This is a genomic window from Chitinophaga hostae, from assembly GCF_018224885.1.
Classification (GTDB): domain Bacteria; phylum Bacteroidota; class Bacteroidia; order Chitinophagales; family Chitinophagaceae; genus Chitinophaga; species Chitinophaga hostae.
In genome coordinates, this window is sequence record NZ_JAGTXB010000006.1 from 1 (window position 1) to 57,671 (window position 57,671).

The 57,671-nt window shown below is 45.4% G+C and carries 52 protein-coding genes (1 of these 52 running past the window's edge); 26 read left to right on the forward strand and 26 right to left on the reverse strand.

Translation table 11 applies throughout. The annotated features are described in order from the left end of the window. Positions 1-120 precede the first annotated feature (120 nt). From KE626_RS13735 to kbl, 5 genes are all read right to left on the reverse strand, one after another. On the reverse strand, positions 121-912 hold the full coding sequence (locus KE626_RS13735) for a tetratricopeptide repeat protein (RefSeq protein WP_211973491.1): 792 nt from the start codon (positions 910-912) through the stop codon (positions 121-123). An 11-nt stretch (positions 913-923) separates the two neighbouring features. After that, positions 924-1,943: a VWA domain-containing protein gene (locus KE626_RS13740; RefSeq protein ID WP_211973492.1), complete on the reverse strand. Its 1,020-nt coding sequence runs from the start codon at positions 1,941-1,943 to the stop codon at positions 924-926. Positions 1,944-2,037: 94 nt separating this feature from the next. Beyond that, the gene (locus KE626_RS13745; protein ID WP_211973493.1) at positions 2,038-2,208 is read right to left on the reverse strand and encodes a hypothetical protein; all 171 of its coding nucleotides are present in this window, start codon (positions 2,206-2,208) and stop codon (positions 2,038-2,040) included. Between the two features lie 4 nt (positions 2,209-2,212). Further along, the gene (gene blaOXA, locus KE626_RS13750; protein ID WP_211973494.1) at positions 2,213-3,022 is read right to left on the reverse strand and encodes a class D beta-lactamase; all 810 of its coding nucleotides are present in this window, start codon (positions 3,020-3,022) and stop codon (positions 2,213-2,215) included. 49 nt (positions 3,023-3,071) lie between these two features. After that, on the reverse strand, positions 3,072-4,259 hold the full coding sequence (gene kbl / locus KE626_RS13755; RefSeq protein ID WP_211973495.1) for a glycine C-acetyltransferase: 1,188 nt from the start codon (positions 4,257-4,259) through the stop codon (positions 3,072-3,074). Positions 4,260-4,640: 381 nt separating this feature from the next. Between kbl and KE626_RS13760 the strand changes: the two genes are divergently transcribed. From KE626_RS13760 to KE626_RS13785, 6 genes are all read left to right on the forward strand, one after another. Then, entirely contained in the window at positions 4,641-5,126 is a 486-nt protein-coding gene (locus tag KE626_RS13760; RefSeq protein ID WP_211973496.1) for an RNA polymerase sigma factor, read from the forward strand. A gap of 38 nt (positions 5,127-5,164) precedes the next feature. After that, positions 5,165-6,235 (forward strand): anti-sigma factor family protein, encoded by a 1,071-nt coding sequence (locus KE626_RS13765; RefSeq protein WP_211973497.1) that lies wholly within the window; start codon positions 5,165-5,167, stop codon positions 6,233-6,235. A 19-nt stretch (positions 6,236-6,254) separates the two neighbouring features. Next, entirely contained in the window at positions 6,255-7,199 is a 945-nt protein-coding gene (locus KE626_RS13770; RefSeq protein ID WP_211973498.1) for an outer membrane beta-barrel protein, read from the forward strand. 29 nt (positions 7,200-7,228) lie between these two features. After that, positions 7,229-7,576 carry a hypothetical protein gene (locus KE626_RS13775; RefSeq protein WP_211973499.1) on the forward strand — a complete coding sequence of 116 codons (348 nt, stop codon included), beginning with the start codon at positions 7,229-7,231 and terminating at the stop codon, positions 7,574-7,576. 154 nt (positions 7,577-7,730) lie between these two features. Further along, positions 7,731-10,670, forward strand: a complete 2,940-nt coding sequence (locus tag KE626_RS13780; RefSeq protein WP_211973500.1) for a M16 family metallopeptidase — start codon at positions 7,731-7,733, stop codon at positions 10,668-10,670. A 117-nt stretch (positions 10,671-10,787) separates the two neighbouring features. Continuing rightward, positions 10,788-11,354, forward strand: coding sequence for a L,D-transpeptidase family protein (locus tag KE626_RS13785; RefSeq protein WP_211973501.1), 567 nt, complete (start codon positions 10,788-10,790; stop codon positions 11,352-11,354). A 175-nt stretch (positions 11,355-11,529) separates the two neighbouring features. Here the strand turns inward: KE626_RS13785 and KE626_RS13790 are convergent, their stop codons facing one another. The 4 genes from KE626_RS13790 to KE626_RS13805 form a co-directional block, all read right to left on the reverse strand. Beyond that, complete coding sequence (locus tag KE626_RS13790) at positions 11,530-12,471, reverse strand: alpha/beta hydrolase (protein ID WP_211973502.1); 942 nt, start codon at positions 12,469-12,471, stop codon at positions 11,530-11,532. Positions 12,472-12,546: 75 nt separating this feature from the next. Further along, positions 12,547-14,460, reverse strand: coding sequence for an acetate--CoA ligase (gene acs, locus KE626_RS13795; protein WP_211973503.1), 1,914 nt, complete (start codon positions 14,458-14,460; stop codon positions 12,547-12,549). 109 nt (positions 14,461-14,569) lie between these two features. Next, positions 14,570-15,715 carry a tetratricopeptide repeat protein gene (locus KE626_RS13800; protein ID WP_211973504.1) on the reverse strand — a complete coding sequence of 382 codons (1,146 nt, stop codon included), beginning with the start codon at positions 15,713-15,715 and terminating at the stop codon, positions 14,570-14,572. A 254-nt stretch (positions 15,716-15,969) separates the two neighbouring features. Further along, positions 15,970-16,245 (reverse strand): hypothetical protein, encoded by a 276-nt coding sequence (locus KE626_RS13805; protein WP_211973505.1) that lies wholly within the window; start codon positions 16,243-16,245, stop codon positions 15,970-15,972. Positions 16,246-16,750: 505 nt separating this feature from the next. Here KE626_RS13805 and KE626_RS13810 point away from each other — a divergent pair. Beyond that, complete coding sequence (locus KE626_RS13810; protein WP_211973506.1) at positions 16,751-17,350, forward strand: helix-turn-helix domain-containing protein; 600 nt, start codon at positions 16,751-16,753, stop codon at positions 17,348-17,350. A gap of 13 nt (positions 17,351-17,363) precedes the next feature. On the opposite strand, the gene KE626_RS13815 is transcribed toward KE626_RS13810, so the two are convergent. Further along, on the reverse strand, positions 17,364-17,900 hold the full coding sequence (locus KE626_RS13815) for a 5' nucleotidase, NT5C type (protein WP_211973507.1): 537 nt from the start codon (positions 17,898-17,900) through the stop codon (positions 17,364-17,366). Between the two features lie 83 nt (positions 17,901-17,983). Here KE626_RS13815 and KE626_RS13820 point away from each other — a divergent pair, with 83 nt between their 5' ends. Together KE626_RS13820 and KE626_RS13825 are read left to right on the forward strand one after the other, a co-directional pair. Next, positions 17,984-18,730 carry a DeoR/GlpR family DNA-binding transcription regulator gene (locus tag KE626_RS13820; protein ID WP_211973508.1) on the forward strand — a complete coding sequence of 249 codons (747 nt, stop codon included), beginning with the start codon at positions 17,984-17,986 and terminating at the stop codon, positions 18,728-18,730. 27 nt (positions 18,731-18,757) lie between these two features. Then, positions 18,758-19,915 carry an MFS transporter gene (locus tag KE626_RS13825; protein WP_211973509.1) on the forward strand — a complete coding sequence of 386 codons (1,158 nt, stop codon included), beginning with the start codon at positions 18,758-18,760 and terminating at the stop codon, positions 19,913-19,915. A 2-nt stretch (positions 19,916-19,917) separates the two neighbouring features. On the opposite strand, the gene KE626_RS13830 is transcribed toward KE626_RS13825, so the two are convergent. Genes KE626_RS13830 through KE626_RS13840 form a run of 3 tightly spaced genes read right to left on the reverse strand, consistent with a single transcriptional unit; the run spans position 19,918 to position 21,795 of the window. After that, positions 19,918-20,571 carry a hypothetical protein gene (locus KE626_RS13830; RefSeq protein ID WP_211973510.1) on the reverse strand — a complete coding sequence of 218 codons (654 nt, stop codon included), beginning with the start codon at positions 20,569-20,571 and terminating at the stop codon, positions 19,918-19,920. A gap of 4 nt (positions 20,572-20,575) precedes the next feature. Further along, a complete protein-coding gene (locus tag KE626_RS13835; RefSeq protein ID WP_211973511.1) occupies positions 20,576-21,502 on the reverse strand; it encodes an MbnB/TglH/ChrH family RiPP precursor modification enzyme in 927 nt (308 codons plus the stop codon). Positions 21,503-21,552: 50 nt separating this feature from the next. Further along, positions 21,553-21,795 (reverse strand): hypothetical protein, encoded by a 243-nt coding sequence (locus tag KE626_RS13840; protein ID WP_211973512.1) that lies wholly within the window; start codon positions 21,793-21,795, stop codon positions 21,553-21,555. A gap of 388 nt (positions 21,796-22,183) precedes the next feature. Between KE626_RS13840 and carB the strand changes: the two genes are divergently transcribed. The 5 genes from carB (at position 22,184) to KE626_RS13865 (ending at position 31,380) form a co-directional block, all read left to right on the forward strand. Continuing rightward, a complete protein-coding gene (gene carB / locus KE626_RS13845; protein WP_211973513.1) occupies positions 22,184-25,000 on the forward strand; it encodes a carbamoyl-phosphate synthase large subunit in 2,817 nt (938 codons plus the stop codon). A 610-nt stretch (positions 25,001-25,610) separates the two neighbouring features. Further along, positions 25,611-27,710, forward strand: coding sequence for a ComEC/Rec2 family competence protein (locus tag KE626_RS13850; RefSeq protein WP_211973514.1), 2,100 nt, complete (start codon positions 25,611-25,613; stop codon positions 27,708-27,710). Positions 27,711-27,898: 188 nt separating this feature from the next. Then, positions 27,899-29,413 carry a bifunctional phosphoribosylaminoimidazolecarboxamide formyltransferase/IMP cyclohydrolase gene (gene purH, locus KE626_RS13855; RefSeq protein ID WP_211973515.1) on the forward strand — a complete coding sequence of 505 codons (1,515 nt, stop codon included), beginning with the start codon at positions 27,899-27,901 and terminating at the stop codon, positions 29,411-29,413. Between the two features lie 172 nt (positions 29,414-29,585). Then, a complete protein-coding gene (locus KE626_RS13860) occupies positions 29,586-30,164 on the forward strand; it encodes an RNA polymerase sigma factor (RefSeq protein ID WP_211973516.1) in 579 nt (192 codons plus the stop codon). Beyond that, a complete protein-coding gene (locus KE626_RS13865; RefSeq protein WP_211973517.1) occupies positions 30,157-31,380 on the forward strand; it encodes an energy transducer TonB in 1,224 nt (407 codons plus the stop codon). Before KE626_RS13860 ends, KE626_RS13865 begins: the two co-directional genes overlap by 8 nt. Here KE626_RS13865 and KE626_RS13870 read toward each other — a convergent pair. The 6 genes from KE626_RS13870 to mutY all read right to left on the reverse strand — a co-directional run bounded on the left by KE626_RS13870 (position 31,377) and on the right by mutY (position 37,353). Beyond that, a complete protein-coding gene (locus tag KE626_RS13870; RefSeq protein WP_211973518.1) occupies positions 31,377-32,756 on the reverse strand; it encodes a LutB/LldF family L-lactate oxidation iron-sulfur protein in 1,380 nt (459 codons plus the stop codon). The genes KE626_RS13865 and KE626_RS13870 overlap by 4 nt on opposite strands. Positions 32,757-32,879: 123 nt before the next feature. Beyond that, complete coding sequence (locus KE626_RS13875; protein ID WP_211973519.1) at positions 32,880-33,449, reverse strand: DUF3109 family protein; 570 nt, start codon at positions 33,447-33,449, stop codon at positions 32,880-32,882. A gap of 73 nt (positions 33,450-33,522) precedes the next feature. Continuing rightward, the gene (gene gldD / locus KE626_RS13880; protein ID WP_249207463.1) at positions 33,523-34,167 is read right to left on the reverse strand and encodes a gliding motility lipoprotein GldD; all 645 of its coding nucleotides are present in this window, start codon (positions 34,165-34,167) and stop codon (positions 33,523-33,525) included. Next, positions 34,148-35,491 (reverse strand): gliding motility-associated protein GldE, encoded by a 1,344-nt coding sequence (gldE, locus tag KE626_RS13885; RefSeq protein ID WP_249207464.1) that lies wholly within the window; start codon positions 35,489-35,491, stop codon positions 34,148-34,150. Before gldE ends, gldD begins: the two co-directional genes overlap by 20 nt. Positions 35,492-35,623: 132 nt before the next feature. Continuing rightward, positions 35,624-36,082, reverse strand: a complete 459-nt coding sequence (locus KE626_RS13890) for a single-stranded DNA-binding protein (RefSeq protein ID WP_211973520.1) — start codon at positions 36,080-36,082, stop codon at positions 35,624-35,626. Between the two features lie 197 nt (positions 36,083-36,279). Then, the gene (mutY, locus tag KE626_RS13895; protein WP_211973521.1) at positions 36,280-37,353 is read right to left on the reverse strand and encodes an A/G-specific adenine glycosylase; all 1,074 of its coding nucleotides are present in this window, start codon (positions 37,351-37,353) and stop codon (positions 36,280-36,282) included. A gap of 219 nt (positions 37,354-37,572) precedes the next feature. Between mutY and KE626_RS13900 the strand changes: the two genes are divergently transcribed. The 3 genes from KE626_RS13900 to KE626_RS13910 all read left to right on the forward strand — a co-directional run bounded on the left by KE626_RS13900 (position 37,573) and on the right by KE626_RS13910 (position 40,717). After that, complete coding sequence (locus KE626_RS13900; RefSeq protein WP_073084475.1) at positions 37,573-37,860, forward strand: HU family DNA-binding protein; 288 nt, start codon at positions 37,573-37,575, stop codon at positions 37,858-37,860. Positions 37,861-37,884: 24 nt separating this feature from the next. Continuing rightward, the gene (locus tag KE626_RS13905) at positions 37,885-38,727 is read left to right on the forward strand and encodes a tetratricopeptide repeat protein (protein ID WP_211973522.1); all 843 of its coding nucleotides are present in this window, start codon (positions 37,885-37,887) and stop codon (positions 38,725-38,727) included. Positions 38,728-39,166: 439 nt separating this feature from the next. After that, on the forward strand, positions 39,167-40,717 hold the full coding sequence (locus KE626_RS13910) for an Rne/Rng family ribonuclease (RefSeq protein ID WP_211973523.1): 1,551 nt from the start codon (positions 39,167-39,169) through the stop codon (positions 40,715-40,717). 201 nt (positions 40,718-40,918) lie between these two features. On the opposite strand, the gene KE626_RS13915 is transcribed toward KE626_RS13910, so the two are convergent. After that, positions 40,919-41,245, reverse strand: coding sequence for a cupin domain-containing protein (locus tag KE626_RS13915; RefSeq protein ID WP_211973524.1), 327 nt, complete (start codon positions 41,243-41,245; stop codon positions 40,919-40,921). Between the two features lie 160 nt (positions 41,246-41,405). On the opposite strand from KE626_RS13915, the gene KE626_RS13920 reads away from it, so the two are divergent. Then, positions 41,406-43,076, forward strand: a complete 1,671-nt coding sequence (locus tag KE626_RS13920; protein WP_211973525.1) for a L,D-transpeptidase family protein — start codon at positions 41,406-41,408, stop codon at positions 43,074-43,076. A gap of 232 nt (positions 43,077-43,308) precedes the next feature. On the opposite strand, the gene KE626_RS13925 is transcribed toward KE626_RS13920, so the two are convergent. Further along, positions 43,309-43,692 carry a RidA family protein gene (locus KE626_RS13925; RefSeq protein WP_211973526.1) on the reverse strand — a complete coding sequence of 128 codons (384 nt, stop codon included), beginning with the start codon at positions 43,690-43,692 and terminating at the stop codon, positions 43,309-43,311. A gap of 99 nt (positions 43,693-43,791) precedes the next feature. Between KE626_RS13925 and KE626_RS13930 the strand changes: the two genes are divergently transcribed. From KE626_RS13930 to KE626_RS13950, 5 genes are all read left to right on the forward strand, one after another. Beyond that, positions 43,792-44,457: a 3-hydroxyacyl-CoA dehydrogenase family protein gene (locus tag KE626_RS13930; protein WP_211973527.1), complete on the forward strand. Its 666-nt coding sequence runs from the start codon at positions 43,792-43,794 to the stop codon at positions 44,455-44,457. A gap of 8 nt (positions 44,458-44,465) precedes the next feature. After that, positions 44,466-45,143 carry a tRNA (adenosine(37)-N6)-threonylcarbamoyltransferase complex dimerization subunit type 1 TsaB gene (tsaB, locus tag KE626_RS13935; protein WP_211973528.1) on the forward strand — a complete coding sequence of 226 codons (678 nt, stop codon included), beginning with the start codon at positions 44,466-44,468 and terminating at the stop codon, positions 45,141-45,143. Between the two features lie 213 nt (positions 45,144-45,356). Next, positions 45,357-45,716: an ArsR/SmtB family transcription factor gene (locus KE626_RS13940; RefSeq protein WP_012788619.1), complete on the forward strand. Its 360-nt coding sequence runs from the start codon at positions 45,357-45,359 to the stop codon at positions 45,714-45,716. Positions 45,717-45,848: 132 nt separating this feature from the next. Next, positions 45,849-47,252, forward strand: a complete 1,404-nt coding sequence (locus KE626_RS13945) for an MBL fold metallo-hydrolase (RefSeq protein ID WP_211973529.1) — start codon at positions 45,849-45,851, stop codon at positions 47,250-47,252. Positions 47,253-47,415: 163 nt separating this feature from the next. After that, a complete protein-coding gene (locus KE626_RS13950) occupies positions 47,416-47,910 on the forward strand; it encodes a BON domain-containing protein (RefSeq protein ID WP_211973530.1) in 495 nt (164 codons plus the stop codon). A 45-nt stretch (positions 47,911-47,955) separates the two neighbouring features. Here the strand turns inward: KE626_RS13950 and KE626_RS13955 are convergent, their stop codons facing one another. The 5 genes from KE626_RS13955 to KE626_RS13975 all read right to left on the reverse strand — a co-directional run bounded on the left by KE626_RS13955 (position 47,956) and on the right by KE626_RS13975 (position 54,134). After that, complete coding sequence (locus KE626_RS13955; protein WP_211973531.1) at positions 47,956-48,846, reverse strand: lysophospholipid acyltransferase family protein; 891 nt, start codon at positions 48,844-48,846, stop codon at positions 47,956-47,958. A 53-nt stretch (positions 48,847-48,899) separates the two neighbouring features. Further along, positions 48,900-50,498 (reverse strand): L-aspartate oxidase, encoded by a 1,599-nt coding sequence (nadB, locus tag KE626_RS13960; protein WP_211973532.1) that lies wholly within the window; start codon positions 50,496-50,498, stop codon positions 48,900-48,902. A 100-nt stretch (positions 50,499-50,598) separates the two neighbouring features. Next, entirely contained in the window at positions 50,599-51,276 is a 678-nt protein-coding gene (locus KE626_RS13965) for a lysoplasmalogenase (RefSeq protein ID WP_211973533.1), read from the reverse strand. A 38-nt stretch (positions 51,277-51,314) separates the two neighbouring features. After that, positions 51,315-52,655, reverse strand: coding sequence for a sensor histidine kinase (locus KE626_RS13970; RefSeq protein WP_211973534.1), 1,341 nt, complete (start codon positions 52,653-52,655; stop codon positions 51,315-51,317). Positions 52,656-52,784: 129 nt separating this feature from the next. Further along, a complete protein-coding gene (locus tag KE626_RS13975) occupies positions 52,785-54,134 on the reverse strand; it encodes a sigma-54-dependent transcriptional regulator (RefSeq protein WP_211973535.1) in 1,350 nt (449 codons plus the stop codon). 215 nt (positions 54,135-54,349) lie between these two features. On the opposite strand from KE626_RS13975, the gene KE626_RS13980 reads away from it, so the two are divergent. The 3 genes in view from KE626_RS13980 to KE626_RS13990 are tightly spaced (at most 49 nt apart) and all read left to right on the forward strand, a layout consistent with a single transcriptional unit that may run on beyond the window. Continuing rightward, the gene (locus KE626_RS13980; RefSeq protein WP_211973536.1) at positions 54,350-55,597 is read left to right on the forward strand and encodes an efflux RND transporter periplasmic adaptor subunit; all 1,248 of its coding nucleotides are present in this window, start codon (positions 54,350-54,352) and stop codon (positions 55,595-55,597) included. A 49-nt stretch (positions 55,598-55,646) separates the two neighbouring features. Beyond that, the gene (locus KE626_RS13985) at positions 55,647-56,336 is read left to right on the forward strand and encodes an ABC transporter ATP-binding protein (RefSeq protein WP_209856524.1); all 690 of its coding nucleotides are present in this window, start codon (positions 55,647-55,649) and stop codon (positions 56,334-56,336) included. Positions 56,337-56,364: 28 nt separating this feature from the next. Then, positions 56,365-57,671 carry the 5' portion of an ABC transporter permease gene (locus KE626_RS13990; RefSeq protein WP_211973537.1) on the forward strand. 1,108 nt of this gene lie beyond the right edge of the window, so the window shows 1,307 of its 2,415 coding nt (coding positions 1-1,307); it begins with the start codon at positions 56,365-56,367; its stop codon lies off the right edge, out of view.

Below are 57,671 nucleotides of genomic sequence, written 5' to 3' on the forward strand. Positions count from 1 at the left end.
AGGTAAAACGGCCGGAATACTCTTATTCCGGTTTTTTTTGTTACCATATGCCACAAAAAAAACATCCAAAAGCAAGTATACTTACTTCTGGATGTGAATGTATGATGAGGGATGAAATGTTTACCAGTCCTTTTCGTTTGATACCGGCTGTCCCTTCACTTTCTTGGCTTTATCCTGTAACTTCTTTTCTTCCTGAGACAGTGCCTGCAGTAAGCGTTCTGCTTCCTGCTTGCTCATTTTGCTGGGCTGTGGTTCAGGTTTCTGCTGGTCTTCTTTATCCTTGCCTTTATCCTGGTCTTTATTCTGCTGGTCTTTGTTCTGATCCTTGTTCTTGTCTTTGTCTTTATCCTGCTGGTCTTTATTCTGATCTTTGTTCTTATCCTTGTCTTTGTTTTTATCGTTTTTATTCTTGTCTTTGTTTTTGTCCTTGTTGTTTTTCTTATCATCGCCACCGCCGCCTTGCTGTTGTTTCTTCAGCATTGCCTGGGCATAAGCCAGGTTATAGCGGGCGTCTTCATCGGAAGGGTTTATTTTCAATGCCTGTTTGTAGGATTTAATGCTTTCTTCCCACTTTTTACCTTCCATAAAGGTGTTGCCGATGTTGTAGTCTGCGTTGGCTTTAATGCCTGGTTTATCGCCCAGTTTCAGGCTGTTGGCGTATTGCGCCCGGGCATCATCGTAGCGTTTTTGCTGGTATAATGAGTTTCCCAGGTTATAATTACCAATGGCCGACTGCGCATTTTGCTCCAGCGCTTTTTTATAATTGGCTTCTGCATCGGTAAACTGCTGTTTCTGATAAAGCTCGTTCCCTTTGCGGATATACTTATTGGAACCGTTTTGCGCAAAGGCAATGATGCCGGAGAGCATGGCTGACGCGGTTACAAAGCAATATTTTATAAAAGTAATTTTCATGAGTTCTTGTATTATGCTGTGGGCGTTTCCGGTGTACGTTTGTGACGTACTTCAGGAATAAAAAATTCGATCAGCAGCAATGCCAGGCATACGCCCAGGAAATATTGAAAATAGCTATTGTAATCTGTGAACACGTTTTCGCCAAACTCTTTCTGTTCCATACTGTCGATTTTACTCACCAGCGTATTCACTACATCATCTGTATTATTGTCGAGGTGCTGATAGATGCCTTTACCTGCTGCAGCAATAGATCTGAGTTCGTTTTCATTCAGTTTGGAAATAACGGTATTACCTTCCCGGTCTTTTTTGTAACTGCCGGTTTCCGGATCGGGGAGAGGGGAGCCGGCTACAGAGCCTATACCGATGGTATTGGTGACTGCGCCATTTTCGAAGGCTGCTTTGGTCCGTTGGATGGCTGTTTCATCATGATCTTCTCCATCCGAAATAATGATCAGCGCTTTATGTTTACGTTCTTTCTTATTAAAAGCGTCGTCCGATACCTGTATGGCCTGCCCGATAGCGGTACCTTGTGAAGGAATCATATCCGGCGATACGGTGCTGAGATACATTTTAGCAGCAGAATAATCTACTGTCAGCGGCATTTGCAGGTAGGCGTTACCGGCAAATACCACTAAACCTACGCGGTCGTTGTCCAGCTTATCCATTAGTTTGCTGATCAGCTGTCTTGCACGGGTTAGCCTGTCTGGTTGCACATCGGTGGCGAGCATACTCTTACTCACATCCAGTGCTATCATTACATCCACGCCCTTACGGGTGATCTTTTCCATGCGGCTGCCTTTTTGCAGGTTAGCCAGTCCGACCACTCCGAAAAAGAAGGCCAGGAAAATAAGCAGGAACTTTAGTACAAACAGTTTGCGGGAATAGCCGGTAAAAAGTTTTTCCACGAGTGCCTGATCCCCGATACGGCGTATAGAACGGCGTTTCCACCAGGATACGCCCAGGAAAGCTATCTGTAACACCAACAGGAGCACCAGCGCCCATAAATATTCACTATGCTGAAATCGTAACATATTCGATTTTAAGATATCCGTTACCGGTAGTAAACCAGGTAAGATATCAAAAATAATTTTTTTGTGACGTATTGCAAGCCGTAGAGAGGGGGTTTTATCGTTTTTTTAACGATCGGCCGTTGTCAGGAAGCGCAATGAGTAGGGCGGTGGTGGTATGATGGAGGCGTTGCCGGCGCTTATAAGGCTGGAAACCAGGCAATGACAGGTATTTGTCCGGCGATTGGGAAGAGCGGAGGTGTCCGCCACCCCAATCGCCGGAGCACAAAAAATTACATTTCTCCTTTAAAGTATCCTGCGTCTGTAAGAATATTCCGGAGAATCTCCATACGAACCTTGGGGATATCAATAGCCGGATCTTCTGTTTCTATATTCAGCACAAAGAAAGTCGGGTGCCTGTTTTCCTCGATCCAGCCCACTACCCAACCCAGTTTTTTTACGTCGTTAAAATCCCAACCCGTTTTATAGGATAGTTCGTATTTGGCCGTTTTTTCCATGAGCATCACATCACGCACGGTTTTCATGGTTGTTTTGGCAAAAGGCAACTGATCGAAGTACAGTTTTTTCACAAAACCCAGTTCTTCATCAGGAGATATCAGCAGTGAATTATCCAGCCAGAAAGTATCCAGCCTGGAAATTTTCATGTTGCCGTATTTGATGGAGTCCAGCCACAGCTGCATGGTAGGCTGACCAATGCGCCGTGCCACTTCCTGGAAATACGGCACCGCCGACAACCTAAAGGCCTGGGCCATGGTCAGGTCCTGGTTCCAGGCGGGGAATTGCCGTGTTACGCTATCCCAGGGAATTACCATGCCGGTATCTTTGATAACGCCGGTATGTATCCCTACAAGGGAACTGAATATTTTAAATGTAGATGCAGGTTGAAAACGTTTTTTGGCTCTTTCCAGGTTGTATACCTTGAATTCGCCCTGGCTGTTATTGAATAACATGAAAGTGCCTTCCACTTTGTGTTGGGCAAAATATTTCTCCCAGTCCTTCTCCTCTTTTACATTATTCGGTGCGCAGGCGGCGAGAGACAAGCCTATCGCGAATAACATCCAGCCAAATCGTTTCGTCAGCATAAAGATTAATTAAATTATAAGCAGCAAAAGTAGCAAAAAAGCGACTGCTTTATTTAATCACTCCCAGTTCTTTACCCACTTTGGTAAAGGCTGCAATAGCCCTGTCGAGATGCGCCTGCTCATGACCGGCGCTGAGCTGAACACGGATACGGGCCTGTCCCTTTGGTACTACCGGGAAGAAGAAGCCGATTACGTAAATGCCTTCCTGCAGTAATTTATCTGCAAACTGGGCACTCAGTACAGCATCATACAGCATTACCGGTACAATGGGGTGATCACCGGGTTTAATATCAAATCCGGCTTCCGTCATTTTGGTGCGGAAATATTTGGTGTTGTATTCCAGTTTGTCACGCAGTTCGGTGGTTTCGCTCAGCATGTCCAGTACGGCAATAGAAGCTCCTACAATGCTGGGTGCCACTGAGTTGGAGAACAGGTAAGGACGGCTGCGCTGGCGCAAAATGTCGATCACCTCTTTCGGACCGCTGGTAAATCCGCCGGAAGCACCGCCCAGGGCTTTACCCAGTGTGCCGGTGATGATATCTACCCGACCCATTACACCGCGGTATTCGTGGGTGCCACGGCCTGTTTTGCCGAGGAAGCCGGAAGAATGGCTCTCATCAGACATTACAATCGCGTTGTATTTGTCGGCCAGGTCACAGATTTTGTCCAGCTGGGCAATGGTACCGTCCATGCTGAAAGATCCGTCTGTAACAATAATGCGGCTGCGGCAGTCTTTCGCCTCCTGCAGTTTGGCTTCCAGGTCAGCCATATTATTATGCTCATAGCGGAAACGCTGTGCTTTACAAAGACGAACCCCGTCAATGATAGAGGCGTGGTTCAGCGCATCGGAAATGATGGCATCCTGTTCATTGAACAAAGGCTCGAACACACCACCATTGGCATCAAATGCCGCTACATATAAAATTGTATCCTCTGTACCAAGGAATTTTGAGATCTTTTCTTCCAGTTCCCTGTGAATGTCCTGCGTACCGCAAATAAAGCGGACACTGCTCATACCGTAACCATGGGTATCTATGGCATCCTTGGCAGCCTTTACCACGGCAGGGTGAGATGATAACCCCAGGTAGTTATTAGCGCAAAAGTTAAGAACGGTTTTGCCTCCAACCTGTATTTCAGCGCCCTGCTCAGATGTAATAATACGCTCTCTCTTATACAAGCCGGCCTTGTTGATATCACCGAGTTCTTCCCGTAAACGGGTTATAAACTTTTCATTCATAAAAATTGCAATATTTTAATTGGATGTACCAAAGTTATGGCAATAAATGTATTACGATTATTTATGGCCTGCAGGACTAACGACCGGATAAGCAAAAAGTTTGACCCAGGTGTAACATTTGCCCGTTGCGCTCCGTCATAGTACTATCATGATTATAACTGCCATGAAGTGAAAAACTGAACAACGATCCTTTGAATGAGAGATGCTAAAAGAGTATACTGGGTAAAGGGTTGATGATCAGTTTGAAAGGAACTGTTACTACAACTGTGTGCAATGATTTTTCGGATTTTAGAGCTGGTGTGGGTAACAATAATGGATATTGTCAATGATGGGTATTAAAGTATTTGTCGGAACTTAGCACTAAAATCCCGCACCACCGGAATGACGGAAAAGGAGTACAATAAATGCGTGGATCTGTATTCGGACAATTTATTCCGCTTTATCGTTAAAAATCTGGAGCATGCGGAAGATGCCAGAGACGTAGTACAGAATTCATTCGAAATATTGTGGAAGCACTGCCAGGACGTGCCTTTTGAAAAGGCAAAGTCCTACCTGTTTACAGTCGGCTACCACAATATGATAGACCATGTGCGTAAGGTAAAGCGGATAACACTGGTAGACCAGTTTAAGGATGAAGAAAAAGTTTCGGACCATAAGATACATAACGCAAAAGAGGTGATAGAAAGGGCATTGTCCAAATTGAGTGAGGTACAGCGTTCCCTGGTGATGCTAAAGGACTATGAAGGTTATTCTTATGAGGAAATAGGGGAAATGATGAACCTGAATCCATCCCAGGTAAAAGTTTACCTGCACCGGGCCAGGATACACCTCAAGAATTACCTGGTGAAAATGGAAAACGTTATATAATATTATAATAAATAGAAGACTAATAATAAATTAGATAGTTGTCAATAGAGATTAACATATCAAACTACGAATCCTACCTCCTCAGTTACATCGATGGTGAGCTGAACGAGGCAGAACAGGCTGCACTACAGTTGTTCCTGGACAAACATCCACAGTTCAAACAGGAGCTGGACCTGCTGGAAGGTACCCGCCTGATGCCGGATGAGAAGATCGTATTTGAAAATAAAGCGTCTTTATACAAAACTACATCTGTGGATGTAGTGGATTACGAGGAACTAATGCTGGGTTATATCGACGGAGAACTTACTCCGGCCGAAGAACAAACCTTACAGACATACCTGGCGCAGCATCCGGTCGCCCGCAACGAGTTATTGCTCTTGCAGGCAGCGAAATTAACGCCGGATACCAGTGTGGTTTTTGAAAATAAGGCATCCTTGTACAGAACTGCACAGCGGAGGATTTCCCCGGTATACCGTCGTATCGGATGGGGAGCAGCCGCTGCTGCCGTGGTGGCAGGCCTGCTTATCTGGTTGCTGCCGGCTGGCCATCAGCCGCAACAAACACCACCAGTGTTGGCTCATACCAATACGAACACGGTTACAGCACCGAAGGGAAATGCCACTCCAGTTCCGACACCGGCTACCGTTGTTCCGGAAATACCAGCCACTGCTGATATCCGGACAGATCAGCCGGCGCTGGCGAAAAATAACAAAACAGCCGCCAGTCACGGGCGGAAATTAGCCCCGCCTGTAGTCAACTCTGGAAAAACAGCTGATCCGGTTGTAGCCGCAACAGCACCAAAGGCCGATGCACCGGTTATTTCACAGCTGCCGTCACCGCGTAATTCAATGGATGAGGTAGTGGAACAGCACCTGCAACAGGCTGGAAATGTTCAGGTAGCGGCAGTGAAGCCGGAAACAAACAAAGAACCAATGCTGGCATCCAATGTCACTGTAGCAAGTAACTCCGTTAGTAATAAAGTTGCCCCTGTAACAGAACAACCGGGTATCCAGGGAGAACTGATCATGTCGGTAAGCGGCAGCGACAGCAAAATCCTTGATAAAGTAACCAACGTAGCTAAGTTTTTTTCCCGTAAACGGAATAAATAATAAATCATGGTCATAGCATATGAAGCATAAAATTTTACTCATTTTGTTACTGGTATTATGTGGCGGGTGGGCTCATGCGCAAAAGGCAGATACAACAAAGGCTCCGGCTACACCGGATACCATACAGATCAAGGGATTGATCATCATAAAAGGAAAGAATGACAAAGGACGTACCAGCTATAAATTTTATAGTGATACCGCTTATGCCCGCCAGAAGCTGAAAAAGAACCTGCAAACAAAGTGGTTCGTATTCGACCTCGGGTTTAATAACTACATTGACCGCAGCGACTATAATGGCGCCAGTTTCATCAATTATTACCCCAACACTACTTCCTACTATAATGGTGCCGTGTCGTCTCCGGTGGCCAAATCTTACGATTACTCTGCCGCCGGACTGGCTACCTTCGCTCCCCGGGAAGCCAGCGAGCCTTTAACACCATCGGAATTTAAACTTATCACCGGAAAATCGATCAATTTTAATATCTGGATTTTTGAACAGCGACTTAATTTAACAAAACACAAACTTAACTTGTTATATGCTTTAGGATTAGAGATGAATAACTACAGGTATGCCCGGAGCATCACTTATTTACCGGGATATCCTACACAGATAATCAGGGATTCCGTAGAATTCTCCAAGAATAAGTTATTTGCCGAATACATATCCGTACCGGTAATGCTTAATTTTAATTCTAACCCCGCTCGCCCGAGTCGTGCATTTCAGGCGAGTATTGGTGTCTCTGGTGGTTATCTCCTGAAATCCAGAACAAAACAGGTAAGTGAGGAAAGAGGAAAAGTGAGAAAAACCGACGACTTTAATCTTAATAAATGGCGTTTTGGGTTAACCAGCGAGCTGGGCTATGGTCCGGTGAAGCTGTACGCAAACTTTGCCCTGACAGCCTTACATGATTATGGGTTACAACAGTATCCGTTTTCAATTGGTATCCGGTTGAACGGTTTTTAAGTCTTTTTAGCCAGTCCTAAATAGTGTTTATGCGTTCTTTTGTTGCATTGATGACGTGTATTGGTTGTATTGCATGGATTCATTCCTGTGAGAAACGTTTGTTAGGCGTTCGACTCGAAGAAAATGGTATTACCCCGAACTATCAGCCCCGGCAATTGCCCGTGGCCATACTCCCGGCTACCATGCCCGCACATTATATCTCCCGGGTGAGCAGTAACCCGGTTACACCTGCGCCATTGGTGGCGCTGCATCCCAGGAGCAGAAATCGCGTGAAAAAGCAGTCCGGTGATCCGGAATATACAACAGTCGATTCCCTGTTGTTTAACCTGGCAGTGGTGAAAGGAAAATATTCCATATACAACAATACTACCCCCTGATTAAATCAGCTATCTTGTCAAGATTACTACCGGTCGAACAATCGGTTGTAACCCCCGTGCTTCTACCGCTCATACAATTCCCGCTCTTTTTCGCGCTATTTATTTTGCAGTTCCGGTATATTTGACAGTATAAATTCAAAAAACCAACTATTGTATGAGTCTTAAAAGAGTCGTATTACTATTCCTGTTTGCCTGCTCGTTGAAAACAGCCGGAGCCCAGGGAAAATACCAATGGAAGGAGGCTACTTCAGGCGGTTACACCTATAAGTACATCTCCAACGATCCCATGAAGGCACGTTTTTACACATTGAAAAACGGCCTTACAGTTATCCTTAGCGTTAACAAAAAAGACCCGCGTATCCAAACACTGATAGGCACCCGCGCTGGCAGCGACAATGATCCGAAAGATCATACAGGTCTGGCCCACTACCTGGAGCACCTGCTTTTTAAAGGTACCCAGCAATTCGGTTCCCTCGACTGGGCAAAAGAAAAGCCATTGATAGACCAGGTCTCCGATCTGTATGATAAATACAACAAAACCGTTGATCCGGCTGCACGCAAGGCGGTGTACCGCGAAATCGACAGCGTTTCCGGTCTTGCTGCCAAATTCGCTATCGCTAACGAATATGATAAAATGATGTCCGGAATGGGCGCCCAGGGCACTAATGCCCACACCTGGGTAGAGGAAACGATCTATGAGGAAGATATTCCTTCCAATGCGATCGATAAATACCTCACCGTGCAGGCTGAACGTTTCCGCGACCCCGTTTTCCGCCTTTTCCATACTGAGCTGGAAGCTGTGTACGAAGAAAAGAACCGCGGACTTGATAACGATGGCCGCAAAGTATATGAAACAATGCTCGCTGCCCTGTTTCCTACCCATAACTATGGTCAGCAGTCTACCATCGGTACCGTAGAACATCTTAAAAATCCAAACCTGAAGGCCATTCGCCAGTTTTATAATGAATACTATGTGCCCAACAACATGGCCGTAGTAATGGCGGGCGATTTTGATCCTGATTATGTGATCAAATCGATCGATGATAAATTCAGTTACATGAAAACCAAACCGGTAAAGGAATACAAACCTGCCCCGGAAGCGCCGATCAAGGCGCCGATTGTAAAAGAAGTATTCGGACCTGATGCGGAAAGCGTAGATATCGTTTTCAGAATGCCCGGCGCCCTGGATACCAAATCCAACCTGGTGCTTGGTGTAATGTCGGCTATCCTGGAAAATGGTAAAGCGGGTTTACTGGATCTGAATATCAATAAACAACAGAAAGTCCTCAACGCCAATGCCGGTGTAATGGGACTGAAAGATTACTCCATTTTCTCCCTCAGCGGTAAGGCCAAACAAGGGCAGACACTGGAAGACGTAAAAGTACTGTTGCTGGGCCAACTGGATATCCTGAAAAAAGGTGATTTTGATGAATCCCTGGTAAAGGCGATTGTAAACAACGCCAAACTCAGCGAACTGCAGGGCCTGGAAAGCAACAACAACCGCGCCACCGCCCTGATGGACGGATTCATTAAAAGCAGAGGCCAGAACTGGGCATACGACGTGGCTTATGTAGATGACATGGGCACCGTTACCAAGAAGCAGCTGGTGGACTACGCCAATAAATATCTCCAGGACAACTATGTCATTGTTTACAAACGCAAAGGCGAAGACAAGAACATTCAGAAAGTAGAGAAACCATCCATCACACCGGTAGAAGTGAACCGCGAAGCACAGTCTTCTTTCCTGCAGAAAGTTGCCGCTATGCCCGCCACACCGGTAAAACCACAGTGGCTGGACTACGAAAAGGATATTCAGAAAACATCATTGGGCAACACAGATATGATGTACGTACAGAACAAAGATAATGGTCTTTTCCGCCTGTACTATCGTTTTGACATGGGTAGCTGGAATGATAAAAAACTTCCGCTGGCAGCGCAATACCTGCAATTCCTGAGCACAGATAAATATACTTCTGAGCAGATCAGCAAAGAATTTTACAATATTGCCTGCAACTTCAGTGTAGCCGCTACTTCAGAAAATACCACTATTACCATCAGTGGTTTACAGGAAAATTTTGATAAAGCCGTTACTTTATTTGAGCATATCATTGCCAACTGCAAGCCAAATGAAGAAGCACTGGCAGCCCTGAAAGGCCGTCTGCTGAAAGCGCGTACAGATAGTAAACTGAATAAGTCGGCTATCATGAAAGGGGTAATGAACTATGCGATGTACGGTGCTAAAAATCCGTTCAACAACCAGTTAAGCCAGTCTGATCTGGACGGTATCACTGCTGCAGAACTCACGAATATTTTGCATGAACTGCCAACGTATAAACATACTGTCATTTACTGGGGTCCTGAGTCGCTGACTACCGCAGCCGCTGAAGTGAAAAAACTGCATACCATTCCTGCCAGCTTTAAAGCTGTTCCGGCAGCAGTGAAATTTGTGAAAGACGATCAGCAGAAAAACCAGGTACTGTTTGCCGACTATGATATGGTGCAAACAGAGGTAAACTGGCTGAGGAATTCAGATGTATATGATCCTGCAAAAACAGGTATTGTATCATTGTTTAACAGCTATTTTGGCGGCGGTATGGGATCTGTTGTGTTCCAAACCATCCGCGAATCCAAAGCGCTGGCTTATTCTACTTATGCTTTCTATGCATCTCCGGATAAGAAAGCAGATCGCTATTCTATCATGGCTTACGTTGGCAGCCAGGCTGATAAAATGCCCGATGCGATTGTTGGAATGAACGAACTGCTTAACGATATGCCACGGGCCGACAAATTGCTGGAAACCGCTAAAGAAGGCATGAAACAGGATATCGAAACAGAACGTATCACCAACGACGGTATTATATTCAGCTACCTGGCTGCGCAGAAACTGGGTCTGAATACAGATATCCGCAAACAGGTGTATGAATCTATCGACAAAATGAACTTTGATGAAGTGAAGAAATTCCACGATCAGTACCTGGCTAATAAGCCCTATACTTATTGCATTGTTGCTTCTGAAAAGAAAGTGCCTGCCGACGAGTTGAAGAAATATGGAGAAGTGAAAAAACTTTCGCTCGAAGAAATTTTCGGATACTAATTACTGCACATAAAACACAAAGGCACAGGGATTATTCTCTGTGCCTTTGCATTTGTATAAGTCCGTTGAACAATAAATTATTCTCCTTCTGCGTTATCTGCATATTTATTACTCCCTATGAAGAAGTGTTGTCATTACTGGTTGGTAGCCGTCCTGTTGCTGCTACCGCTAAGTGGATTTATCAACGAATCTGATTTGTATAGTGTACGGTTGAACGCTGCCAACATTGATCCGGACAAAGTTTTCCTGCTGATAGATAAAAGTGATTACCGTTTGTATGTATATGAAGATGTGACGTTAAGAAAGATCTACAAAGTGGTATTTGGTAACCGCGACCAAACAGACAAGCAAGTGGAAGGTGATCGCAGAACGCCGGAGGGCACCTTTCATATTTTGAGCAAAAGAGCAGATAAAAGCTGGAGCCGGTTTATGTTGCTGGACTATCCCAACGAGGTGTCCTGGCAACGGTTTCATGAGCGGCAGTCAGAGGGTTTATTATCTGCCAACGCCACTATTGGCGGCGGAATAGGTATACACGGCGTAGAGTATAATTCCGGTATCCGGGATAATTATGTGGAAGGGAGAATTAACTGGACCCTTGGCTGCATTAGTATGAAAAATGCAGATGTGAATGAATTGTATGATGTATTAAAAGTAGGAACACCTGTAGTGATACGCCGGTAAGATTTTTGCGGATAATTATCCGGGTGACTCCAGGTGGCAGGCGCCCGTTGTAATTTACATCCGATAATCATTCGATGGCATCTAATGGCGCAGCGCCGCTGCACCATGACTCAAATATAAAACTGCGGGTCAGATCCTGTGAAGAGCGCGCTCCACTCGTATGGTGCGCGCTTTTTTATTGTAAAAAAGCGGTTACTTCCCTCATCCAGGCAGTGGAATCTTTTCCGCAGAAAGATTGGTGTCCGGCCCGCGGAAAAATATGCAGCTTTTTTTGTGAGGTTCCCAGGTGTGAAAATACAGCCTGGGTTTCGGTGGGCGTTACCCGGATATCCTGTTGTCCATAGAAGTATAATACCGGCATATGTATTTGCCTGGCATAGCTTTCCGGTTTAAAGCCCGGCCCCCAGAAGCCTTGCTCCATGCCTCCCCAGAAAGTAAGGATCTGGGAAAAGGGAAATGCAGGTAAGTGAACGGAACGCATGCGGCTTTTTACGGCATCTGTAAGCGTGGCAAACGGACATTGGAGGATCACCTTCTGAGGGGTAAGGCTGTACTCCGGCACGGCCTTTAAAATAGCGGCTGCACCCATGCTCACGCCCCACAATACAATTGGCCGGGGGCTTTTTTGTTGGACATAATCCCAGGCCAGTTTTACATCTTCTGCTTCCTTATAGCCTACGCTGCACGTAAGTCCTTCACTATTGCCATGTGCCCGGAAATCCAATAAAAAGGTATTGTACCCCAGGGCCCTGAAACGACCCGCCTCCGGAAACAGGGAGCCTTTGTTACCATTATAGCCATGAAACAAAATAACGGTGCCTTTGGCTGCATTTACGGGTATCCACCAGCCTTCCAGGCGTAGTCCGTTCTGCGTATGCAGCAGTACTGTTTCATATGGCACCACCGGGTGCTGTGCGGTAACGGATTTGGCAATCCTGACACCGAACAGGATAGTGCGTAGTTTTTCTCCCGCATTCATCTGCTCCGGCAGCTTGTTTTTTCGACCACCTTCATCGTAAAAATGAGTGAATTTCCAGGCATGGAATGCCCCGATGATATTGAGTAAGAGGAACAGGGAAAGACAGGTCCAGGCTAACCTTTTGAGGAAACGTTTCATGCAGGTTTATTCATTTATAAGGAAGGGATGCAGGAATTTATTCCGGCATCCCTTCATCTGAAATTTCAATAATATTTACAGTTTCCCTTTCTTGATTTCCTCTACAACTGAAGGATCCAGCAGGGTAGAAATATCACCTAAATTATCCAGGTCGTTTTCGGCGATTTTACGGAGAATACGACGCATGATTTTGCCGGAACGCGTTTTAGGCAAACCACCAACGATCTGTATCTTATCCGGTTTGGCGATAGGGCCAATAATGCGGGCCACTGTTTGTGCAATATCTTTTTTCGTTAATTCCAGGTCATGTGTTAAGCGCTCCATGATCACATAGGCGTATATACCCTGTCCTTTAATATCGTGAGGATAGCCCACTACAGCGCTTTCTACTACGCCGGCGTGCATGTTAATAGCGTTTTCCACTTCTGCGGTACCGATACGGTGACCACTTACGTTGAGCACATCATCTACGCGGCCGGTAATTCTATAGTAACCGTCTTCATCCCTCAAACAGCCATCACCTGTAAAGTAGAGGTTCTCGTAAGTGGAGAAATATGTTTTGCGGAAACGTTCATGATCGCCGTAAGTGCTGCGCAGCATACCCGGCCATGGGAATTTAATACAAAGGTTACCGCTTACGCCGTTGCCTTTGAGTTCTTTACCATTTTCATCTACCAGTATCGGTTGCACACCCGGGAGGGGGAGGGTGGCATAACCTGGTTTTTCTTTGGTAATACCGGCAATCGGCGTGATCATGATACCACCGGTTTCTGTTTGCCACCAGGTATCTACGATCGGGCATTTACCTTTTCCGATATTATCCTTAAACCAATGCCATGCTTCTTCGTTGATGGGTTCACCAACGCTGCCCAGCTTTTTCAGGGAACTGAGGTCTTTATGATTAACAGGGCCGAGTCCATAGCTCATGAGGCTGCGTATCGCTGTGGGAGCGGTATAGAGGGTGTTTACCCTGAATTTATCTACAATTTCCCAGAGGCGGCCGGCATCAGGGTAGGTAGGCACCCCTTCAAACATGAGGGTGGTGGCGCCTGCGCTGAGTGGTCCGTATGCGATGTAGCTGTGTCCGGTGATCCAGCCGATATCGGCGGTGCAGAAATACACTTCGCCGGGCTGGTACTGGAAAGTATTTACAAACGTGTAGTTGGCGTATATCATATAGCCGGCGCAGGTATGTACCACGCCTTTAGGCTTGCCGGTAGAGCCGGATGTGTAAAGGATGAACAGCAGATCTTCTGCATCCATTTCCTCAGCTGGGCAGGGAGGATTGCCCATGGTTTCTACCTGTTTAATTTCATCTTCCCACCACAGGTCTCTGCCTTTCAGCATACTTACCGGCGTACGGGTGCGGGTACAAACAATTACTTTTTTTACAGAAGGACAAGCCATCAGAGCATCGTCCATAACGGATTTCAGCGGAATGTCCTTTGCTCCACGGTAGGCGCCATCGCAGGTGATAACGAGACTGCATTGTGCATCCTGTATCCTGTCGGCGATAGACTGAGCGCTGAAACCACCGAATACAACGGAGTGTACGGCACCTATACGGGCGCAGGCGAGTATCGCTATGGCGAGTTCAGGAATCATTCCCATATATATACATACACGATCTCCCTTCTTTACGCCGTTGTTTTTTAACACATTCGCAAATTGGCAAACCTTATTGTATAAGTCGCGGTAGGTAATAATACGATGGTGCTCTTCCGGATCGTTAGGCTCCCAGATGATGGCGGGTGTATTGCCCAATGTGCCCAGGTGACGATCCAGGCAGTTTTCTGTGATGTTCAGTTTTGCACCGGTAAACCATTTGATTTCCGGGTCTTTAAAATTCCAGTCCAATACCTTATCCCATTTGCGACGCCAGTAGAAATGGTCTGCCACATTGGCCCAGAAGCCTTCCGGGTCAATTACACTTTGTTGATAAGCCTGCTGATAATCTTCAATACTCTTGATCTGGTATGGGTACGACATAGCACCGTAATTGTTTATTTGGTTAAGTACATTTTGCTAACGGGCTTTAAATTTAAGAAAAACCAGATGGTTTGGTAGAAATAATCTAAAAAAACATGTTAAAAGCGGATTATTTTTCAACATAGGAGCGGAGGTATTTGTAAATATCCGCTTCTTTAGGATCGGCAGTATCGGCTGTTTTCATAAAGCGTTTATAGTGAAGAAGGGCTTGTGGTTTATTTTTAAGATGCACATCATAAATACGGCCAATGCTGTACTGGCGTAACGGCTTATGGGAAAGGTAATAGGCGGTGTCAAGATTTGTTACGGCGGCTTTGTATTGATGGAGCCCTTCATAATTCGTCGATTTGCCACTGTAATAACTATCCAGGCTTTTGGAGGTGGCGAGGTCTATGCAGGTGGTGAGTAATTCATTGCTGGCATCATAATTTTTGAGTTCCGTATAAGCCAGCGCTGCGTAATACATAATATTTTCAGCCTGGGCCCTGTTGGCCAGCAGGTATTCATATACGGCAATACATTGCTGATATTTCTTTAGCATATACCAGGCTGCTGTTACAAAGCTGAAGGTATTGGGAGAAATAATTTTCATATCCATGAGTTGTATGCCGAGGGTAGTGCAGCGGGTATAGTCCTTCAGGAACCAGGCAGATCTTACCGCGGTCATGATCACCGTTGGCTGCAGGGAATCCTTTTGCAGAAAGGAACGGAGTATACTATCGGCCCGCGCATACTGCTCTCTTTCAATCCATTCTTCCCCGAGGCGGGCGGTTACTTTGGGATCCGCGGGGTTGAGAGCGTATGCTTTTTGAAGCCATACAAATCCCGTATCGGGTTGCTGGGCTATAAAACAGGCGAAACTGCCTTGTTTATACGCATTGGCGTTGTTGGGCTGGCGCTGTATAATTTCCCTATAGTGCAGTATAGCGGGGAGCGGGCTTTCCATTTGCATACACATGCCGGCCAGGTATTGATGCGCTATTATGTTGTTGCTATCCAGCTGCAACACCCGCTCGTATTGAGTCATGGCGTCTTTTGTTTTTCCCGACAGGTAATAGGTATACGCCAATAATGATATTTGCGCAATATCGTTGTTCCGGACCCTGGGCTGCAGGTAGCTGATGGCGCTCTCATATTGTTGGTTTTGCAGGTATTCCATGAGCTGGGTACGGTCTATGGGTTGCTGTGCGGTAGCGGCTTTACCGGAAGCGACCAGCAATATAACGGCAAATAAGCGGGTTAGAAGATGACGCATAATAAGATGGTTTGTACCTTAAAACTAAGAATTTAGTTTTAAAAAGAAAAACTTAGTTGATTTAGAAAAATCTGCTGTAGAAATAAATAGAAGATCTGAAGCTGGTTAGGAGCAGGAGAGCTGGTCTGGCGATGGAGGTTGGAGGAGATAAATGTAAAGCCTTGTAAACCCGGGGTGGGGTACAAGGCTTTACAGATGAAATAAGTCGTTTTCCGGAAAATGTTTCTACAGACAGCGGATGAATGATAAGGATATTACCTGGAAGACCTTTCATATTTTCCCAGGTAATTGGCACCTGAACTATAGACTTCTTCCATAATCTCGATGATTTTTTGTTTTTCCGCGTTGCTGAGTGCAGGAATTATTTTTCCCTTTTCATTCGAATTGGGCCTGTCTTTTCCCCGCATTTTGCGGTAGAAAGTAGGTGTGCTCCAATTACATTCTTCACAAACTCTTTCTCTGAAAATAACAGGTAAACTGGAAAACTGTGTGTGAATGTCAAGTAACACATTTATTGGTTCTTTACTCATAGTGGGTAATGTTTTCTTAATTATTGGATATGGTTAACAAAATGAATTGATAATAAAATGAATCATATTTTAAAAGTTATGTTTGAGTGTAAGCAAATATATTTATAATCATGCAATTTATAATTATAAAATCTTACTTTCTTTAAAAAAAATAATGATTCGTGTAACCCTTTATGGTAAAGCATTTGGATAGATTTATAACGCGTTATTTAGGAATATTTTTAATGTATTTGCTGTGTATCCCTTACGCATTAATGAGGTGATTTGCAGGATCAATATCATAGTACTTTTTGTGTGATCAAATTGATAAATATTTATTGTTGTTTTTTTGCGTATATCCTTTACTGTTAGGCCGGACAAATATTTACCAGCGCCGTTTACAGACTTATATTTTTTTTGTTAAATTGATGGTTTTATTTACAAAATGAAATATTAATTGTTAAATTATACGGTAATACGACAGGCAACAGCCTTGTACGTAGCATCATAATTTAAAATGTAAAGGATGCAGTCGAGTCTTATACACATGGGTCACAGGTTGAAACAGATCTTGAAGCAGAAGAAAATAAAGATTGTGGACTTCGCAAGCATGGCTGGTTTTACTAATCAGATAGCGCATTATCATTTGCGGAAAAGCGATATGAAAAGGGCTACCATGGAGCGTTTCTGCTCACTTATCGGTATTACGCCTGATGAGTTTATAAGATGGAATGGCGCAATGCAGCTGGCTAATGGTAAAAATATTCATCATGGCGAGCGACTGCAAAATGTAATTGCAGAAAAAGGCCTGAATAAAAGCAAACTCGCCGGCCGCCTGGATATGAGCCGCCGGACGATGTATAATCTTTTTGAAAAGGAAAATTTTTCTCCCGACGAATTGGAGCGGGTGGCCAAAGGCCTTGATATGGGGGTAGACGCCTTTCTGAACCCGGGTACGGTACAGGAGTCCAGGGCCACCGACTCCGAGGAAATGATGTTGTTGAGAGAGAAGTATTACAAACAGCTGGAAGAATATAACCAGTTACTGAAAAGTAATGCTGCCCTTAAAGACGAATTGCAGCAGGTAAAGAAAGAACTGGCTGCCTACCGCAAGCAACACGATTAAAATTAACCCATTCCTAAACGGTTTCCACATTACTTACCGCAAAGTATTCCGCTACTTCTTCCCAGTTGTTGACTCTTTTATATTCCGTGAGGGGAAGGTTATGTGGTGCTGTGAATAATAATGGCGTGCCCTTAAAGCTGCTAAGGTTTTTGTCGTGGTCATCTATCATGTAATCTGCTTCCACAATAGTTTTGGAGCCGCAGAATACGATATTGCGCCAGCTGATAAAAGGAAAATGCTCGTTCAGCCAGGCCAGTTTCTCCGCCAGTGATAACGGGAATTCCATGGCTGCAGACACTACAAATACTTCATGTTTTTCACATAGCGCCTTTACCACTTCCTGGCTGCCTGCCATTACAGGAATATTTCTGAAGAACCCCGGTGCGCTTAATATTTTTAATGCTACTCCTTCCGGGAAAGCGCTTCCTTCCGGTATGTTGTTTAAACTTTCCGGGTCTACCACTTCGCTGTACTCTTTTTCATATACATTCAGCAGATGTTGTGTCAGATCTGCCATTACATTGTCCATGTCGATTGCTATTCTTGCCATATTTTGCTGTTTTTTGCAAAGTTATGCTATAATTTGCAGATTGTTGCAAAATATTTCATAATATTGCACAAAATGGCATGAACATGTTGAAAGAGGAAAGGCTGGATTATATCCTGAGAAAGCTGCAAACCGATCATAAGGTACTGCAGGCGGAGCTTAGCAGCGATTTGCAGGTATCGGAAGATACGGTTAGGAGAGACCTGGAATCCCTGGCGCAGAACGGGCAACTCATTAAAGTACGGGGTGGAGCGATTCCGCACTCACCCAATCCTTATTCTTTCAAGGAGCGTATTCAATATCATGAAGACGATAAGAAACATATAGCCGGTAAAGCATTGACTTATCTGCACAATGGACAAACCATTATCCTGGATGGCGGTACCTCTACATTAATGCTGGCCAAATTATTTCCGGCCAATCTGCATATCCGGGTGATCACGAACAGTGTACCTATTGTGGCGCAGCTAATAGAACATCCGGTAATAGAAGTAATTTTTACAGGCGGATTAATTGGTAAGGATTCGCAAACAGCAGGAGGAATGGATACCATTCGTATGCTGGAAAAGTTGCGGGCGGATATTTGTTTTCTTGGGATCTGCAGCCTGCATCCGGATGCGGGAGTTACCGGCCTGGATCTTGGGGAAGCGGATGTGAAAAGTGCCATGGTGGGATCGGCAAACAAAACGATCGCCCTCGCCACCAGCGATAAAATGGGCACTGCAGAGCCTTTTAAAGTGTGTGATATTACCGGGCTGGATACCATTATTACGGATAATCCGGACTTGCCTTCATTAAAACCATATATTAACCTGGGTATACAGGTGATCTGATCAGTTTAATTTTTATCTTAACCGAAGATGCTACAGGATCTGTCGATATCGATGATTAATAATAAAAGAGCTACCCGCATTGCGGTGAGTGCCTTATTTTTTCTGACCGGGCTGTGTTTTTCCAGTTGGGCCTCCCGTATTCCCGACATTCAGCAAACCCTGCATCTCAATGATGCCGGGTTGGGAAGTTTGTTGCTGGCGCTGCCGGTGGGTTCGGTAATTTCCCTGCCCATTTCAGGAGTGCTGATCTCCAAATATGGCAGCCGCCAGGTACTGTTGGTTGCAGCAGTGGCTTATGCGGCGGTTTTGCCCACGTTGGGTTTGGCTAATACCACCTGGGCGTTGAGTATTTTCCTGGTGCTGTTTGGCTTTTGCGGCAACATGGCCAATGTGGCGGTAAACACGCAGGCGGTGGGTGTGGAAGCTATTTATAACAGGTCTATTATGGCCTCCTTCCATGGCCTATGGAGTGTTGCCGGCTTTACCGGCGCGGCATTTGGCGGCTGGATGTCCGGATTGCACCTGGCTCCTGTATATCATTTTCTTATTATTGCCGGGGTTTCCTGGATGCTGATCCTGCTCACCATGAACAGGCTGGTGATGCGGGTGCCCAACGAAAACAACGCGCATGCGCTGTTTACAAAACCTGATAACCTGTTGCTGATACTGGGTATTATTGCTATGTGTTCCATGATATGTGAAGGAACGATGTTTGATTGGAGTGGGATTTATTTCAGAAGAGTGATAGCGGTGAGAGATGGATTGTCTGGTGTTGGATATGCCGCTTTTATGAGTACCATGGCTTCCGGACGCTTTGTCGCTGATTACCTGACAACCAGGTTTGGCGTTAAAAAGATGCTGTTGATAAGTGGCTTTCTGACGGCGTCGGGTTTGCTGGTGGCCGTTGTATTTCCGTATTTCCTTGCGGCAACATTTGGTTTCATGCTGGTAGGTGCGGGTGTATCGGCGGTAGTGCCGCTGGTATACAGCGCTGCCGGAAAGTCTACCAGCATACCTCCGGGGATGGCTATTGCCACGGTATCTACCATCGGATTTATGGGGTTCCTGTTCGGACCTCCTTTGATCGGTTTTGTGGCACAGGCCACCAACCTGGGCATTGCCTTTACAATGATCGCAGTAATGGGAGCTGCTATCGCGGTGATGTCTTCCAGGATAAAAATATAAACTTAAACAGCCACTGCTCCGCTTTTGTGGGGCAGTGTGCTGAAAGAAATTTCTTCTTCCCGGTGATCTATCATCAGTAAATAGTTTCCCCTGTTGTCTTCCATATCGGGCTGCTGCATGCCGGCGAGCACAGTGAGTAAGGCTTCCGGCGGATGATCAAAAGGCACCAGCCTGATGAGCGGATGTAATACGCCATCCTCAACGGCGGCATCCAGTAATGCTTCCCGTGGTAAAAAATTCAATTCGTTAATAGCCAGTTCCATGGTTACAATCTCCCGCAGATAAGGGTTTTCGATCGCGTCACTTTTTAATTTATCCAACAGGAATTCGCCAAAGATGGTGATCTCCCGCTTAAACTGCAGGTCTGATCGGTAGCTGATTTCCCAGAATTCCTCTGCCAGTGGCACCAACGCGGCACCCAATAAAAAGCAGGTATAGGGAAGCATCGTATAAATAGGGGTGATCCTGTTTACACGATACAGGGTACAGCTAACAGACATGCCGGGTTGGTGGACCACGGCTTGCAAACGCGCCTGTTCACGAGGGGTAAGGTCGTACCGTGACAGCAGAGCGGACGGGTTGTTGCGCATCTGCAGGCATAATTGCGGGGACGCAATCAGGTCTGTTAAAGCTTTCTGAAATGATAAGAGTGACATAGCTTCAGGTATGATAAAGGTTCCAGGCTGCTTTCGCCCTGTTCAACTCACGGGTAATACCGTCGAATTGCAACAGGTGAAAATATGATTCGTGAAACTCGAAAGTAATACCACATAAATTGGGTACTAACGGTAACGTATAATCGAGAAGCTCCCAAACCGCCGGGGGACAAGGACCTGCGTGTGAATCGGTATACATGCCGCCCAGCTCATTGCCGCCTGCAATATGGATTTCGATGACTTTGTCCAGCTCAAGTTGTGCAATAAATTGTTTGGGGTCGAAATGATGATTTACCGCGTTCGTATATACGTTATGGATGTCGAGCAGCAGTCCGCAGGAGGTATCGTGCGACAGCTCATTCAGGAAAGCGGTTTCACTTAATTCCTGATCGGGCAGGTCAATAAAGTAAACATTGTTTTCTACCAGGAAAGGGGTGCTGATAACGCGTTTGATGGCATTTATCCTGCCACCTATCATGTCCAGTACTTCATAATCATACGGCACGGGAACTGCCAGTCCCGCGTTATGTTCTTCCTGTTGATCGTTATGTACTTTTACAAAAGACAGGTGATCGCTATGCCATTTAAACTGGTAGCGCGCATGCCATTCCTTCATTTTCTGCAGGTAGGTTTTATCGAAGATACCCGCACTGCCAAGGGAATAGGAGATATTGTGAGAAGTAAGCGGATACTGTGCGGCGATTTTGTCGAGCACTTTCATCCAGGACTCTATCTCTTCAAATCGTTCGGGCTGGCGGCTTCCACGGTCGGTCCAGAACATGTCCGGGATAATTTCCACATAGTCGCAGGTGTCGGGGCAGGCATCCAGGTATAATTCAAGGGAGGGGTTGTACAGCAATCCAACACCCAGTTGAGGTATGCTTTGCTGGTAAAGGTGACCTACCCTGGCTGATGATATGACTTGTGACATGGTAAGTAGTTTAATAACCGTCCCGGTGGTGCCGGGACGGTGTAACAGCATTAACGGTGAGTGGCAGCAATGTCTTTGATGACAGCCATTTTGTCGAGATCCACTTTAATCACTTCTTCCAGTTTTTCCCGGATGTTGAAGTGAACGCCGGACAGACAAGCCTGGCAGCCACGGGGGTTAATTTGTTTGATCACCATAGATTGTAACTTGGTGAGTTCTTCCAGTTTGGTGCCTTTGGGAACGGCGAGATCTACATGGCCGTTATCACCATAATGTACTTCAGCTGTACGCATGACATTTGATTTTTGGGGGTGTAAAATGTTTGTTGAAAACGAAATGCAGTAACTCCCTGCGGGCAGGGCTGTTGTAGTGTTTAGTGCCAGTCTTTTGGGGTTGTGCAGTTTGCTGACTGCGGATAATAAAGGTAGGGTAATATTGGGAAAACTTGATAAGTATTTATACGGAAAATATAGTGGTTAACAGCATTGCCAGCTGGCTTCAAATGCAACATTTATCCCATGTAAAACTTAGTGTATTTAACACTGCCCGCAAAAAAACTTCGCCCCAAACAAAATTATTTTCGCTTTATAAATTTCAAATCACGTAACTTTGCACGATTTTTTTGTTCCCTCATACGGCAGGAAAATCAATTTGGTTTTTCATTTTCAATAGATTACACAAATGCCAAAAGACTCATCTATCAAATCTGTACTCATTATCGGTTCTGGACCCATTATTATTGGTCAGGCTTGCGAATTTGACTATTCCGGTTCCCAGGCAGCACGTTCGCTGCGGGAAGAAGGAATTAAAGTGATATTGATTAATTCCAACCCGGCTACCATCATGACGGATCCTATGATGGCCGATAAGGTTTATTTGCTGCCACTGACCGTGGAAAGCATTGAGCAGATCCTGGAAGAAAACCAGATAGATGCTGTATTGCCTACAATGGGCGGCCAGACTGCGCTGAACCTATGTAAGGAAGTAGACGAACTGGGAATATGGGAAAAGAACAACGTTCGCCTGATCGGAGTTGATATCAAAGCGATCGACAAAGCGGAAGACCGGGAACAGTTCCGTCAATGGATGATTCAACTGGGTATACCGGTTGCTCCTGCCAGAACAGCCAACTCCTACCTGGAAGGAAAAGAGTTTGCACAGGAAATAGGCTTCCCGCTGGTAATCCGTCCTTCCTTTACCCTTGGTGGTACCGGTGGAGGATTCGTACACAGTAAAGATGACCTGGATGAAGCCCTGGACCGTGGTTTGAAAGCTTCTCCAATTCACGAGGTACTGGTAGAAAAAGCCGTACTCGGATGGAAAGAATATGAACTGGAATTATTGCGCGATAAAAATGACAACGTAGTTATCATCTGTACCGTGGAAAACCTGGACCCGATGGGTATTCACACCGGGGACTCCATCACAGTAGCGCCTGCCATGACCCTGAGCGATACCGCTTTCCAGGACATGCGTAACAAAGCGATGATGATGATGCGCGACCTCGGCAACTTTGCCGGAGGTTGTAATGTGCAGTTTTCCCTGAATCCGGAAAACGAAGAGCTGATTGCGATTGAAATTAATCCGCGTGTAAGCCGCTCTTCTGCCCTGGCTTCCAAGGCAACCGGTTACCCGATTGCAAAAATTGCCGCTAAACTGGCAATAGGTTATACACTGGACGAACTGGAAAACCAGATCACCAAAACAACTTCTGCCTTCTTTGAACCGGCGCTGGACTATGTTATCGTAAAAATGCCACGCTGGAACTTTGATAAATTCAAAGGAGCTGATGATACCCTGGGACTGCAAATGAAATCAGTAGGAGAGGTGATGTCTATTGGCCGCACTTTCCCTGAAGCGCTGCAGAAAGCCTGCCAGAGCCTCGAAAACGACGCACTCGGTTTGGGTTACTACGGTAAATCACTCATGAAGAGCGAGCAGCTGGTTGAAAAACTGAAACGCCCTACCTGGGATCGTATATTCCGTATCAAAGATGCTTTGATGGCAGGAGTATCCGTAAAACATATCCATCAGCTTACTTTCATCGACCGCTGGTTCCTGCACCAGATACAGGATATCGTAAACCTGGAGAAGCAACTGCTGGAGCATGACCTGCAGAGCGTTCCGCTGGAAATGCTGAAAGACGCCAAGAAAATGGGCTTCTCCGATGCACAGCTGTCTGTTCTCTTTGGCGACTGCGATGAAGATGAAGTATATGCCAAACGTAAGGAACTGGGGATTCGCCGCACCTTCAAAATGGTAGATACCTGCAGCGCAGAGTTTGAAGCGAAAACACCTTACTTCTATTCTACTTTTGATACCGAAAACGAAAGCAAGGTTAGCGACAGGAAGAAGATCGTTGTACTTGGTTCCGGTCCAAACAGGATTGGTCAGGGTATTGAGTTCGACTACTGCTGTACACACGGTCTGCAGGCGATCCAGGATTGCGGATATGAAGCAATCATGGTAAACTGTAACCCGGAAACAGTATCCACCGATTTCGACATGGCCGATAAATTATACTTCGAGCCGGTGTTCTGGGAGAATCTGTGGGAGATCATTGAGCTGGAAAAACCGGAAGGCGTGATCGTTCAGCTGGGTGGACAAACCGCGCTGAAACTCGCCAAACGACTGGAAGCAAACGGGGTGAAAATCATCGGTACTTCTTTCGATAACATGGATATTGCAGAAGACCGTGGCCGTTTCTCCGATATGCTGAAAGAACTGGGTATTCCTTATCCTAAATATGGTACCGCCTACAACACCGACGATGCGATTGATGTGGCGAAGGAAGTTGGCTACCCTGTACTGGTGCGTCCTTCCTATGTATTAGGTGGTCAGCGTATGAGGATCGTTATCAATGAAGAGGAGCTGGAAGAATCTGTACTGAGTTTGCTGAGACATTTACCAGGCAACAAAATATTGATTGATCACTTCCTGGATCGTTGCCAGGAGGCAGAGATAGATGGTATCTTTGATGGCACCGACTTCCATGTAATGGGTGTAATGGAGCATATTGAACCAGCCGGTATCCACAGCGGTGACAGCCATGCATTACTGCCGGCTTTCAACCTGTCGCCGATCGAAGTAACCACGATGGAGTACTACGCAGAAAAGATTGCACGTGCATTGAATATCCGCGGCCTCATTAACATACAGTTTGCCATTAAAGATGGTAATGTATTTGTGATTGAAGCCAATCCACGCGCATCACGAACTACACCGTTTATTGCCAAAGCTTACCAGGTACCTTACCTGAACATTGCCACCAAGGTAATGATCGGCGCCAATAAGTTGAAAGACTTTACCATTGAAAAGAAACTTACCGGTTTTGCTATCAAGGAGCCTGTATTTTCTTTCAATAAATTCCCCGGCGTAAACAAAGAACTCGGACCTGAAATGAAATCAACCGGTGAAGCCATCCGCTTCATTAAAGATCTGCGTGATCCTTATTTCAGACAATTGTTCAAAGAAAAAAGTATGTATCTATCGAAGTAGCTGTTAGCCTTTAGCGGTTAGCTGTTACCAGGTAATATTTAACAATAAAAGCCATCGGAGCGTGTTATCGTCGCTTCGATGGCTTTTGTTTATGTGTTGCTGTTGCTAAAAATTAACAAGCCAATAGCCGTCAATATTTAACAAAAAAGCCATCGGAGCGTGTTATCATCGCTTCGATGGCTTTTATTTATGTCTTCGCTTTTACTAAAAGCTAACTGCTAACAAGCTAATACCTAAAACAACAGAGCCTGATAAAAATCAGGCTCCTTCTTTTCCCTCAAAATAACCATTAAAGACACGACTATTGAATCTTGATACAATTCAAATAGCGTGACCGGTAATGCAGTTTACAAATAATATTATATTTAAAAGAGATGTTAACTAATCAATAACAGATGCGAATATTTGTTATTTTTAAATAATTGACTTTTAATTATTTAAATAGTCGTTAATAATTGTTTGTTAATAGGTATTTTTCACTGAAAAGAGAAAGTTGCCAAGTTATCATATAAAAATACGATAGTAGAAAATGAGCTCGCATTTACATTTCCAAAACACTTTTTCGGGAATGAAATATTAGGTTCGTAGTCCTGATAAAAAGTTAACCCGCATGCATTTTGAATCTACCTTGTTTGTTGTCATGGGTTGGAAGCGTGCGCCTTTCCTGCGCATCCTTGTTCCACTGCTGGCCGGCATCTGTTTACAGCTTTATGTTTCTTTGTTCCTCCTGCCTTTGTTGATAATGGCAGGGATCAGCGCCGGGGGGATACTGTTGTTCCGGTTTTTGCCCCTGCAATGGCGTTTTGCTGCTTCGTGGATCCCCGGTGTACTGATATTTATGTTCCTTTACTGCGCCGGCAGCCTGTTACTTTATAAGGCGGATATCCGTCATCAGAAATGGTTTTATGGAAATTTTATCGCAGATTCCTCCCTGCTTTTACTACAGATAAACGAACCTTTGCAGGAAAAGACCCACACTTATAAAACAACCGCCAAAGTAATTGCTGTACATCAGCAGGGCCAATGGGTGCCCGTTAAAGGCTGTTTGCTGCTCTATTTTGCGAAAGATAGCTGTCTGCCCGGATTAGTGTATGGCGACAGGATAGTTGCCTTAAAACGGCCTGAAATGATCAAAAGCAGTGGTAACCCCGGCGCATTTAATTACCGGCAATATTGTGTTACCCAACAACTCTATCACCAGCTTTATCTGCGCATCACGGATTTTTACCCGTTGCATCGTAATGGTGGCAACCCGGTAAGCAGGTGGTTGTTAAAAGCGAGGTACTATTGTCTCAATAACCTTAAACAATACATTGGCAACGGACCGGAAGCCGGGATGGCGGAAGCGCTGTTAATCGGCTACCGGCAGGATCTGGACAAAGACGTGGTGCAGGCTTACAGTAATACCGGTATTGTACACGTAATTGCTATTTCAGGCATGCACCTGGCTCTCTTATATGGTACGCTGCTGTGGTGTTTGCAATGGTTGCCGGTCTGCAAAAGCACCAATTTGCTGAAAGCGACCGTGATTCTGGTGGTGCTCTGGGGCTTCGCCTTACTTACCGGCGCTTCTGCTTCGGTACTTCGTTCTGCCGTAATGTTTACAGGAATCACAACAGGACGTTTTATACTGGACCGTTACAGCAGTATCTATAATACACTTACCGCTTCAGCTACCGTACTGTTATGCTTTAATCCCTACCTCGCCATAGATGCGGGTTTTCAACTCTCTTACCTGGCGGTGCTCAGCATCCTGCTTTTTTATCCGCCTGTTTACCGGCTTTGGGAGATGAAAAGAAAATGGGCCAACCTGGTGTGGCAAATGGTGGCCCTGTCGCTCGCAGCTCAACTGATGACTACGCCGGTAAGTCTGTTTTACTTTCACCAGTTTCCCAATTATTTCCTGCTGGCCAATCTGATAGCGGTTCCGCTGTCTACCGTTATTATTTATGGAGAAGTCATCCTGCTGTTACTGGCTCCCTTCCGCATGGCGGCGGTATGGATCGGCCGGGCACTTAAATACGGGATATGGGCTATGAACAACAGTATAAAATGGTTGGGTGATTTGCCGCATGCACTTATTACCAACATCCACTGGTCCCTGTTACAAACCGTTTTTGCTTATGGTATCATCGCCGGACTGGCGGCCTGGTGGCTGCTGAAATGGCGTACGGGGGGCTTGCTGGGGCTTTTATGTTTGTGGGGCTGTGTATTGGTTTATGCCGCTGATGTAACGATAGCTGACAACCAGCGTAAGATCATTGTTTATAACGTTCCCGCCCATACGGCAATCGATTGTGTAGAAGGTGGCCGGGCGCAGTTTACCGGCGATGATAGTATATGGCAGTTACCCGCAGCGCAGGTACTTAATTGTACCAGGAACGAATGGAGGGCGGAAACGGGCCGGCCCGCCGGCTTTCAACAGTATGGACACTGTATCAGTTTCCACGGCAAACGGTTGCTGATCATTGATAGCGCCTTGCCTGCATATCTCCCGGTGAAGAAATTTAAAACGGATTACATTTTATTAGCAGGTAATTCATTCGTGGATATTAAACAACTGGGTGGCTGGTACGAGTTTGATATGCTCATTTTTGCAGCATCCAACAGTGTACGCCGAACAGAAAAGTGGCAACGGATATGTGATACGCTTGGATGGAAATACCATGCGGTTGGAGAAACCGGGGCTTTCATCTATAGCTTTCCCTAGCGGGCATTGACATATCAATTCTTTGGATTTAAATAGCTCATAAATAAATATTTAGGAGTCTTTTCCAGGGATAAAACTCCTCCGGTTAGATTGATAAATGGAAAAATGATTGTTACGTGTTAACTTTGCGCTTCTTTTCGGTTCCGGACCAGGGGACCTATGTTATTAATTTCTAATGTTTTCCATTCATGCAAAAGCAAATTAAATCAGCTTTGATCTCCGTTTTCTATAAAGATAACCTGGAGAACATTGTTAAAAAGTTAGGTGAACAGGGTGTTACCATCTATTCTACCGGCGGTACACAAAAATTTATTGAGGACCTCGGAGTGAAATGTGTGGCAGTTGAAGACCTGACCGCTTACCCTTCTATTTTGGGTGGACGTGTTAAAACACTGCATCCGAAAGTATTTGGTGGTATTCTGGCCCGTCGCGATAATCCGCAGGACCTGGAACAGCTGAAGGAATACCAGATCCCCGAAATTGACCTGGTAATTGTAGACCTGTATCCATTTGAGGAAACAGTAAAGAGCACCAGCGTAGAACAAACCATCATCGAAAAAATTGATATAGGCGGCGTTTCCCTCATCCGTGCTGCCGGCAAAAACTACAAAGATGTAGTGATTGTGGCATCGAAAGATCAATACGCGGACCTGGAGAAAGTATTAACCGACAACAATGGCGCTACCACTATTGAAGATCGCAGAAGCTTCGCTGCCAAAGCATTTGAAGTATGCGCTCACTACGATGTAGCCATCTCACAATACTTCCTCAATAACGAGCCTGGTGTTAACTTCCAGCTTTCCGTTCCCCAGGGCCAGGTAAACCGTTATGGAGAAAATCCGCACCAGCGTGGTGTATTCTACGGTAACCTCGACGAAGTTTTCAATAAACTCCACGGTAAAGAACTGTCGTTCAACAACCTCGTGGATGTAGACGCTGCCTGCCAGCTGATCCAGGAGTTTGAAGCCACTACTTTTGCGGTAATTAAACATACCAATGTTTGCGGTATTGCTTCCCGCGCAACGCTGAAAGAAGCCTGGGAAGCCGCATTGGCCGGTGATAAAGAAAGCGCCTTCGGTGGCGTGTTGGTTACCAACCAGGTGATCGACAAAACCACCGCTGAATCCATCAGCGAAATCTTCTTTGAAATCCTGATTGCACCGGGATTTGACGCAGATGCCCTGACTGTATTGCAGGCTAAAAAGAACCGTATTCTCCTGGAACAGAAACAACCGGTGAAAAGCAAATACATGTTCAAAAATGTATTGAACGGCGTATTGCTGCAGGACAGCGACAATGGCAGCTACAAGGAATGGAATGAAGTAGGCGCCCGCGCCGCCACGCCAGCAGAGAAATCTGACCTGGAATTTGCCAATATCGTTTGCAAACACCTGAAATCAAACGCCATCGCACTGGTAAAAGATAAACAGCTCATCGGTAAAGGTTGCGGACAAACCTCCCGTATCGATGCGTTGCGTCATGCTATTGAAAAAGCCGGACAGTTCAGCTTTGACCTGAAAGGCGCTGTAATGGCTTCCGATGCGTTCTTCCCGTTCAATGACTGTGTAAGCATTGCATATGAACACGGGATTAATGCAGTGATTCAACCTGGTGGCTCTATGAGAGACAACGACTCTGTTGAATTCTGCAAAGAACATGATATGGTAATGGTAATGACAGGAATGCGCCACTTCAGGCACTAGCTCTTAGCTTTTAGCTGATAGCAAGCGGATAAGATAACAGGAGGGCACCGGATTTTTCCGGTGCTTTCTCATTTTAACGACTTAATATTCGAAAAAAAATAATAGTATTGTTGACTTGTAAATCAGCATAATTCTTAAAAAAAGCTACCGGCGTGAGGCCAACAGCTACCCGATGTCGTTTATTCAACAAAATATCATGCAGGATGCAGAGGATACAGATTTGATCCGGGAGTATAAAACTACCGGCAAACTGGATTTTCTGGCCGCCCTTTACCAGCGCTATATGAGCCTGGTATACGGGGTGTGTCTTAAATATTTTGATGAAGATGCCAGTAAGGACGCAGTTATGCAGATCTTTGAAGAGCTGATTGGGAAGTTAAAACAGCACGAAGTCCAGAATTTTAAAAGCTGGCTCCATGTCCTGACCCGCAATCATTGTTTGATGAAGCTGCGGGCCATGAAAAACAAAGAATCCAGGCAGGTGTCAATAGATGATCACCCTGTTGTGGAAAATGAAGAAATAGGGCATCATGAAAACGGGATGACCCTGGAAGATAACCTCCAGAGCATGGAAAAATGCCTGGAAACCTTACCGGAAGAACAAAAACGTAGTGTTGACCTGTTTTATCTGCAGGAAAAGAGCTACCGGGAAGTAAGCGTTATTACCGGGTATGAAATGAACAAGGTGAAAAGCTATATCCAGAACGGAAAGCGTAACCTGAAAATATGTATGGAACAACAGGATGTCTGACAAGCGACCACATATAAAACCGGAGGCACTCGCCGCACTCATCCGCCAATACCTGGCGGGAGAGCTGGACGATAAAGCCATGCATGACCTGGAGCGTCAGGCCCTGGACGATCCGTTCCTGGCCGACGCCCTCGAAGGGTATGCATTGCATCCGCCGGAACAGCAGTCGCAACAGGCAGATCTGACTTTCCGTTTGGAGGCCAGAATAGCACCTAAGCAGGCGAAAGTGCGCATTATGTACTACCGCTGGGCTGCCGCCGCTGCCATCCTGTTACTTATGTGTACGGCCGGATGGTTCCTGCTGGAACAACAACGCACGCCTGTGCCTGTAGCGGGTGTGCAGCTTCCTGTACTTGCTCCTGTGGCCGATTCCGCTCCTCAAACCGAACACAGTACAGCGCCTGCGGCTGAGCTGGCGAGTGCCGACCAACCGGTTAAAGCCGATCAGCTGGCAAAAAAGACAGCCCCGCCCGCGCCCGCCGTTCCAAATACCTACAAATTAAAAGAGCAGAAGGCAGCACTGCAATCTGCTGATGCGGATACCAGGAATATAGACCCGGCACCCGCTGCTGCTGCTCCGGTAACCCCGGCACCCGTACCGCTGGCTTTAAACAGAAAAGAGGACAAGGCATTTGCAGCGAAGGCAGAAAAGCAGGCCGAAAGTACTGCCAACTATAATTTAATTACGCCCGCCGAAAAACAACGTCAACAACATTATATCGGTCAGCCGGATAGCTCATCCAAAGGGCTGAATGAAGTGGTGGTAGTGGGTTATGGCGCACAAAAGAAACAATCGGTAAGTGGCTCGACAGTGGTTATCCGGGGCATGTCTACTGTGCGAGGCGACTCGGCCAATATAGGAGGTGCGTTAGCAGGAAAGACAGCCGGCGTCAACGTTATTGCCAAGGGTACATCAGAGGATGATGAAATAGTATATCATGCCCCTGCACCGGTAACGGGGCAAACAGCTTTTGATAATTATCTCCGGACCAAAACCATCAACCCGGAAAATAAATATACGGGTACAGTGCGTGTGTCCTTCACCGTTATGCCTGACGGATCATTGCAGGACTTCAGGATATTTCGCCATCTGAATGAGATTTGCGATGCTGAGGCCATCAGGGTAATTAAAGAAGGGCCGGCATGGATACCTGCTTCAGACGGGAAACCCGCTAAAGTAAAAGTAAGGGTGAAATTTACGGCAGGTAAGAATTAATACTTATTCCGCTCTTTCCATTGCTGGTTAAAGGATTTGGCGGCAAACACCGGCAGTTCACGGTTGTCTCCCCAGCTTTTTGCAAAAAATTTGCGCAGCAGGAAATTCTTCATTTTACCACTGGCCATATTCATCATCTTGCGGCTGTTACAGCCCTGTTTCCAGACATACCAGGCAAATTTTTCGCCGCCGGAAGTGTAATTTTCTTCCACGGCTTTCTGCCGGTTATGCAACAGTAATTCATGGAGATTGATGCGTACAGGGCATACCTCGGTGCAGTTACCACACAGGGAAGACGCAAAACTCAGGTGCATATACGAATCCATTCCTTTAAGATGCGGCGTAATCACCGAACCAATAGGCCCGCTGTAGGTAGCTGCATAGGAGTGGCCGCCAATATTTTTGTAAACGGGGCAGGCATTCAAACAGGAACCGCAACGGATGCAGTATAAGCTTTCCCGGGCGGTAGTGTCCTGGAGAATATTGGTGCGGCCGTTGTCCATCAGGATTACATACATCTCTTCAGGGCCATCCGTTTCTCCTTCCTGTCTTGGACCGCTGAAAATACTGTTATATGCGGTCACCTGCTGTCCGGTGCCATAAGTAGCCAGCAGTGGCCAGAATAGCGCCAGATCAGCGATAGAAGGGAGTACTTTTTCGATACCCACCAATACAATATGTGTTTTTGGAAAAGCAGTTGTTAAACGCGCATTACCTTCATTTTCCGTAACGGCTACAGAGCCGGTGTCGGCTAAGATAAAGTTAGCGCCGGTAATACCGATTTCCGCTTCCAGGTATTTGTGACGCAGTTTGTCGCGGGCTACGAGGGTGAGTTGTTCCGGTGTAAGACCCGGATCGGTACCCAGTTTCTCGGCAAAAAGGCGGGCTACATCTTCCTTGCTTTTGTGCATGGCTGGTGTAACAATATGGTAGGGCGGTTCCCCATCCAGTTGCTGTATGTATTCTCCCAGATCAGTTTCCACGCATTCAATGCCATTACTTTCCATAAAAGCATTCAGGTGTACTTCTTCTGTAGCCATGGATTTGCTTTTCACAATGCTTTTGCATTGTTTGGCCCTGCATATGGCGAGTATTTCCTGCTGCACCTGTTCGGCGGTTTCGGCCCAGATTACTTTGCCGCCACGGCGGGTGAAGTTCTGTTCAAATTCTTCGAGGTGATTATCCAGGTGCTCAATGGCTCTCCACTTAATGTTCTTGGCTCGTTCCCTGGCGCCGGGTAAATCCGAAAACTGTTGTTTACCGGCCTTTACAGCTGTATTGTATTTACTTATATTGAAGTTGATGGTCTGCCGGTGACCCAGATCAGACGCCTTTTTTTCACTTTCTTCGAGAAAAGTAGATGCTATTTGATGCATAAGCAAGCAATATTCCTAATTAAAGATAGTTAACTGGGAAGAAATTACGAATTACGAATGATGAATTACGAATGTGGAGTGTGTTCCCAATTCGTAATTCATCATTCGTAGTTCGTAATTCTCTCATTTGTGTTCTTTTCTTGCAATTTGATCCAGCACTTCATAAAATTCCGTGCCGTATTTTCTGATCAGCGCATCTTTGAGGAAACGGTACACCGGAACCTGCAGCGTTTTACCGTTTTTACAGGCGGGCTTGCAAACGTCCCAGCGATCATAGTTTACCGCTTCGAATGACTCATATTTTTTTATACGGATGGGATAAAGATGACAGGAGATGGGCTTTCTGAAGTCCACGACCCCGTCTTTATAAGCCTTTTCTATGCCGCAGCCTACCATACCATGATCGTCGATTGTTGCGTAAGCGCAGATGCCTTTGTTCACGATGGGCGTTACGTATCCATATTCATCATCGATGGTGTTGGTGCCGGTACGGGCTATTTCCTGTATACCTTCTTCACGCAGGTAAGATTTGATCTGCGGATAAATTTTTTTCAGGGTTTTAACTTCACTTTTATCCAGGGGAGCGCCGCAATCGCCTGCCACACAGCAGGCGCCTTTGCAGGCGGAAAGGTTGCATACGAACTGCTCTTCAATTACCTCGTCACTTATGTATTTATCGTCAATGATGATCATCGGAAATCGGTCTTTTGCCTGAAATGTGATACAGGCAATCTTAATAAGACCACAAAGTTACGGCATTACCGGCTTATCTCCAGCGGAGGGTTTCCACCATATGCCACATATCCTTTTCCAGGAATTTGTATACCGGGGCGAGGGAGTCTGCATTGGGTGTAACATCGAAATAGAGGGCTCCCCGGAGGAAGTGATGAACGGAGTCGGTCGCAAAAAACTGTTTGGAGGACGCGGCATTACCGCCTACTTCGTAAAAGGTACCACTCACATTATTGGTTGTGCGGATCTTGTTTTCATCGATGTATTCGGCTTTGTAGGTGTGTTTGTAAGTCATTTTAAAGGCATCATCCACCAGTTTACGGAATGTATTGTTGCCCGGGCCAATGATCTTATAACTCATATAAATTTTCCCGTTAAGGGAAGGGAAGTCCACATTGATCCAGTAGGGGTTTTCCGGTGCTGCGCCAAAAAAGGAGGTATCCTTTACGATATTGGCATATGCCGGGTATTCGAATGTATAAGGATAGCCGGGCATATCAAATTTGCGATAGGTTTTTTCCGGGAATTTCACCTGGAAATAGCCCCTGGGCTTTGGTGTGGGCACGTTTTCACAGGCTGCGAACACGAGTATCAGCAGGGAAATGATGGCGAGGGCCTTTCCTTTTACATGTGGCATTTTACGGTTATTTAGCAGGCGGCTATACTTTATCAGCTGCATCTGGCCTGATGGTTACCTGTACTTTCTGGATGCGCATTTTGTTTACTTCCAGTACAGTAAAATCATAGTTATTGTAGTTAATAACGCTGTTTTCTTCCGGAAATTTTCCTGCCAGCTCCAGTATCAGGCCACCAAGGGAGTCGCTTTCGCCTTTTACAGGCTCAAAGGTTTCGGGAGGGATGTCCATGATGCGGCAAACATCATTCAGCATGGTTTTGCCTTCAAATACATAGGTGAAGTTGTCTACTTTATTATAGTTGAATTCTTCTTCATCAAATTCATCTTTGATATCGCCGATGACTTCTTCCATGATATCTTCCAGTGTAACGATACCGGAGGTACCGCCAAATTCATCCACCACTACGGCAAAATGCATGCGGCGGCTCTGGAATTCGGAGAGCAGGTCTTCAATGAGTTTATGTCCGTGTACGAAGAAAGGCTGCCGCATTACTTCGTGCCAGTCAAAGCTGCTGCCTTTGTCGAGGTGGGGCAGGAGGTCTTTGGTGTGGATTACACCAACAATATTGTCGAGATTGTCTTTGTATACGGGTAAACGGGAATAATGCAGATCTGCCACTCTTTTCACGATATCGCCAAAGCTGCTGTCATATTCCACGCCGTTTACGTCTAAACGGCCGCGCATGATTTGTTTTACTGTGATATTGCCAAATTTGAGGATGCCTTTCAGGATATTTTTTTCTTCCTGTGAAGCGGTAGGATCTACGCTCATTTCGATGGCTTCATCAATTTCCTGGTAATTAACCGGGCCGCTGCCCCTGTGGAACAGGCGGGCTTCGATGCTGCCGCTGAGGCCTACGAAGAAGTCGCTTACCGGCTCCATGGTGGCGTGTACCAGGCTTACAAACCAGGCGAAATAGGTGGCAAAACGGATATTATTCTGAGCGGCCCATACGCGGGGAAGTATTTGTCCGAAGAACAGCAATATCAGGCAAATGGCGGAAATCCTTACCACAAGGGAAACCACCGGCAGGGTTTGCAGGTCTTCCATCTGGGTAACAAGATAGTTGGTGATCATGATAAACGCGATCGTTAACAGGATACCGGCTATTTGTAAAGAAGCCAGGAGTGATTTGGGTTTTTCCAGCAGTTTGGTGATGAGTTTGCCGGAGGCATTTTGCCGGGTTTTAAGCACATTCAGGTCCTTATAATTTAAGGAAAAGAAAGCCACTTCTGCCCCGGAAACGATGAAGGTAAGCAGCAACAGCACAAATATGACCAGCAGGAACACCACCACGTTCGGGGTGCCAATGGGTGCGCTGGCTTGTAAAAAATAGGATACGTTGCTTGCCGAAAAGATGCCCAAGATGTTGAACTTTGATGTAAATAATCAAAAATAAGGGGAAAGTAATTCATGGAATTGCTTTCCCTGCACGCAAATATAAGTAATGTCCCTATATAGGATTACGTACAATCAAAACTTAATATTTTTTTGCAACTAAAACGGCAGATCGTCTGCTGGTTCATTCAATGAAGGGGGAATTTCCATTCCGGGAAAGTTATCTCCACTGCCTGAGCCCGTACTGCTATGGTGAGGTATGGGGTGATCTTGGTTGTTGAGGTCCATGCGTTTATCCAGCATAACCAGGTTGTCGCCTACAACTTCGGTGGCAAATTTCTTATTGCCTTCCTTGTCTTCCCAGCTGCGGGTGCGCAAACGGCCTTCAATGTAAACAAGACTGCCTTTGTGGAGGTATTTCTGTGCCAATTCGGCCAGTCCCCGCCATAGCACCACTGTATGCCATTCTGTTTGTGAAATGAGCTTACCTGCCCTGTCTTTGAACGTTTCAGTAGTTGCCAGTGAAAATTTGGCTACTGCGATATTCCCTTCCAGAAACTGTACATCCGGATCTCTGCCCAAATTGCCTATCAGGATTACTTTATTAACACCTCTCATAGTTGTAGGTTTTTTTAGTCTATTGTTAAAAAGTTCTTCTTTTAATAAATAAACAACCTTCTTAAAGTTAATATTTTTTTCCAATCGATAGTGAAAAATTTCTTACTGGCAGCCGGTTAAGCCGGATTTTGTGTTTAGCAACTATTATAGAAGTGGTTTAACGCTTAACGTATATTTTTTATCCCTATGCGTGAAAACTAAAATAGTTGTAAGTGATTACTTTCCAGGAAGGTGGTAATTGTTTTCGGGAAAGCATAATTATTCAGGCTGTTTCGCGGTACCAGCATGAATCCTGGCAGCACAGGCGGCTTCTTCACATGAATACTGATAAACTGGCTGTGAATGGTTTGATGGGTAAGTTGTTGTTTGAAAGGGGCCGATACCCTTTCTATCTCTGGTTTTGCATTGCCAAAATAATTCCGGAATGCTTCGGAGGTTTGTAACTCCGTGATATCGGACGGTGCAGTAGTTTCAATAAGCAGGAACTCGTGCAGGTTTTGCCAGATATCGCTGTCTGTTCTTTTTCGTATAAAGATCTGTTCTTTATAATTGACCAGCAGGTAGTTGAAATACCTTTTTTTGATCTGTAATTTTTTTGTTTTTATCGGGAGAAGTGGCACCAGCTGGTGTTGCAGGGCCACGCACTTTTTGCGGAGGGGACAGTCATCGCAGAGGGGTTGCTGAGGTTTGCATACTACGGCGCCGAAGTCCATAATACTCTGGTTATATGCCGCAGAGGCGTCTTCCGGGAGCAGTTCCTGTGCCAGTGTATCAAATTGTTTTTTCCCGGCGGTGCTGTCTATCGGTGTTTCGATCCCAAAGTAGCGGGAGAGGACCCTGAAAACATTGCCATCGAGCACAGCGTAAGGGAGGTTGAAGGCAAAGGAGGCGATGGCGGCGGCGGTATAGGGACCAATTCCTTTCAGTGATTTGATCTGTTCGTACTGGTCAGGGAACTTTCCAAGGTAGGTGTTGGTAATTTCGCGGGCGGCTGCCAGCATATTTTTACAGCGGGCGTAGTAGCCCAATCCCTGCCATAAACGGAATACTTCTTCTTCCGGTGCGGCTGCCAGTTTTTCTACTGTTGGGTAGTGTTGAATAAATCGTTCATAGTACGGCCAGCCTTGCTCCACGCGGGTTTGCTGGAGGATGATTTCAGACAGCCAGATGCGGTACGGATCTTTTTCACCCTTCCAGGGCATGTTGCGGGTATTGACTTCCCGGTTCCACTCCAGTAATTTTTCGGTAAAAAAATGTCGGGGGAATATCATTTATATATTATTTTAATAAAATTATTTAGTATATTGATATGGCAAAAGCTGTACAAAACCCTATAAGGTACAACAGATACCCGTTTCCGGGCCTGCAAATAAATATAAATTATCGCCAATACCATTTATAAGAAAAAATGATAAAATTTATTTGCTTAAAATTCAGCAATTAGAATTTTTAAATTAACTTTGAGAGTAAAGTAATCCTCTCGCTTTCATATGAGAAAAGCTGATTTAATTAACAACATTGCTGAAAAAACCGGCATCCCCAAAGTCGATGTGTTAGTCACACTCGAGGCTATGTTCAAAGAGGTGAAAGAAGCACTTGCAAACGGAGAACATATTTATATCCGTGGGTTTGGAAGTTTCATCACTAAAAAAAGAGCAGCCAAGATTGGGCGTAACATCAAGAAGAACGTAGCTGTGGAGATCCCTGAGCACTTTATTCCAGCATTTAAACCTTCGAAAGAATTTGTTGCTGAAGTAAAGAAGCTTAAAAGTTCTTAATTTTGCAGCCTAATATTTTAGGCGATGCAAAAATCACAAGTTCTTCTGGTGGGTGCTGCGGTAGCACTATTGGTGATATTATTCGCCTTTGGCCGCACTGTGCCCCGGTCAGAAAAGAAACCTATGTCATCTGCTGCCCCTATGCAGGGTGGACAGGATGTGGAACCTATTGCCTTCTCCGAACTGCTGGCGACAGCAAAAGGGAAAATTCCTGCCGAAAAACTTTTACAGGTAAATTCCATTGAGACGAATGTTGTCCGTGGAGATGTGAAAACCCAGCAGATAGCCGCCTACCAGCAATTATACAATACCTGGGACAGCCTCAATCAACTGCCCGTAGCCGCATATTATCTTGGCGAAGCCGCTAAGTTGGAAAATTCCGAAAAAAGCCTCACCTTTGCAGCCAATTTATTTTTAGCCCACTTGCAACATGCAGAAGATCCTCGTGTAGCAAAATGGGAAGCCCAGCAAGCAATTACCTTGTTTGATCAGGCAATACAATTGAACCCGGCGAACGACACACTTAAAATATCACAGGCCATGGTGTACATGAACACCGGGGAACCTATGACAGGTGTGGCGAAGTTGAGAGAAGTAGTGGCTGCACATCCTGATAATATTGATGCACAGGTTACATTAGCTAACCTTGCAATTACATCAGGTCAGTACGACAAAGCTATCGAAAGACTGGAAGGCGTTGCGAGGAGTCACCCGGATAATGCGAAAGTGTTATTTGTGCTGGCCGAATCATACCGCAGCAAAGGAGATAAAAAGAAAGCGATTGAGCTGTTTGAAAAAAGTAAACAACTGATGAGCGATCCGGAATTGAAGAAGGAAGTAGATAGTTATATTAAAAGTATTCAATAATATTATTTTTCAATCATTTAAAAACGTATCAGCGTATGCCTTGCGGTAAGAAAAGAAAAAGACATAAAATTGCCACTCACAAGCGTAAAAAAAGACTGAGAAAGAACCGGCATAAAAGTAAGAAGAAATAATTACTCCAGTTTCCCGCCATTTATTCCGGCGCGGTGATCGGATAAAAATTTTCATATATCCTGCATGATTCTAGCATTTACTTCTTAAATTGCTATAGTCATGCAGGTTGTTTCCATAGATCCCGCAATTGAATTCTCCGGACATTACCTGCAGTGATCGCTGAACCCTTAAGCAATCCATTCGTCACGAACGTGAAGAAATACGCTAACTTTATGGTGAGCATATTGTATTGGTATGCAGTAAGCTGTTCTTAATAGCCGTGTGCATAGCATAAAGGTGAAGTTTTAAAGGTTAAAATTTTGGACGCTTGAATAAGGAACTTATTATAAATGCGGCTCCGACAGGGGTGGAAATTGCGTTACTGGAAGATAAGAAGCTAGTTGAATTACATCACGAAAGTGGCAATCCTAACTTCTCAGTAGGCGATTTGTACCTGGGCAAGGTTAAAAAGCTGATACCCGGCTTAAATGCTGCATTTGTGGACGTAGGCTTCGAGAAAGATGCCTTTTTACATTATACGGATCTCAGCCCCTATATCCGCTCTATTCTTAAATTTACTGCAACAGCTATCAGCGATAAAACGCCCGATGGATTTGATTTCACTAAGTTTAAAAATGAACCGGAAATAGTGAAGACCGGTAAAATTACTGATGTACTTGGAGGTAAACCCAACATCCTCGTGCAAATTCTGAAAGAACCCATTTCTTCTAAAGGCCCCCGCCTTAGCTGCGAAATTTCTTTACCCGGAAGGTTTATAGTGTTAACACCCTTTAACGATATTGTTGCGGTTTCTAAAAAAATCCACTCTTCCGAAGAAAGAAAAAGATTGCAGAAAATCGTGGAAGCTATCAAAACGCCCAATTTCGGCGTTATTGTACGCACCGCCGCTGAAGGAAAGAAAACAGCAGAATTACACGAAGACCTGACAACCCTCGTTCAAACCTGGAAAAATATCCAGGCCAATCTCAGCGGAGGCGTTGCCCCGCAAAAGATCCTGAGCGAACAAACCAAAACAGCCAGTATTCTTCGCGATCTGCTCAATGAAAGCTTTAACCGTATAGTCGTTAACGATAAGAATATCTTCACAGACACCAAAACGTATATCCAAAAGATTGCACCTGAAAAGTCTGATATCGTTAACTATTACAATAACGGATCTCCCATCTTCGATAACTTCGGTATTACCCGCCAGGTAAAGGCATCTTTTGGTAAAACCGTTAACCTCGACAGTGGCGTATACCTCATCATTGAAGCAACAGAAGCCCTGCACGTAATAGACGTTAACAGCGGTTATAAAAGCTCCAGCAACAACCAGGAACAAAATGCACTCGCATCCAACCTGGAAGCTGCTGCCGAAATTGCCCGGCAACTAAGACTGCGGGATCTTGGTGGTATCATTATCATTGACTTCATTGATATGAAACTGCCGGAAAACAAAAAAGCAATTTTTGAAGCCATGGAAAAATTCATGGCACAAGACAGAGCTAAACATACTATTTTACCCATATCGAAATTTGGCCTCATGCAAATTACCCGCCAACGGGTAAAACCTGAGATCACCATTTCAGTGGCAGAAGATTGCCCTACCTGCAGAGGAACAGGTAAAATAGGCGCTTCTATGCTGATCCTCGAAGACATTGAGAAAAACCTGCAATACCTGCTGAATCACCAGCATAAAGGTCTTACCATACGTATTCACCCTATACTGCACGCATACCTTACTAAAGGCTTCCTGGGATCCAAACAATGGAAATGGTATTTCCAATATAAAAAATGGATCAAACTGAAGGCTGATTCAAACTACCACCTTACTGAATACCGTTTCTTCGACGCAAATGATGAGGAAATTAAGTTATAAAAATCAAAAGGTCCGGCAGCCGCCGGACCTTTTGATTTTTATAACTTAATTTCCAGCTTTTAGCCATTAGCTGTTAGCTTTTAGCCAAATGCAGCGAAGTTGATGCATGATCTGCTGACAAAAGTTAACGCTGTTTTGATTTTGCAGTCTTATCCGCTGCATTTGGCTAAAAGCTAAAAGCTAACAGCTAATGGCTAACAGCTAGTATCGGTATTCCTCCCGCACAGGACTAAAGCTGTCAATTATCTTACAATCTGTTACCGCCTTGCCACCATGTGGGGTATTGGGAGGAATTACCAGCGTATCGTATTGTTCCAGTACGTATTTCTCGCCATCCAGCTCCATCTCAAAAACACCTGCCGATACATATGTAATCTGCTCGTGCGGGTGCTGATGTATAGGAGACACCGACCCGGCCGAAATCTCCCAAAAAGCCAGCGTACTTTTATCACCATGAACAAAACGGCCGTAATGGCCGGGAATCGTATTTTTTACAGGAATATTATCCAGGGAAACAGGTTTGTTCATATTTGTGCCTTTTAGATATTAAATATAACGGATGTGCCAGATTTTAACAACGGCCTGAACTATAAGTACATATATTTCATACTTTTACGGCCATAAATAATCTTGATCCCCATAGTAATTGTCATGCTTGTTAAGTAAAATAAATACATCCATTACGCTTATGACTATACGTTTTTACTCCTTACTCGCCTTACTGTCATTCATCATCTTTGCCGCCTGTCAGCAGGAGAGCGGTTCCCGGAAGAGAACAAAGGCAAGAGATACCTCTCACTATACCAAACAGGCGTATATTGAACAGACTATCGACAGCAATTATGTGAACAAATTTCTGCAGTCACATAACGCCTATGATGCCTATGATGAATATATTCTCAATTTCTACCGGAAACGCGATTTTCACTTTGCATGGATCAATAAAGACGGGCTGACAGAACAAGCCAGCAACTTTATTAACCTCATGAAAAATGATGCTGCCTACGGGATTAAAGACAGCAGCCTGATGACTCCCGACCTGCAGCAGCTGACCGATACGCTCCTGGTAAGCGATGTAGGGCTGAAACCCGGCGATACCGCCGTTCCCCGCATCGAAATGTTACTCACCGCGCAGTTCTTTGCCTATGGAAACAAGGTATGGGGCGGACTTACCGCTGATACGGCGAAAGACCTGGAATGGTTTATCCCCCGCAAAAAAATAGATATGGAGAGCCTGCTGGACTCCATGGTCAATAAAAAGAATAATGCGTTTGAAGACGATGAACCAGTAAACAGGCAATATATATTGCTCCGCCAGCAATTGAAAAGACTGGCACAAATTGAATCCGGAAAAAAATGGGATTCCATCCGGACCACACAGAAAAGCTTTAAAAAAGGTGATTCTTCCGAAGTGGTAGCCTTGGTGAAAAACAGGCTGGAAGCATTTGGAGACCTGCCCGGAACCGACAGCAGCAAACGTTTTACCGCTGCATTGGATACCGCTATCCGCAATTTCCAGCTGAGGATGGGCCTCCGGGAAGATGGCACCATCAACAAAGGCGTACTGGACGCGCTGAACACTCCGCTGCAGGACCGCATCCAAAAGATATTACTGAATATGGAACGTTTGCGCTGGGTACCTATAGAGCCTACTACAGACTATATCCTCGTCAATATTCCACAGTTTAAAATGCACGTATACGACAAAGGGAAATTAGCCTGGAGCTGCAACGTGGTGGTTGGCAAACCCGGCGCCAATACAGTGATATTTACCAAAGAACTGCGCTATATCGTATTCAGCCCTTATTGGAACGTTCCTCCCGGAATACTCGCAAAAGAAGTGTTACCCGGATTGAAACGCAGCGGTAGCGGCTATCTTGCCAGGCAGAATATGGAAATTGTGGGCGCCAGCGGAAAAACAATTTCACCGGGATCTATCAATTTCAGCAAGTATTCAGGTGGTAACTTTCCGTATATCGTAAGACAAAAACCCGGTGGAAAGAATTCATTAGGCAAAGTGAAATTCCTTTTCCCGAACGAGTACAATATTTACTTGCACGATACGCCCGCCCGTTACCTGTTTGGAGAGAACAAGCGCTCTTTCAGCCATGGCTGTATCAGGATTTCAGAACCCAAGCACCTGGCACAATGGCTGCTGCGCGGCGATTCCAGCTGGACCGACAAGAAAATCGATGAAGCCCTGGATGCCGGTAAAGAAAAATATGCGACCGTGAAAGATAAGGTACCGGTATTCATCGTGTATTTCACCGCCTTTGTAGATAGTGACGGGCGGCTGAACTTCCGGGATGACGTGTACGGCCATGATCAGAAACTGGCTGCTTCTTTATTTGGCAAATAAGATCTTTTTCTGCCCAGGATTTTTTTCTTGCCCAGGATTAAACTGATTTCCCCGATTTTCAGGATTTTTTAAGGTTAAAAGATTTTAGATTTAAAAAGATTAGGGAAGATAAAAGCGAGTACAGTATTCGCTTTTATCTTCCCTAATCTTTTTAAATCACTACAGAAAAATCCTGAAAATCGGGGAAATCAGTTTAATCCTGGGCAAGAAAAAAAACGCGGCAAGAAAAAAATCATGCGCCAACAGCGATTACCGATATCTCCACATCTACTCCCTTAGGCAAACCTGCTACCTGAACGGTTTCCCGGGCAGGGAAATCGCTGGTGAAATAACTGTCATATACTTCATTGACCTGAGGAAATGTTTTCATATCTGTAAGAAAAATGGTAGTCTTTACCACATGCTGGAAACCCAGGCCGGCGGCTGTAAGGATAGCCTGCAGGTTTTTCATCACCTGGTGGGTTTCATCAACAATACCGGATTTAACCAGTTCGCCGGAAGCAGGATCCAGGGCTATCTGGCCGGAAACATACAAGGTGTTACCAGCTTTTACCGACTGGTTATAGGGCCCGATAGGAGCGGGCGCATTGGTAGTATTAATAATTTGCTTTTCCATATAAACGAAAGTAAATAATAATTGAGAACGCGCAAATGTCTGTCAGGGCAGATGTGTTATAATTAATGATTCTTTATTAGGTTTGCCGAAATTTAACGCATGAATATCCTGGTAATAGCAGATGCGCAGCGGTACGAAGAATTGCAGCAGAAGGGATTGGCCACGCATCATGACATACAGTGGAAAACAAGCCTGGAAGAGGTATTGTCATTAAAGGTATTTGACGTGGTGCTGGATCTCATCTTTGATGACCGGCCGGAGCATGCGCTGGTATATGCAAAGAACCCGGGTATCCCGGTGTTGGCGGGGATGGTAAAAACCTCCTTATCGGATGTTATGAACCAGTTTGCCTTTGAGCAGGGATTCAATATCATGGGTTGTAATTTCTTACCTGGCTTTGTGAATATGCCTGTGATGGAGGTAACGGTGATGGATGAAGGGCAAAAGGAGACGTTAGCTGATATTATGTACAAGCTCGATTGGGAATATGCGCTGGTGGCGGATGCTGTGGGTATGGTAACGCCGCGGGTGGTGTGTATGATCATTAATGAGGCATATCTTACGGCAGAAGAAGGCACGGCCTCCCGGGAGGATATAGACACGTCGATGCGGCTGGGCACCAATTATCCCTACGGCCCCTTTGAATGGAGCGAACGGATCGGTATCCGGCATGTATATGAAGTATTGAAGGCGATACACGATATAACGGGCGACGACCGTTATGAAGTGGCGGGATCTCTGCAAACAGCTTACGAAGCGATTTAATTTTTTACATGGCACTTATACTGAATATAGATACTGCAACTACAACCGGCTCGGTAAGTCTTTCCCGTGATGGGCAGGTGATACAAACGCTGGTGAATGAAAAGCAGCAGGATCATGCCGCTACCATGATCCTGTTTGTACAACAGATTTTAAAAGAGCAGGGTATAACGCCTGCCGCGCTTGATGCGGTGGCGGTAAGCGCCGGGCCGGGCTCTTATACCGGATTACGTGTAGGCGTGGCTACTGCCAAAGGTTTATGTTATGCCTGGAATAAGCCACTGCTGGCTATTTCCACCTTACAGATGATGGCGCAGGGTTTGCAGGCAACCGTAAAAGATGAAACCGCCCTGTATTGCCCGATGCTGGATGCCCGCCGCCAGGAAGTGTTTATGGGACTGTATGACGCCGGTTTGCAGGAGGTAATGCCGCCACAGGCCATGATCCTGGAGCCCTCTTCCCTGGAGGCGCAGCTGGCAGCCCATAAAATCTACTTTTTTGGGGATGGCAGCCCAAAATGGGAACTGATGTTATCTTCGCATAAAAATGCTATATTCGTGGAATATGTAATAAGTGCCGCGCACATGGCACCACTTTCTACGCTGGCTTTCGATAAAAAGATGTTCGTTGATCTGGCTTATTTCAGTCCATTCTACCTCAAGCCCTTTTATTCTCCTCAGAAACCCTGACATATGTCTTAGTTTTGTCATGGAATAGTCAAATTACATCTAATTTGCACATATCCGGTGGTTATATATGATAAAATAAGGTATGGAAGTTTTTTTTATTGTGATAGATATTATATTTTTGTATAAATCGATTACCGCAATTGTTGTCTAACTGTTTGCGAGTACTGTCCGTTGATCCCTTTCATTTCATCATTTTTTTAAAACTATTATGCGATGGAAAAAACATTATTAACTACCTCTTCTAATACTCTTATTATTTCTAGAGGTACCAATGAAAAAGACCAGATCAAATTGGATTACATTGCCGTGAAGAAAGCTGCTATGGTTTTACGTGCTATCAACCATAAGCTGCGCCAGCAGATGATTAAACTGTTGGAAGACCACAAAAAAATGACCGTGACCGAGATTTATGTGAAGTTGCGTCTGGAACAATCGGTAGCATCGCAACATCTTGCCATTTTAAGGCGCGCAGGCATTGTAATTACAGAAAGAGATGGTAAGTTTATTCACTACACCATCAACAAGCAACGTATCGCTGAAGTGGCGAAGTTTGTGGAAGAACTTGTTGGGTAAGTATTGATCCGTATCATATACGGAAGAAATTATATAGAAAAGTAGCCATAAAGGCTACTTTTTTATTTTGGTATAGATTTTATCCATAAGTGGACCGAAGCAGAAGTTGTAAATTTGTAAAAATCAAAAACCATGTTCGTAAAGCAATTGTACACCAACTGTTTGTCAGAAGCGGCCTACTTCATAGCATCTGAAGGAGTAGCCGTAGTGATAGATCCCTTACGTGATATCGACGTTTATCTTGATCTGGCAAAAGAACGTAACGCAACCATTAAGTACATTTTTGAAACACATTTTCACGCAGACTTTGTTTCCGGGCACCTGGAACTCGCTGCAGTAACCGGTGCACAGATTGTTTACGGTCCTGACGCCATCACCAACTTTGAGACATATGTTGCGAAAGACAACGAAGTATTCAAGATCGGTGCGGTATCCATGAAAGTATTGCATACACCGGGACACACGCTGGAATCATCCTGCTACCTGCTGCTCGATGAAAAAGAACAGCCTTATGCTGTATTTACCGGAGATACTTTATTTGTGGGAGATGTAGGCCGACCGGACCTTTTCAGCGGCGACCTCACCAAAGAGGAACTGGCGGCGCACCTGTTTGATTCTCTCAACAACAAAATCAAAACATTACCGGACCAGGTGATTGTTTATCCTGCACATGGCCCGGGTTCTGCCTGCGGCAAAAACCTGGGACCTAACACTTACAGTACCATCGGTGATGAAAAAGCCACCAATTATGCATTGCTGGCTACTGACAAAGACAAATTTATCGAAGAGGTAACCAGCGGTTTAACTACACCGCCTTCCTATTTTCCCATTAATGCGAAAATAAACAAGGAAGGTTATGATGCGCTGAAAGCCGTAATGGAAAAGGCTATGCAGCCGCTCAGTCCTGCTGAATTCAGGCAGAAAGCAAAAGATGGTGCGCTGATCCTTGATACCCGTCCGGCAACCGAATTTGGCGACGGATTTGTTCCCGGGGCTATCAGCATTGGCCTGGAAGGACGTTTTGCTGAATGGGCGGGCAGCCTGTTGCCGTTTGATCAGGACATTATCCTGGTAACGCCCATCGGTAAAGAAGAAGAAACCGTAGTGAGAATGGCCCGTGTTGGATTTGATAATGTTACCGGTTATCTGAACGGCGGCTACCCTGCATGGGAAGCAGCCGGCGAAGCCAAAGACATGATCATCACCGTAGAGGCGGATGAACTGGCCATGGATATCCCGCACGATCCTAACCTGGTGATTATCGACGTGCGCAAACCGATCGAATTTGCAGATGGCCACATCAAAAATGCCATCAATATTTCCCTCGGCGATATGATGGATCCGGGAAAGATGGCTGAGCTCGAGGATAACTTTAACCTCTATGTACATTGCCAGGGTGGTTATCGCAGCATTATTGCCTGCTCTATCATGAAAAAAGAAGGTATTCACAACCTGCGTAACGTTGAAGGCGGCTTCGCTAAAATGAAGGACCAGAAAGGGTTACAGGTAGTGCAGGAGAAGACAGTGCTGAATTAAGAATTAGAAATTACGAATTAGGAATTACGAATTACGGACCTACAGGGAGATTGTATGTTATTATCTCCTTGTAGGTCCGTAATTCGTAATTCCTAATTCGTAATTCCACTTTTGGCTATTCGCCCCGTATTTGTTAACTTCTTGCTACAAAAATTGTTTGGGCATGATTACCAAAACCCTGGCAATAGCCTCCATATTATCCATAGGCATGGTTATACATGCCTGTACACCATCTGATGAAACACTGAAGGAAGAAGTAAATGAAAGATTAAGCCTTGTTCCCGGCATTACTGCTGATGTGAAAAACGGGGTAGTGATTCTCAATGGAGAAGTGAGTGACGAAGTGGCCAAATCGGCTGCTGAAGATGCGCTGAAAGGAATAAAAGGTGTGAAATCGGTGCAGGATAATATCACCGTCAAAGCGCCGGTGCCCGCAACGCCGCCACCCGCAGCAGCAGTCCTCAGCCCGGATGAAATACTGAAAAAAAGACTGGATTCCGTTTTCGCCGCCAACGGATTTAATGATATAGGCGTTACCGTTAACAGCGGGGAAGTAACCCTGGAAGGCGCCGCTAAAAGGAAACAATTGCGCAAGATATTGCAGTTAGCGCAGCAAACTGCCGGTAAAAAAGTTGTGAATAATGTAAAAGCGAAATAGCACGAAGACTACCGCCACAAATGAACTGTGGCGTTATACATCTCCCTATACCCCCTCCTGATTTTTAACACCATTTTGTTGCCCCTGGTAGGTATGTTTCCAGCGGCGATGACTCCAAACCCATACTTCAGGCTGTTCATAAATATTCCTTTCCAGGTAATGTACAAAGGCTTCTGTAATTTTTCCATCAGGTTCCTGCTGAGGATTTTCAAAAGCCAGCTTTAAAGTAGCATTATAATATCCTCTTTTCACTTTACGGATATCCACAAATACCACAGGGATATTGCTTCTTTTTGCGCCCATTTCCGGGCCTTTATAGAAGGGCGTCATTTTGTTAAGGAACGGATACCAGTAGCAGCTGCGGGGATTGCCGGGGTTTTGGTCGGCTACCAGCGCAATGAGATATTGTTTGTTGGTCCATGCCTTCATGCTATTACCCATATCGTTGGCAGGGATAAGAATAGTACCGAATTTTTCCCGGAAATGCCGGAACATACGATCCGCGGGTTTGCTGGTCAGTGGCATGTATACGACCAGGAAAGGAAAAGCCACGCCCTGCATACAAAACAGGTTGGCCCATTCCCAGTTAAAATTATGCCCCAGGTGCAGCTGACAGCTTTTTCCCTGTGCATACAACTGGTGTAATACGCTAAGATCGCAGCGGAAGCGCTTCTGGAGTTGCGCTTTGCTCATGGTGAGCAGCTTGATGGTTTCCACCATCATATCCGTGAGGTTACGGTAGTATTTTTTGGCTATAATGGTGATTTCTTCGTTCGACTTATCGGGGAAGGCTTGTTTCAGATTCTCCATCACCACTTTCCTGCGATACCCGATTACATGATATACCAACACATACAGCAGGTCGCTTATGAAGTATAGCACCGGAAACGGCAATATGGAAAGACTATAGCAAAAAGCCAGCAGCAGATAATACATATTCCTGATTGTTGTAAATCCAACGCAAAGGTAATGAAAGACAGCCGTTTAGCTTACAAGACAATGTTTTGTATCAGCTCAGACTTAAACGGATAATCAGTATTGAAGTGTAAGCCCCTGCTTTCCTTACGGAATGCGGCACCTTTTACAATCAGGTAGCCGGCTGTAATAAGGTTACGCAGTTCACATAGTTGCGGCGACACCATGGTTTTTTCGTAGAGATCTTCTGTTTCTTCATGCAAAATATCCAGTCTGCGCAGCGCCCTTTGCAAACGCACGTCCGTTCTTACAATCCCCACGTAATCGCTCATGATCTGTTTCAATTCTTTTAAACTCTGCGTGATGAGGATCATTTCTTTCGGAGCGGTGGTACCGGTGGCCACCCAGTCAGGCACATTGTCTTTGAACTCAAGGAGGTCTATTTTGCTGGTGGCGTCCATAAAGCAGCGGTGTGCAAACACCATAGCTTCCAGCAATGAGTTGGAGGCGAGGCGGTTAGCGCCGTGTAAACCGGTGCTGGCGCATTCGCCGCAGGCATACAGGTTGCGGATGGAGGTAAGTCCCCATTCGTTGGTTTTGATACCACCACAGCTGTAGTGTGCGGCCGGCGATACCGGGATCATCTGCTGCGTAACATCGATACCTATTGCTTTACAGGTTTCGTAGATATTGGGGAAGTGATGAATAAATTTCTCGAGATCCATATGGCGGCAATCGAGATATACGTGTTCGGTACCAGTGATCTTCATTTCACTGTCTATGGCCCGGGCTACAATATCGCGCGGCGCCAGCGACAGGCGGGGATCATATTTATGCATGAAATCTTCCCCGTGGATATTGCGAAGAATACCGCCATCGCCCCTTACGGCCTCCGTAATAAGGAAGGAAGGGTTTACACCTGGCTGATACAGGGCGGTGGGATGAAACTGGATAAACTCCATATTTTCAATCCGGCCTTTGGCGCGATAAACCATGGCCACGCCATCGCCGGTAGCGATGGTGGGATTGGTGGTACTGCGGTATACCTGTCCGTTGCCGCCGGTAGCCAGCAGCGTTACTTTGGCCAGTATTTTTTCTATATTATTGGTGGTAAGGTTCAACACATATACACCGAAACATTCGATGTCTGGTGTGGATTTGGTGACCAGGTAGCCCAGGTGGTGCTGGGTGATCAGGTCTACCACAAAACAATGTGTGATCAGTTCTATATTAGGTCTGCGATGGATAGCGTCCAGCAGGGCGCGTTCTATTTCTTTACCGGTAATATCTTTGTGATGGATTACCCTGAATACAGAGTGACCGCCTTCGCGGCCCAGCGAGAAATCGCCGTCGGGGTTTTTGTCGAAATTAGCGCCCCATTCAATAATTTCATTGACTCTTTCCGGGCCTTCGGTTACCACTATTTTCACTATCTGCTCATTACAGAGTCCGTCACCGGCGATGAGCGTATCCTCAATATGTTTCTCGAAGCTATCGTTTTCCAGGTCGTTTACCACTGCAACGCCGCCCTGGGCGTACTTGGTGTTGGTTTCGTCTTCCCGGCTTTTGGTAATGATTGTAATCTTTTTATCCGGGCACTGTTGTGATACCTTGAGCGCGTAAGTGAGCCCTGCGATTCCTGAACCGATGACAAGAAAGTCTGTTTGCTGCATAGTTAGACAAAAGTAAGAATTACGAATTAAAAATTACGAATTATGGATCAACAGGAAGATTATCTGCTATTGTCCCTTATTGATCTGTAATTCGTAATTTTTAATTCGTAATTTTTCTCCTGAAGTACTCCGTACTGCCATAAACCAGGCCCCACTGGGCAAAGCCATAGGTCAGCATTACAATAACATCGCCTCCGGGGAAGGAATGGTAAAATTTACCCACAGCAATCAGCAAATCAGACAGCAGGAACAGCACCGCCCCGATAATACAATACCAGCCCGCCGGCTGCCGGCGGAAGTGGAAGGCATGCAGTACACTTTGCACGGTTATGGAAAGGGCAAAGGCGTAAACAATAACGGGCACGATTAAACTCCCGAGATAAGGAGCCATGAATAAAATAAACAGGATAACGATTGCTGCGTTCAGCAGTATCAGCGGATACCTGCACAGCGGCACCGGCGGATTACTATATCTTATTTTCAGGAAGAAGATAATATACATCACATGCGCCAGCAGAAAGCCGCCTAAACCTGGCAGAAATAAATTGGGGAACAGCAACAAGTCGTCACCCAGGGAAGAAAATACCAATGCCAGCAGCAGGAAAATACGGTAGTCGCGCGGCATTTTTGCATTGCTATACAATACATACACCGCCAGCAATATCATCAGCACAGGTTTGGTAGCAAACCGGCAGGATTCTTTATTAAACGCTATCAGCAGCATATCTGCCAGCAGTACAAGAAAATAAATATAAATAACGAAACGTTGAGGGCGCATGCGGAAAGGGATTGTCATACAATTTAACAAATATTCCCTTAAGTATTCAGCAGGATGTAAAACGTAGTGCCGTTGCCGTTAATGCCCGGGCTTATTACTTTTAGTTGTCCCCCGTGCATTTGTATGATCTGTTGTGACAAGCTTAGGCCAATACCGGAGCCTTTCTTTTTGGTGGTGAAAAAAGGGATAAATATTTTGTTCATCGCATCTGTATCAATGCCCGGCCCGTTGTCCGTTATTTCAATGCATATCTGCTGGATGTTGTTAAGATACAGTTTCATGCTGATAGTAGCCTGTGACGTTTGCTCCAATGCATCCATCGCATTTTTTACCAGGTTGATCAGTACCATTTGCAGTTGGGATACGTCGGCATGTATCTCCATATTTTCAACATCGGTTTCGAGGGTAAACTGTATGCCGGCCTGTTTCATATCGGCCTGGAAAAGGCTGCCAACAGAGTTCACCAGGGTTTTTACATTTACGCTGGTAAACTGTGGTTGCGGCAATGTGGTATAATCGCGGTAAGCATTTACAAAATTCATGATGCCTTTGCTGCGGCTCTCCACGGTCTGCAATGCTTCGCGTAAGTCTGAAATGCCTTCCTGGTGCTGTGCGCCGGGGGCTATGTCGAAGTCAACGATTTCCTGCATGGTGCCTATCAGGGACACGATCGGCGTAACGGAATTCATGATTTCGTGGCGCAATATTTTTGTCAGGTTTTGCCATGCTTCCAGTTCTTTTTTCTGCAGTTCCGAATGAATATTCTGAATGGAAATAAGCTTGATGAGGCGACCTTGTAAACGCACGGTGGCCGCATGTATCGACAGTTGTTGTTCCTGCCTGGTGGCATACAGGGTTTTACTGCCAGACGACAACTCCATCAACAGCTCTGCCAGTCCGGGATGCACGGTTTTGAGTTCATGGATATTGCGGAGCCGGTAAATACCCATCAACCGGAATGCGGCGGGGTTGATAAGCTCTATTTTACCTTCTGTATCAAAAGACAATACACCGATGCTGATATGTTGTACAATGGTGTCAATATATTTCAGGTTGGCTTCCTTTTCCGCCCTGGTTTGCCTGAAGGCTTCTAATACTTCATTGAACTGGTGGTTGAGCATACTAAAGCTCTTGCCCAGTTTATTATCTGCGCTGAACCGGATGGAGAAGTCTTCATACCGGATAGATTCCAGGAAGAGCGTGAGTTTCCGGTTAATCCGGTTCAGGTAGTGGTAAATACCGTACAACTGCAGCAATATCAGCGGGAGCAGCAGAAATGCCAGTGGCTGCATGCTGTGCATGTACAACCAGATGGCTGCTGTAAGGGTGATAGCCAGCAGGCTTACCCGCAGGCTGATATTGATGCTGAAGCGATTCATGTTTTTTTAAGTGCCTAAAGCGGAAAGCGGAAAGCAAAAAGCTATTGAAGCGATTATTTAAAAAAAAGTTAGAGAATACTGTTAAACATATTATGCAGGAGCTTTTAGCTTTACGCTTTTAGCTTTCTGCTAAATATTATATTTCTCCAGTCGTCTGTAAAGTGCAGCCCTGCTGAGTCCCAGCTCTTTTGCCGCTTCGGTGATGTTGCCGTTACATTTTTTCATGGCTTGTGAAATGATGTTACGTTCCATTTCTTCCAGGTTGTAACCGGTGTCCATGGCCTGATCGGTAGCGTTGTTGTTTTTTACAAACACATCTTTGGGCTGTAATGTTTTGCCTTGTGAAAGGATAACTGCTCTTTCAATTGCATGTTGCAGTTCGCGGATATTGCCGGGCCAGTCGTACCGCTCCAGTTGTGTGATCAGTGATTCATGCATACTGTTTACCGGCCGTTTGTATTTATCGCGGTACAGTTGCATGAAATGTTCTGCCAGGGGAACGATGTCTTCCACGCGCTCGCGCAGGGGTGGCAGGTGTATTTCGATGGTATTGATACGGTAGAGCAGATCCTGTCTGAACAGGTGTTGTGCGGCCATATGCTGTATGTTCCTGTTGGTAGCGCAGATGAGTCTAACGTCGATGGGCACACTTTTATTTGAGCCTACTTTGGTGATGGACCTGTTTTGCAGTACTGTCAGCAGTTTGGCCTGGAAGGGGATGGAGATGTTTCCTATTTCGTCCAGGAAAATGGTGCCGCCGTTAGCTTCTTCAAAGCGGCCGATGCGGTCTTCCCGGGCATCGGTGAAGGCGCCTTTTACATGACCGAATAATTCGCTTTCGAACAGGGTTTCGCTGATGGCGCCCAGGTCTACGCTTACAAAGGGTTTGTTATTCCGGTTGGATTGTGCATGTATTTGCCGGGCCAGCATATCCTTACCGGTACCATTTTCTCCGAGGATCAGGATATTGGCGTCGGTGGCGGCTACGCGTGATACCGTATCAAATACGGTGAGCATACCGGGACTTTTACCAACTACCTGGTTGCCGGGATGATGAACGGCGGCGGGTGGTTTATCCTGCTGGGCGGCTCTTTTGTTGTAGGCTGTTTGGATGGTGGCCAGTAGTTTTTCATTTTCCCAGGGCTTGAGAACAAAGTCTACCGCCCCTGCTTTGATAGACCTTACGGCCATTTCCACATCGCCATAGGCGGTGAAGAGTACCACTGCTGTTTCCGGTTTAATATCGAGGATCCGGTCCAGCCATTCGAAGCCTTCTTTCCCGCTGCTCAGGTCGCGGGTAAAGTTCATATCCAGCAGGATTACATCGTAATCAAAGTTGGATACGAGGTAGGGTATTTTTTGTGGATTCTTTTCAAAATCAACCTGTTCAAAATGTCTTTTCAGTAACAGGCGTGCTGCACGTAAAACGTCTACATCATCATCAACAATTAAAATCTTAGCGGGTTGCATGTTAGTCATATGCGAAAGGTGAATAGTTAACAATATTAAACAAAGATTCTTTCAAACCCACAGCTAAATTCAGGAACTTTTAAAAGTGTCCGATTCTGGACACCGCTTGTCCGGCAAAGGACGTTTTTTTGGCTGGAAATTCAATGAAATCCACGCTGGTAGCCTGTTTTTAGCTTTGGCATATGGATTGACTTTCCAGGGAAGCAAACTTTTCGTAAAATAACATGGACAGAAAAATAGAAAAGAAGTTTTGGAATAAAAAGCGCATCATGATGATAGGTGGTGGCGCGGCGGTGGCCATGCTGCTGTTGTATACACTGATTTTTGCTGATCACCGTGCCACCCTTAATGTGGAAAAGGACAAGATCACTATATCTCCTGTAAAGAAAGGAACCTTTGATGTATATATTGCCGTTACGGCAGTGGTGATGCCGCTGAAAACCATCCGCCTGGATGCTATTGAAGGCGGGTATGTAAGCCGTAAATACCTGGATGGGGGTAGTATGGTAAAGGAAGGAGACTCCATCCTGAGGCTGGATAACCAGCATATGATGATGGATTTTGTGAACCACGAAACTGAGATCTACCGTTTGCGCAATGAATTACAGAATACCCGTTTGAGCATCCGGCAACAGGAGTTTACCATGCAGCAAACGATTTCTGATATAGATGCCAAAATTGAGGCTGCTCAGGACCTGTACGACCGCAATAAGCAGCTGGTAGAAGAAAAGATTGTAGCCCGCCAGGATTTCAATAAGAACAAATTTGAACTGGAAGGACTCCTGCGTCAGAAAGATATACAACTGCAATCGCAGAAATACCAGCAGGATAATGCCAGAATGCAGATCACCCAGCTGGAAGGTACCCTGACCAGAACCCAGCGTAACCTGGAACTGATGAGGGAGAATCTGAACAGCCTTATTGTTCGCGCACCTGTGTCCGGCTTGCTCTCGTCTATCGAGGTAGAAGTAGGATCGAGTATTACTGCCGGCCAGAATATAGGCCAGATCGACGATCTGAATGGGTTTAAGTTGCGTGCCGACATTGATGAACATTATGTTTCCCAGGTATTTGCCGGTTTAAGGGCATCCTTTGAATTTGACGGCAAAGCCTATGATATGGTGGTTACCAAGGTGTATCCTGAAATAAAAAGCGGCCGGTTCCAGGCTGATATGAACTTTGAAAAGAATACGCCGGAAGGTATCCGCCGTGGACAATCCTCTCCTATCCGCCTTGTATTGGGTAAGTCCGCAGAAGCTATCCTTTTACCACTCGGTGGCTTTTTCTCCGACACCGGTGGTAACTGGGTATATGTAGTTGACAAAAGCGGGAAAAAAGCGGTAAAACGCAATATTTCGCTGGGCCGTAAAAATCCGTTATATTTTGAAGTACTGGAAGGCTTACAGCCGGGAGACCAGGTCATTACTTCTTCTTATGAGAACTTCGGTAACAAGGACGTTCTATCTTTTTAGTAATCATCCATTTTTTTATATAAACTAGCAATTAAAACTTCAAACACTTATGATACGCACTGTTAACTTACAGAAGCTGTTTACAACAGAAGAGGTGGAAACCACTGCTCTCAACGGGATTAACATGGAAGTGCAGGATGGCGAATTTGTGGCGATCATGGGGCCTTCCGGTTGCGGCAAATCTACTTTGCTGAACATTTTAGGTTTGCTTGACAACCCCAGTGATGGAGAGTATCACTTCTGGGATAAGGAAGTAGCGCGTATGAGTGAAAGACAAAGGGCGCAGCTTCGTAAAGGCTCCATTGGTTTTGTGTTCCAGAGCTTCAACCTTATTGATGAGCTCACCGTTTTCGAAAACGTGGAATTGCCTTTACTGTACCTGAAAGTGCCTGCTGCCGAAAGAAAAGTGAAGGTAGAAGAAGTGCTGGAGCGTATGAACATTATGCATCGCCGTAATCACTTCCCGCAGCAGCTGTCTGGCGGGCAGCAACAAAGGGTAGCTATTGCCCGTGCTGTGGTGGCCAAGCCCAACCTGATACTGGCGGATGAGCCCACCGGTAACCTGGATTCCACCAATGGAGAAGAAGTGATGAAGCTGTTGCAGGAACTCAACAATGCCGGCACTACCCTGATCATGGTAACACACTCCCCATATGATGCCGGGTTTGCACACCGGATTATCAACTTGTTTGATGGACGGGTGGTAACAGAGAATATCAAGGAGCAGTTCCACGTGTGATTTTTTTTCGCCATTCTAAAACCACATTATGTTCCGGAATTATTTCAAAGTTGCGGTCCGGCATCTGCAGCGTCATAAGTTCATTACCGTTATTAACGCCACAGGGCTGGCAGTGGGCATGGCCTGTTGTATGCTGATTGTGTTATATGTGCGTGATGAATTAAGTTTTGACCGGTTTCATCAACAGGGAAACAATATTTACCGGGTTACCACCACAGAAAACTCCGTTGGAGCCGGACATATCGATTATGGTGCTGCTACCCCGTTCCCCATCGGACCTAACCTGAAAAAGGACATCAGCAGTATAAAGGAAGCAGTCCGGGTATGTATGCCCGGTAACACACTTTATACCGTTGGTGATAAGAAGATCTGGGAAGAAAATACCGCTTTTGCAGATGAAGGTTTTTTCCGGATGTTTAGCTTTCCCTTGCTGGAAGGCAATCCTGCTACAGTTTTCAAAGAACCATATTCCATTGTGCTCACGGAATCAGCTGCCAGGAAATATTTTGGTAATGAATCGCCTGTGGGCAAGCTGATGAAGGTGGGAAATGGCTATAGTTGTACGGTAACAGGTGTGGCAAAGGATATGCCTTCCAATACAGACCTCAGTTTCACCATGATCATGTCCTTTTCCACGATGATCAAAGAAGCGCTGAAAGTGGACAACAAGCTGGAGGAGCAGTGGTTTATGTTTTCGAACAACGTCACTTTTGTGCAATTGCCTGATCATACCGATCCGGCTAAGCTTAACAATGAATTAAAAACATTTGTATCCACACATATAGGTGGTATTTTACGAAGACATAATATTCAGTTTTCACTGGAGTTACAGCCGCTGAAAAATGCGCACCTCCACCCGGCAGGTGATAAAGGGCCTGTTGACAATACTCCGCTCATATGGTTGTATGTAGCCATCGCTGTTTTCCTGATCCTTATTGCCTGTATGAATTTTATGAATCTCACTACCGCACGGGCACATGAACGTGCAAAGGAGGTGGGGTTACGGAAAGTATTAGGCGCTGAAAGAAAAAGCCTGATCCTCCAGTTCCTGACAGAATCGCTGGTGATCAGCGTTATTTCTTTTTTGCTGGCAGTACTGCTGGTGATCGGTACCATGCCGTTGTTTAACGCTATTACAGGCAAAACATTGTCGGTATTTGGCGCTGCCGATGTTGTTTTATATGCCGGTTTATTGTTGCTGGTATTGGTTGTGGGCCTGGTGGCCGGTAGTTATCCTGCGCTCTATTTATCCGGTCTGATACCTGTACGTGTATTGAAAGGGAACTTTATTGCTTCCGGTACCCGTGTACTGGTGCGGAGGGGGCTGGTGGTAGC

Excerpts from the sequence above, each read along its gene's own strand:
- KE626_RS13735 (WP_211973491.1), bottom strand. The coding sequence starts at position 912 with ATGAAAATTACTTTTATAAAATATTGCTTTGTAACCGCGTCAGCCATG.
- KE626_RS13740 (WP_211973492.1), bottom strand. The coding sequence starts at position 1,943 with ATGTTACGATTTCAGCATAGTGAATATTTATGGGCGCTGGTGCTCCTG.
- blaOXA (WP_211973494.1), bottom strand. The coding sequence starts at position 3,022 with ATGCTGACGAAACGATTTGGCTGGATGTTATTCGCGATAGGCTTGTCT.
- kbl (WP_211973495.1), bottom strand. The coding sequence starts at position 4,259 with ATGAATGAAAAGTTTATAACCCGTTTACGGGAAGAACTCGGTGATATC.
- KE626_RS13760 (WP_211973496.1), top strand. The coding sequence starts at position 4,641 with ATGACGGAAAAGGAGTACAATAAATGCGTGGATCTGTATTCGGACAAT.
- KE626_RS13770 (WP_211973498.1), top strand. The coding sequence starts at position 6,255 with ATGAAGCATAAAATTTTACTCATTTTGTTACTGGTATTATGTGGCGGG.
- KE626_RS13775 (WP_211973499.1), top strand. The coding sequence starts at position 7,229 with ATGCGTTCTTTTGTTGCATTGATGACGTGTATTGGTTGTATTGCATGG.
- KE626_RS13780 (WP_211973500.1), top strand. The coding sequence starts at position 7,731 with ATGAGTCTTAAAAGAGTCGTATTACTATTCCTGTTTGCCTGCTCGTTG.
- KE626_RS13785 (WP_211973501.1), top strand. The coding sequence starts at position 10,788 with ATGAAGAAGTGTTGTCATTACTGGTTGGTAGCCGTCCTGTTGCTGCTA.
- KE626_RS13790 (WP_211973502.1), bottom strand. The coding sequence starts at position 12,471 with ATGAAACGTTTCCTCAAAAGGTTAGCCTGGACCTGTCTTTCCCTGTTC.
- acs (WP_211973503.1), bottom strand. The coding sequence starts at position 14,460 with ATGTCGTACCCATACCAGATCAAGAGTATTGAAGATTATCAGCAGGCT.
- KE626_RS13800 (WP_211973504.1), bottom strand. The coding sequence starts at position 15,715 with ATGCGTCATCTTCTAACCCGCTTATTTGCCGTTATATTGCTGGTCGCT.
- KE626_RS13805 (WP_211973505.1), bottom strand. The coding sequence starts at position 16,245 with ATGAGTAAAGAACCAATAAATGTGTTACTTGACATTCACACACAGTTT.
- KE626_RS13810 (WP_211973506.1), top strand. The coding sequence starts at position 16,751 with ATGCAGTCGAGTCTTATACACATGGGTCACAGGTTGAAACAGATCTTG.
- KE626_RS13815 (WP_211973507.1), bottom strand. The coding sequence starts at position 17,900 with ATGGCAAGAATAGCAATCGACATGGACAATGTAATGGCAGATCTGACA.
- KE626_RS13820 (WP_211973508.1), top strand. The coding sequence starts at position 17,984 with ATGTTGAAAGAGGAAAGGCTGGATTATATCCTGAGAAAGCTGCAAACC.
- KE626_RS13825 (WP_211973509.1), top strand. The coding sequence starts at position 18,758 with ATGCTACAGGATCTGTCGATATCGATGATTAATAATAAAAGAGCTACC.
- KE626_RS13830 (WP_211973510.1), bottom strand. The coding sequence starts at position 20,571 with ATGTCACTCTTATCATTTCAGAAAGCTTTAACAGACCTGATTGCGTCC.
- KE626_RS13835 (WP_211973511.1), bottom strand. The coding sequence starts at position 21,502 with ATGTCACAAGTCATATCATCAGCCAGGGTAGGTCACCTTTACCAGCAA.
- KE626_RS13840 (WP_211973512.1), bottom strand. The coding sequence starts at position 21,795 with ATGCGTACAGCTGAAGTACATTATGGTGATAACGGCCATGTAGATCTC.
- carB (WP_211973513.1), top strand. The coding sequence starts at position 22,184 with ATGCCAAAAGACTCATCTATCAAATCTGTACTCATTATCGGTTCTGGA.
- KE626_RS13850 (WP_211973514.1), top strand. The coding sequence starts at position 25,611 with ATGCATTTTGAATCTACCTTGTTTGTTGTCATGGGTTGGAAGCGTGCG.
- purH (WP_211973515.1), top strand. The coding sequence starts at position 27,899 with ATGCAAAAGCAAATTAAATCAGCTTTGATCTCCGTTTTCTATAAAGAT.
- KE626_RS13860 (WP_211973516.1), top strand. The coding sequence starts at position 29,586 with ATGTCGTTTATTCAACAAAATATCATGCAGGATGCAGAGGATACAGAT.
- KE626_RS13865 (WP_211973517.1), top strand. The coding sequence starts at position 30,157 with ATGTCTGACAAGCGACCACATATAAAACCGGAGGCACTCGCCGCACTC.
- KE626_RS13870 (WP_211973518.1), bottom strand. The coding sequence starts at position 32,756 with ATGCATCAAATAGCATCTACTTTTCTCGAAGAAAGTGAAAAAAAGGCG.
- KE626_RS13875 (WP_211973519.1), bottom strand. The coding sequence starts at position 33,449 with ATGATCATCATTGACGATAAATACATAAGTGACGAGGTAATTGAAGAG.
- gldD (WP_249207463.1), bottom strand. The coding sequence starts at position 34,167 with ATGCAGCTGATAAAGTATAGCCGCCTGCTAAATAACCGTAAAATGCCA.
- KE626_RS13890 (WP_211973520.1), bottom strand. The coding sequence starts at position 36,082 with ATGAGAGGTGTTAATAAAGTAATCCTGATAGGCAATTTGGGCAGAGAT.
- mutY (WP_211973521.1), bottom strand. The coding sequence starts at position 37,353 with ATGATATTCCCCCGACATTTTTTTACCGAAAAATTACTGGAGTGGAAC.
- KE626_RS13900 (WP_073084475.1), top strand. The coding sequence starts at position 37,573 with ATGAGAAAAGCTGATTTAATTAACAACATTGCTGAAAAAACCGGCATC.
- KE626_RS13905 (WP_211973522.1), top strand. The coding sequence starts at position 37,885 with ATGCAAAAATCACAAGTTCTTCTGGTGGGTGCTGCGGTAGCACTATTG.
- KE626_RS13915 (WP_211973524.1), bottom strand. The coding sequence starts at position 41,245 with ATGAACAAACCTGTTTCCCTGGATAATATTCCTGTAAAAAATACGATT.
- KE626_RS13920 (WP_211973525.1), top strand. The coding sequence starts at position 41,406 with ATGACTATACGTTTTTACTCCTTACTCGCCTTACTGTCATTCATCATC.
- KE626_RS13925 (WP_211973526.1), bottom strand. The coding sequence starts at position 43,692 with ATGGAAAAGCAAATTATTAATACTACCAATGCGCCCGCTCCTATCGGG.
- KE626_RS13930 (WP_211973527.1), top strand. The coding sequence starts at position 43,792 with ATGAATATCCTGGTAATAGCAGATGCGCAGCGGTACGAAGAATTGCAG.
- tsaB (WP_211973528.1), top strand. The coding sequence starts at position 44,466 with ATGGCACTTATACTGAATATAGATACTGCAACTACAACCGGCTCGGTA.
- KE626_RS13940 (WP_012788619.1), top strand. The coding sequence starts at position 45,357 with ATGGAAAAAACATTATTAACTACCTCTTCTAATACTCTTATTATTTCT.
- KE626_RS13945 (WP_211973529.1), top strand. The coding sequence starts at position 45,849 with ATGTTCGTAAAGCAATTGTACACCAACTGTTTGTCAGAAGCGGCCTAC.
- KE626_RS13950 (WP_211973530.1), top strand. The coding sequence starts at position 47,416 with ATGATTACCAAAACCCTGGCAATAGCCTCCATATTATCCATAGGCATG.
- KE626_RS13955 (WP_211973531.1), bottom strand. The coding sequence starts at position 48,846 with ATGTATTATCTGCTGCTGGCTTTTTGCTATAGTCTTTCCATATTGCCG.
- nadB (WP_211973532.1), bottom strand. The coding sequence starts at position 50,498 with ATGCAGCAAACAGACTTTCTTGTCATCGGTTCAGGAATCGCAGGGCTC.
- KE626_RS13965 (WP_211973533.1), bottom strand. The coding sequence starts at position 51,276 with ATGCGCCCTCAACGTTTCGTTATTTATATTTATTTTCTTGTACTGCTG.
- KE626_RS13970 (WP_211973534.1), bottom strand. The coding sequence starts at position 52,655 with ATGAATCGCTTCAGCATCAATATCAGCCTGCGGGTAAGCCTGCTGGCT.
- KE626_RS13975 (WP_211973535.1), bottom strand. The coding sequence starts at position 54,134 with ATGACTAACATGCAACCCGCTAAGATTTTAATTGTTGATGATGATGTA.
- KE626_RS13980 (WP_211973536.1), top strand. The coding sequence starts at position 54,350 with ATGGACAGAAAAATAGAAAAGAAGTTTTGGAATAAAAAGCGCATCATG.
- KE626_RS13985 (WP_209856524.1), top strand. The coding sequence starts at position 55,647 with ATGATACGCACTGTTAACTTACAGAAGCTGTTTACAACAGAAGAGGTG.